The following is a 42,469-nucleotide window of genomic DNA, read 5'->3' on the forward strand; positions in this document are numbered from 1 at the left end:
GCTGACCTCCTGCATGCCATGCAGGCGCTCTCCCAGCTGAGCTATAGCCCCACAATGTCGCTTTGAACTGAATCACCGGCTGGGTGCCTGGTGCTTCATTTTCGTTCATCGCTGTGGACGGGGCGCATATTAAAATCGGATTGCAGCACTGTCAAACGAATTCGTGAAAATATCAAAAATTTTTTTCACAGATAACAATCACTTACCGCCCTGCTCTGCTCCCGGCGATTGCCAGGTCCTGTGGCAGCGGGCAAGCCCACTGCCACAGGGGCGTGAGATAAGCCAATCAGGCGATATTCGCCAGCAGCTTTTCCCACTCCTTGTTCTCTTTCTTCGACACGCCGCCCAGCAGTTCCAGCGCCTGGCGCAGACGGTAGCGGGTCAGGTCGGGGCCGAGAATCTCCATGGCATCAAGCACCGACACCGAGCTGGCCTGCCCCGAAATTGCGGCGAACATCAGCGGCATGGCGTCACGCAGCTTCAGCTCCAGGGCCTCGACCACCGCCTGGATGCAGCCGGTAATACGCTCCTTTTCCCACTGCCGCAGGCTTTCGAGCTTCCACAAGATCAACTGCATGACCTGACGCACCTGATCGGGCGACAGTTTCTTGTGCTCGAACAGCTTGGCATCGAGCTTGAGGGCGCCCTCGAAGAAGAACCCGCCCAGTGGCGCGATCTGGCTGAAGGTTTCGACACGACCCTGTACATGCGGTGCGATCTTCATCATGTAGTCGCTGTTGAACGCCCACTTCTGTACGCGCGCCGCAAACTCCTCGACCGGCAGGTCGCGCAGCCACTGACCATTGAGCCAGGACAGCTTCTCGATGTCGAAGATCGGCCCGCCAAGGGAAATACGCGACAGGTCAAAATGCTCGACCATTTCTGCCAGGGAGAACTTCTCGCGCTCGTCCGGCATCGACCAGCCCATGCGCCCCAGGTAGTTGAGCATGGCTTCAGGCATGAAGCCCATACGCTCGTAGAACGTGACCGAGGTCGGGTTCTTGCGCTTGGACAGCTTGGATTTGTCCGGGTTACGCAGCAGCGGCATATAGCACAGCTTGGGTTGCTCCCAGCCAAAATACTCGTAGAGCTTGATCAGCTTCGGCGCCGACGGCAGCCACTCCTCGCCTCGCAAGACGTGGGTGATGCCCATCAGGTGGTCATCGACCACGTTGGCGAGGAAGTACGTCGGCAGGCCATCGTTCTTCATCAGAACCTGCATGTCCATGCGGTCCCACGGAATCTCGACGTCGCCACGCAGCATGTCCGGCACCACACAGATACCTCCGCTCGGCACTTTCATGCGAATCACGTGGGGCTCGCCAGCGGCCAGTCGACGCTGCACTTCCTCGGCGCTCATTTTCAATGCGCGGCCGTCATAGCGCGGTGTTTCGCCACGGGCCATCTGTTCGGCACGCATCTGATCCAGCTCTTCGGCGGTGCAGAAGCAATAGAACGCATGGCCGGCATCGACCAGTTGCTTGGCGTACTTGGCGTAGATCTCGCCGCGCTCGCTCTGGCGGTACGGGCCGTGCGGGCCGCCAACGTCCGGACCTTCATTCCATTCGATACCGAGCCAGCGCAGGGCATCGAAAATCTGCTGTTCCGACTCGCGGGTCGAACGCAACTGATCGGTGTCTTCGATGCGCAGGATGAACTCGCCGCCGTGCTGCTTGGCAAAGCAGTAGTTGAACAGGGCGATGTAGGCAGTGCCGACGTGGGGGTCGCCAGTGGGCGATGGCGCGATACGCGTGCGAACGGTGGTCATGGACAGTCTCGGACGAAAGATGAAACAAAGGCGGGATGTTAGCAGGGTGCGGGCATCGGGCTCCAGCAATGGCGCTATCGTCACTTGTGACGGTGCATTGCCGAGCTGTTAAATTTGCTTACATTTCTGGAACGATAGTCCCTATGCCTGCTCAACTCAAACGCCGCCTGCTGATCTTTCTCACCTTGGTGGTGCTGATCGCCCTCGCCTTTCTCGCCCATTGGTATTTCAAGGGGCGTTTCTACGAAAGCACCGACAATGCCTATGTGCAGGGTGAGATCACTCGCATTTCCAGCCAGCTGGGTGCGCGGGTCGACGAGGTGCTGGTAGAGGACAATCAACACGTCACGCAAGGCGATCTGCTGGTCCGCCTGGAGGTCGCCGACTTCCAGCTGGCGGTCGAGCGTGCCCGCGCGGCACTGGCTACGCGTGAAGCCGAACGCGTCCAGGCGCAAAGCCGACTGACCCAGCAAGACAGCTTGATCGCCGCCGGCCGAGCCCAGGTGGCCGCCAACCAGGCCACCCTTGATCGCTCGCGCCTGGACCTCAATCGTGCCGAAGCCCTGCGCAAACCCGGGTTCGTCTCGGAGGAACGAGTCACCACCCTGTCTGCGGAAAACCACGTCGCCCGCTCCCAAGTCGACAAAGCCCAGGCCGACCTGCAGAGCCAGCGCCAGCAGATCGATGCGTTGACGGCCGAGCTCAAGCGCCTCGATGCGCAAATCGCCAACGCCCGCGCAGACCTGGCACAGGCAGAACTCAACCTTACCCGCTGTGAAATCCACGCCCCCATCAGTGGCACCATCGGCCAGCGCAGCGCACGCAATGGCCAGGTGGTGCAGGCCGGCGCCTATCTGCTATCGATCGTCCCGGACGAAGACATCTGGGTGCAGGCCAACTTCAAGGAAACCCAGATCGGCAACATGCATCGGGGCCTGCGTGCCGAACTGATCTTCGACAGCTATCCCGACACCCCGATCGAAGGCCGTGTCGACAGCCTGTTCGCTGCATCCGGGGCGCAATTCAGCCTGCTGCCTCCAGACAATGCCACCGGCAACTTCACCAAGGTGGTGCAACGCATTCCGGTCAAGCTGACCTTTGCAGCCAATAACCCCTTGCACGGTCGCATTCGCCCAGGCATGTCGGTAACCGCCACCGTCGACCTGCGCAACAGCGCCGATCAGGCAGAGCGCGGCGAAACTCACGATGGCCGGTGACCAACTGCTGCGACCGACTGCGGAGCCTAGCCGGCGCGACTGGATTGCGGTGATGAGCGTGATGCTCGGTGCATTCATGGCCGTGCTGGACATTCAGATCACCAACTCCTCGCTCAAGGATATCCAGGGGGCATTGTCTGCCACCTTGGAAGAGGGCTCGTGGATCTCGACCTCCTATCTCGTGGCGGAAATCATCATGATTCCGCTGACCGCCTGGCTTGTGCAGTTACTATCCGCGAGGCGTCTGGCGGTGTGGGTCTCGCTTGGTTTTCTGGCGTCCTCGCTGTTGTGCTCGATGGCCTGGAACCTGGAAAGCATGATCGTGTTTCGCGCTCTCCAGGGGTTTACCGGCGGCGCACTGATTCCGCTGGCCTTCACCCTGACCCTGATCAAGCTGCCCGAACACCATCGAGCCAAGGGCATGGCGATGTTCGCCATGACCGCGACCTTCGCCCCCTCCATCGGTCCGACCCTGGGCGGTTGGCTCACCGAAAACTGGGGGTGGGAATACATCTTCTACATCAACATCCCGCCGGGGCTGGTGATGATCGCAGGGCTGCTCTACGGGCTGGAGAAGAAAGAGGCGCACTGGGAACTGCTCAAAAGCACCGACTACGCCGGCATCGTCACCCTGGGGGTCGGCCTGGGCTGCCTGCAAGTCTTTCTGGAAGAAGGCCATCGCAAGGACTGGCTGGAGTCGAGCCTTATTGTCGGCCTGGGTACCGTGGCCCTGCTCTGCCTGATCACCTTCGTCATCCTCCAGCTTTCGCGGGCCAACCCCCTGATCAACCTGCGCATTCTCGGCAATCGCAATTTCGGCCTGTCGAGCATCGCCAGCCTGGGCATGGGCGTAGGGCTTTATGGTTCGATCTATCTGCTGCCGCTGTACCTTGCGCAGATACAGGGCTACAACGCCCTGCAGATCGGCGAGGTGATCATGTGGATGGGAATTCCACAGCTGTTCCTGATTCCGCTGGTGCCGCAACTGATGAAGGTGATTGCGCCCAAGTTGCTCTGTGCACTGGGCTTTTGCCTGTTCGGGGCTGCCAGCTTCGGCTCGGGAGTGCTCAACCCGGACTTCGCAGGGCCACAGTTCAACCATATCCAGATCATTCGCGCACTCGGGCAGCCCATGATCATGGTCACCATCTCGCTGATCGCCACGGCTTACATTCAGCCCCAGGATGCGGGCTCCGCTTCGAGCCTGTTCAACATCCTGCGCAACCTGGGCGGCGCCATTGGTATCGCCTTGCTGGCCACCTTGCTGGATGCAAGGACCAAGGTGTATTTCGACTACCTGCGCGAATCAGTGGTGCCAAGCAACCCGCAAGTGGCGGAGCGGCTGGCCCAGTTGGCCGAACGACTGGGCAGTGACAGCGCGGCACTGGGGCGCTTGAGCGAAATCACCCACCAGCAGGCATTGATCATGGCCTACAACGATGCCTTCCATCTGGTAGGGATCGGTTTGGCGGTCAGCATGGTGGCGGTCTTGCTGACACGCAAACTGCCGCAGGGGCTGAAAGCCGGCGAGGCACACTGACCCTGTAACCCGGCCATTTCTGCGCCGACGAGCGCACTCAGCTGGCGATCAGCCGCTCACGCAGTTGCCCGATCTCGTCGCGCAACTGGGCGGCGGCCTCGAACTCCAGGTCGCGCGCCAGCTGGAACATCTTCTCTTCCAGCACTTTGATGCGCTTGGTGATCTCGCCAGGAGTGGCGAGCTCTGCCTCGTAGCGCGCAGCCTCCTCCGCCGCCTTGGCCATGCCCTTGCGCTTCTTGCTGCGCGCACCGGGCACCGTGGCGCCTTCCAGGATATCGGTGATGTCCTTGACCACCCCCTTGGGCACGATGCCATTCGCCTCGTTGAACGCCACCTGCTTGGCCCGACGCCGCTCGGTCTCGTCGATCGCCCGCTGCATGGAGCCTGTCACCTGGTCGGCATAGAGAATCGCCTTGCCGTTGAGGTTGCGCGCAGCGCGGCCAATGGTCTGGATCAGCGAACGCTCCGAACGCAGGAAGCCTTCCTTGTCGGCATCGAGAATGGCCACCAGCGATACCTCCGGCATGTCCAACCCCTCACGCAACAGGTTGATGCCCACCAGTACATCAAAGGTACCCAGACGCAGGTCTCGGATGATCTCCACCCGCTCCACGGTGTCAATGTCCGAGTGCAGGTAGCGCACACGCACATCGTGGTCTGCGAGGTAGTCGGTAAGGTCCTCGGCCATGCGCTTGGTCAGGGTCGTCGCCAGCACCCGTTCCCCCACCGCCACGCGCTTGCCGATTTCCGACAGCAGGTCATCCACCTGAGTGAGGGCTGGACGCACCTCTACCTGAGGATCGACAAGGCCGGTTGGCCGCACCACCTGCTCGACCACACGCCCGGCATGCTCTGCCTCGTAAGGGCCAGGCGTCGCCGAGACGAAGATGGTCTGCGGGCTGACTGACTCCCACTCGTCGAAGCGCATAGGCCGGTTATCCAGCGCCGATGGCAGGCGGAAACCATACTCCACCAGTGTCTCTTTGCGAGAACGGTCGCCCTTGTACATGGCGCCGACCTGAGGAACGCTGACGTGTGACTCATCGATCACCAGCAACGCGTCGGCAGGAAGATAATCGTAGAGCGTCGGCGGCGGGGCGCCAGCCGGGCGACCGGACAGATAGCGCGAGTAGTTTTCGATACCGTTGCAATAACCCAGCTCGAGAATCATCTCCAGGTCGAAGCGCGTACGCTGCTCCAGACGCTGGGCCTCTACCAGCTTGTTGGCCTTGTTGAGGTACTCCAGCCGCTCGCCGAGCTCCTCCTTGATGCCGTCCACCGCCTCGAGCAGGGTCTCGCGCGGGGTCACATAGTGGCTCTTGGGGTAGAAAGTGAAACGCGGCAGCTTGCGGATCACTTCGCCGGTCAAGGGGTCGAAGGCGGCGATGTTCTCCACCTCGTCGTCGAACAGCTCGATACGGATGGCCTCAAGGTCCGATTCGGCCGGAAAGATGTCGATCACATCACCACGCACCCGGAAGGTGGCACGGGCGAAGTCCATCTCGTTGCGGGTGTACTGCAGGTCGGCCAGCCGGCGCAGCAGTGCGCGCTGGTCGAGCTTGTCGCCGCGATCGACGTGCAGAACCATCTTCAGGTAGGTTTCCGGGCTGCCCAGGCCATAGATACACGACACCGTGGTGACGATGATCGCGTCGCGCCGCTCCAGCAATGCCTTGGTCGCCGACAGGCGCATCTGCTCGATGTGGTCGTTGATCGAGGCATCCTTCTCGATGAAGGTGTCCGACGACGGGACGTAGGCTTCCGGCTGGTAGTAGTCGTAGTAGGAGACGAAGTACTCCACCGCGTTGTGCGGGAAGAAAGCCTTGAACTCGCCATACAGCTGGGCAGCCAGCGTCTTGTTCGGCGCCAGCACCATGGTCGGGCGCTGGACCTGTTGAATGACATTGGCGATGCTGAAGGTCTTGCCGGAGCCGGTCACCCCGAGCAGGGTCTGGTGCGACAGGCCCGCTTCGATACCCTCGACCATCAGGCGAATGGCTTCGGGCTGGTCGCCGGCCGGCTGGAATCGGGTGACGAGCTGGAACTCGGACATGACGGACCTCTTGGATGTCGCAGCAACTGTAAATTTAGCCAGTAGTCTATACGCAAAAAGACGCGTCGGGGTGGCCTTTGCCGCCGCAGATGTGAACGCTCATTGCGGTGGACAAGGCAATTCGACCAATGGTCGAAAAATATTTGCGCAAAGCGCCTGAAAACCTGTGCCAGAGTGTCGCAGTGACCGATCGGTATCACTATACTGACTCCCCGTTTGCACCGCTTCAGTGCACTGGGCTGGAGGGTGCATTTCCTATCACTCTCCTATTCAGAGCCAAGGTAACAATGAGCCTGTTTTCCGCTGTCGAGCTGGCACCCCGCGACCCCATCCTGGGCCTCAACGAAGCATTCAACGCTGACCCACGTACCGACAAGGTCAATCTGGGCGTTGGCGTCTATTGCAATGAGGAAGGCCGCATCCCGCTGCTGCGCGCGGTGATCGAAGCCGAAACCCAGCGTGTCGCCCAACATGCCTCCCGCGGCTACCTGCCGATCGACGGCATCGCTGCCTACGACCAGGCCGTACAAAAACTGCTGTTCGGCGCTGAATCTGCACTGCTGGCTGAAGGCCGCGTAGTGACCGTGCAGGCTGTCGGCGGTACCGGCGCCCTCAAGATCGGTGCCGACTTCCTCAAGCGCCTTTCGCCGAACGCGGTAGTCGCCATCAGCGATCCGAGCTGGGAAAACCATCGCGCCCTGTTCGAGACTGCAGGCTTCCCAGTACAGAACTACCGCTATTACGACGCACCGAGCAACGACGTCAACCGTGCCGGCATGCTCGAAGACCTGAACACGCTGCCCTCGGGCTCGATCGTTGTCCTGCACGCCTGCTGCCATAACCCGACCGGTGTCGATCTGTCGCTCGACGACTGGAAGAACGTGCTGGAAGTGGTCAAGGCAAAAGGCCACGTGCCATTCCTCGACATGGCCTACCAGGGCTTCGGCGAAGGCATCGGCGAAGATGCCTTCGCCGTACGCCTGTTCGCCGAGTCGGGCCTGGAGTTCTTTGTCTCCAGCTCGTTCTCCAAATCGTTCTCGCTGTATGGCGAGCGCGTCGGCGCGCTGTCGATCGTCACCGCTTCGAAAGACGAGAGCACGCGCGTGCTGTCGCAGGTCAAGCGCGTGATTCGCACCACCTACTCCAACCCGCCGACTCACGGTGCAACCATCGTCGCCACCGTGCTCAACAGCCCGGAACTGCGTCAGATGTGGGAAGCCGAACTGGGCGAAATGCGTGAACGCATCCACGGCATGCGCAAACAGATGGTCTCGCTCCTGGCCGAGTACGGTGCCAACCGCGACTTCAGCTTCGTCGGTCGCCAAGTCGGCATGTTCTCCTACTCGGGCCTGACTGTGGAACAGGTCGCGCGCCTGAAGAACGACTTCGGCATCTACGCGCTGGACACCGGTCGCATCGCTGTGGCGGCACTGAACCAGAGCAACATCCACGTGGTCACCAAGGCCATCGTCGAAGTGCTGTAACTGCTTGATTTGCCAGGGGGCAGCTTGACTTCCCCTTGGCATTCAGTAAGATACGCGCAGATTCCGCGATAGCTCAGTCGGTAGAGCAAATGACTGTTAATCATTGGGTCCCTGGTTCGAGTCCAGGTCGCGGAGCCAGACACTGAAAAACCTCCAGATGCGCAAGCACTGGAGGTTTTTTGTTTTCCGGGATCAGAAAGATCGTCGCAAGATGCGTTCAGTGGTCGCGCCCGATGGGGTAGAACACCCCGCCACTCCAAACCCCCAACCACTCCTCGCCATCAATCACGCGTGGCACCGCAAGCTCCACTAGTTGGTAGAACACATTGCGGTGGATGAGCGCTTCGAGGTTGCTACGCATCAGCAGGTAAGGCGATGGCTCATGCGTTGTCGGATCGGTCTCTACCCGAATGGGGTGATCAGGACCGGCTTCGACCTGATCCTCGACATTGCTGGTGAAACGCAAGACCTGCTGCTCACCACTGCCCTCCACTTCCAGGCTGACCGCCACGAACGGCGCATCATCGACTCGAATGCCGACCTTTTCCACAGGCGTTACCAGGAAATAGTCATCACCGTCGCGACGAATGATGGTAGAGAACAAGCGCACCATCGGCTTGCGCCCGATCGGCGTCCCCAAGTAGTACCAGGTGCCGTCGCGGGCGATGCGCATGTCGATGTCGCCGCAGAAATCGGGATTCCACAGATGCACGGGAGGCAGCCCCTTGTCCTTGGGTATCTGCGCCAGAAGATCGTTGGCCTTGCCCGTACCTGTCATCACCCGTTCCTTACCGACTCATTCCCAGGAGGCTACGAGCGTACTCGCGCATGGGTGCCGCGAGCAAATCCTGCGGCGTATTGTCGTGGAACGTCAACAAACCGCCACGGCTCTTGATGCGCGCGGTATCGATCAGATAGCGCGTGCTGGTTTCGATCAGCATCATCTGCACCACACCGGTATCCCAACCAAGGCGATCCACTGCCTGCTCGTCGTACCATTCGTCGCCATTACCAATGCGGTCATCGGTGCGAGCGAAACGGGTATAGAGCACGTAATGGGCTCCGACCGAACGCGCCTCGGCTATCGCGTCCTCCAATCCCAACGGCGCCTTGGCGCGACGCACCAGCGGGAAGTACTCGACGAAGCTCTTGAATGCTTCTTCGGCAACGGCGTTCTGCTGCGGCACCGGCCCTTTCCCAGGCGGCACGAAGGCGCCTTGGCCAATGAAGATGAACGAATCAGGCTGCAGCCGAACCGACAGGGTTCGGGCGGTATCGCTGTGATCGAGCAGACCGGCGTCGCTCATCTGATAGCGAACACCTTCGCCCATGTCGCTGACTTTCATGCAGCCGCTCAACGCCATCAGCGCCAGCAGCAAGACCAGGCTACGCATCTTTCCTCCAGTGACCGGTGACGAAAAACCGGCGAATAGCCGCCAGATGCAGCTTTTGCGCCAGCTCAGCCGCCGATCACCTTCATCACTGTCACACCCCCCGAGAACGCCAGCTCCTGCTTGTCCGCCAGAGCCTTGACCAGCAGACGCTGAATCACTGGAAGTGCCTGGTGACGCGGCTTGTCGAGCAGATCGCCGATAAAGTGGCGATTGCTCGAAGACAGGCAGCCATGCAGCCAGCCAGTAGAGGACAGACGCAAGCGCGAGCAGGTCCGGCAAAACGGCACGCTCTCGTTGGCAATCACACCAAAGCAACCTTGGCCAGGAATCTGGTAGCGCAGGGCCGTTGCATCCAAAGCCGCTGGCGCCTGCTGGAAGTGATGATGATCGCCGATCAATGCCAGCAATTGCTCGAGACTGACGAACTGACGCAGGAATGCATTCGAATCAAGTGCCAGGTGACCCATGCGCATCAACTCGATGAAACGCAGTTCATAGCCTCTTGCCAGGCAGTAATTGAGCAGCGGCACTACCTGATCGAGATTGTGCCCGCGCATCGGCACCATGTTGACCTTGATGCGCATACCCGCCGCACTCGCCTCCTCCATGCCCCTCAGCACGCTGGCCAGGTCGCCGCCCCGAGCGATGCTGCGAAATGCGGTTGGGTCGAGGGTATCGAGCGAGACATTGAGCCGGTCGATACCCGCTGCACGCAACATCGCAAGCTTGCGACTGAGCAACTGACCGTTGGTGGTCAAGGCGATATCCTTGAGCCCCAAGCCACCGACAATCTTCAGGAATGGCTCCAGGCGGGGGCTGATCAATGGTTCGCCACCGGTGATGCGCAGACGCTCGATACCTGCGGCATCGACCAGAAGAGCCACCCCGCGCGCCAGTGCATCGGCGGACAGCTCATCCTGCGCCGCCACCAGGCGCTTGCCATCGGGCACACAGTAACTGCACGCATAGTTGCAGGCAGCTGTCAGGCTGACGCGCAGGTTGCGAAAACGCCTGCCTTGACGATCGACGATCATGGGTGACTCCGGCATGAGAAAAGCGAGCCGGCAAAACTTGACTCAAAGATCAGGTTTTTGCAAGCCCTGTCGCCGAAGCAGAAGTGACTGGCGGAGCCTGCCCGTCATGGACAACGCTCCGCAGGGGGTCTTCAGGCGGCCGGTTCCGGGTCGCGCTTGCGCTTGTTGCCCATGCGCACGCCGATGTCCATCAGGAACTGGAAGAAACCTTCCTGATCCTCGAGAACGTTGCTCCAGAACGGCGAGTGATACAGCGCTACGGCGCCATGCACCAACGCCCAGGCAGCGCAGTAGTGGAAGTATGGCGGCACATCCTCGAGCTTACCTTCACTGATACGGCCCTTGATCAGCTGGGTCAGGCGCTCGAAATTGGAGGCGCGAATACGGTGCAGTTCCTCGACCATCTCCGGCACCTGGTTACCCTTGACCACCTTCTCCTCGAGACGGTCGAACAAGCGGTAGCGCTGGGGATCGCGCATGCGGAACTCGAAGTAGGCTCGCGAAAGGGCTTCCTTGTCGCGATCGACGTCGTCCGAATGCAACAGCGCGTTCAAATCACGCTCGTAGTCGAGCATCAGGCGCAGGTAGATCTCCGCCTTGGACTTGAAGTGCTTGTAGATCGTGCCTTTGCCGATACCGACCGCGTCGGCGATCATCTCGACGGTGACACTGTCTTCACCCTGTTCGAGAAACAGCTTGAGCGCCGTGTCGAGGATTTCTTGCTCGCGGCGACGAAACTCACGGACCTTACGAGGTTCTTTCTGCATAAGAAGGACTGGATGACAATCGAAGCGGATTATTATGCCTAACTTGCAGCAAATTGCACGGATCATCCAACCATATCTGTGTTTCATGATGAGTTCGAGTGCAAACCGGGTCTGTCCGGCCTGAATCCCATGGATGCGTCCGTTACCCCACGCACGGCTGTCGCTCGTCTACAGCCGAAGCGGCGGAGCTCGCCAGACTCACCAGGCTCATCGAACGTTGTACGCCGCCGGGAAGCAGCGCACGATCTACACACTCTCCAGACTTTTCACCGCACATCTATACAGATAGATACCTAATAGCAGCAAACTCATCCGATTTCTGCTGGCTGCCATACCCTGATGGCCCATTGATTGTCAGGTGTATTCCAAATCTGTTTAAAAAACGACCAACTGACGCTGGCAGTGCGAGGATACTCGCCAATACTTGAAGTGTTGGCGCGGCGCATCCCCCCAAGTGGCGCGCCGATAAAGGTGCCCAGGGACCGCGTACCTTTGTTTTACTCCTAATGGTCTTAACCCGGATTCCTCCCCCAGAATCCGGGTTTTTTTTGCCCGCCTTGCTTTAGCTTCAGGCGACGCGTGCCAAGGGGAACAGGCACTTGAAGTTGGCGGTCGTCTGCTCGGCCAACTGCGCGTAGCTCACCCCTCGCAACGATGCGACGTACTCGGCGACTTCACGCACGTACTGCGGCAGGTTCGGCTTGCCGCGATACGGGATGGGCGCCAGGTATGGCGAGTCGGTCTCTACCAGCAGCCGGTCGACAGGCACCTGGCGTGCGACCTCGCGCAGGGCTTCGGCATTGCGGAAGGTGACGATTCCGGAGAGCGAGATGTAGTACCCCAGATCGAGTGCAGCCTTGGCCATGTCCCAGTCTTCTGTAAAGCAGTGCAACACGCCCGCCTGCGGCAGACTGGCCTCGCGCAGCAGCGCCAGGGTGTCGGCCCGCGCCGCACGGGTGTGAACGATCACCGGCTTGCCTGTCTGCCGAGACGCCTCCAGGTGCAGGCGGAAAGACGCCTGCTGCAACTCGGCGGCCTCAGGCTCGTAGTGATAGTCCAATCCGGTTTCGCCAATTGCCACCACGTGCGGGTGAGCCAGCTCGCGCAACAACCATTCCAGCGCCGGCGTCTCCCCCGGGGCCAGATCGAGCGGGTGCACGCCTACCGAACAGTCGACGTCGGCGTACTGCTCGCTCAGGGCCTTTACCGCCCCGGCGTTCTCGGCGCTTACGCCGATGCACAGAAAATGCCCGACCCCACGCTCGCGGGCCGCCTGCAGGGCGGCGTCGAGCGAGCCCGCATGGGCGCTCAGGTCAAGTCGGTCGAGGTGGCAATGGGAATCTACGAGCATGGAATGAGAGCACACATGAAAATGAACGATGGGGAATCAGCGCGTGGCCAGCATCTGCAGCCAATGGGCCAACAGGGCTTCGAGCAGCAGCACGCGATTGAGGTTGGCCTTGCCCTGCACTTTCTGGCGCTGCTCGAGAATCCAGGCCTGGACCTCGAGCACCCTGCCCTGCCGGCTCTTCTGCGCAAGGTATTGTATGACCTTGCGCATGTCGGCCAAGCCTAGCCCGTCTTCGTCCTGGGTCAACTGGTAGCGCAGGATCAGGTGCGACCAGTCGCAGAACCAGTCGAACAGCAACAGCAGCGGCACGTTGTTCCAGGCCTCGGCCAACTGGCTGGGCGATTGCTGCTGCTTGATCAACTTCTTCACCCCCTCGGTGACCAGTGCCCGTTGCTCGCGCACACCCTGGGACTGCAAGCTGACAGCCATCAGTGGAGACCCTGCCGCCAGGGTCAGCAGTTCGTCACGCTCGACCTGATCGAGCTCCGGTAGCGCCGTCGCCAGCCAGGCCTGACTCTGCGCAAGCGTCGGCTGCGCACAGGCGACTTGCTGGCAACGGCTCTTGATCGTTGGCAACAAACGGCTGGGCTGATGGCTCACCAGCAGCAGCACGGTATCGCCCGAAGGCTCTTCGAGACTCTTGAGCAAAGCGTTGGAGGCGTTGACGTTCATCGCTTCGACCGGCTCGATCAGTACCACCTTGCGCCCGCCCAGCTGCGCAGTCTGCACCACGAACGAAACCAGATCCCGCACCTGGTCGACCTTGATGGGCTTGTCGGCCTCTTCGGGTTCCAGCACGAAGTTATCGGGGTGGCTGCCAGCCTTGAGCAACAGGCACGACTTGCATTGCCCGCAGGCATCCACCCCTTGCGGCTGCTGGCACAACAGGCGAGCCATCAGGCGTTCGGCCATGGCGCGCTTGCCGATACCCTGCGGCCCGTGCAACAGGTAGGCATGGGCATGCTGGCTGCGCCCGGCCAACTGCTGCCAGAGCGCTTGCTGCCAGGGGTAGGCCTCAGCCACGGCAACGCTCCAGGATACCTGGCAGCAATGCGTCGATGGCGCGCTGCACCGCCTCAAGCGGCTGCCCGGCATCCAGCAGGCTGTAGCGCTGCGGCGCTTGGCCTGCGCGCTGCAGATAAGCCTGACGCACCGACTCGAAGAATGCCTGGCCCTCCTGCTCGAAGCGGTCCAGGCAACCGCGGGCGGCAGCACGGGCAAGACCGACTTCTACTGGCAGATCGAAGACCAGGGTCAGGTCCGGGCGCAGCGTGCCCTGAACGAAGTCTTCCAGCACCGCGATGCGCTCCACGGGCAAGCCACGCCCCCCGCCCTGATAGGCGTAGGTGGCGTCGGTGAAACGGTCGCAGAGCACCACGGCGCCCCGCGCCAGTGCTGGGCGAATGACCTCGGCCAAGTGCTGGGCGCGCGCAGCGAACATCAACAGGAGCTCGGTGTCGACCGCCATGGTTTCGTCGCTGGGAGCGAGGAGCAACTCGCGGATACGCTCGGCCAACGGCGTACCACCAGGCTCACGGGTCATGACCACATCCACGCCCTGCTCACGCAGGCGCGCGGCCAGGTACTCGCGATTGGTGCTCTTGCCCGCGCCTTCGGGGCCTTCCAGAGTGATGAACAAACCGCTCACGGGCATTCCTTACTGTTTTTCGGTGGGCGCCGGCGCTTGTGCGGGCGCGGGCTCTTCGGCGGACTGGGTTGGCGCGCCTTCAAGGGCTTCGCCGGACCGAGGCGCGGCTTCAGTTGGCGGCTCGGCGTCCGGTGCCTGATCGGCCGTGCCCTGCGGGGCTTGTGGCGCCGGACTGGAACGGTAGTCGGCGCGGCGCTTGAGCTGATATTCGCGCACAGCCGTATTGTGGTCGTCCAGGTCATCGGAGAAGACGTGGCTGCCATCGCCACGCGCGACGAAATACAGGCTGGTACCGTCTGACGGATTCAGCGCGGCGTGAATCGCTTCGCGTCCGACCATGGCGATCGGTGTCGGCGGCAGGCCGGTCATGGTGTATGTGTTGTAGGGTGTCGGTGCACGCAGGTCGGCACGCGTGATCTTGCCGTTATAGCGCTCACCCATGCCGTAGATAACCGTAGGATCGGTCTGCAGCATCATGCCCAAGCGAAGGCGGCGCACAAATACGCCTGCGATCTGCCCTCGCTCCTGAGGAATACCGGTTTCCTTCTCCACCAGCGAGGCCATGATCAGCGCCTGGTAGGGATCACGGTATGGCAAATCGGTCACCCGATCCGCCCACTCCTTGGCCAGCACCTCCTCAAGGCGCATGTAGGCTTGCTGCAACAGTTCGACATCAGTCATGCCGCGCACGAAGCGATAGGTGTCCGGGAAGAAACGCCCCTCAGGGAAAACACCGGTATGCCCAAGCTTGTCCATCACTTCAGTGTCGGAGAGCCCGTCGAGGGTGTGCTTGATCTTTTCATGCCTGGCCACGGCCGTGCGCACCTGGCGGAAGGTCCACCCCTCGACCAGGGTGAGGTTGTACTGCACCACATCGCCACGGCGCCAGGCGTCGAACAGGGCTTCGACGGTCATTCCGGGCGTCAGGCGGTACTCACCCGTATGCAGTGCGGTGCCAGCCATGTTGAAACGCCAGTAAAGACGCAACCAGAAGGCATCGTCGAGCAGCCCCTCGCTCTGCATGCGGTAGAACATGCGGTTGGGGTTGGTGCCATTGGGCACATCGAGCAGGCGCTCTTCGGTGACATGCAGCGGCTGCTCCAGGACCGAGTTAACCTTCCAGGCCGACCAGCCTACGGCCAGGCCGGCAAGGATCAGGCCCATTTCCAGCAGCAGCAGGATTTTGCGTCTCACGAATCAGGTATCCAGTAACGTACGGGCAACGGCCTGCAGTTTACGGGTGAGCGGCCCGGCCGGCCAGTCGAGGTTGAGCGCTGCGAACGTACGCACGGGCCAAATTCCATACACGCTGTTGCAGACGAACACCTCGTCGGCCGCCTCCAGATCGGCTTGCACAAGGTCGCCGGTCCGGACTTCGATACCCAGCGCCGGTGCTTCGTCCAGCAGCGCAGCGCGCATGACGCCTGCCACGCCGCAGCGGCTCAGGTCGGCAGTCAGCAGCACGCCGTCGCGGACCAGGAACAGATTACTGTAGACCCCTTCGATCAGGTGCCCCTGCACGTCACGCATCAGACCCTCGGCACAGGCAGAGTCTTGCCATTCGGCGCGAGCCATTACCTGCTCCAGGCGATTGAGGTGCTTGAGCCCGGCCAGCAGCGGTTGCTGCGCAAGACGGGTCTGGCAGTCGAACAGCCCGATGCCTTGCTCCGCGTTGCCCGCAGGATAAGCTGGCCTTGGACCACCCTGGAGAATACGTCGGGCCAAGGCCCCGGAGGCGGGCGCATAGCCGCGCTGGCTATCACCACGAGTGACGATCAGTTTGGCTACGCCTTCACCGAGCTGACTGGCGTAGCGCAGCAACTCGTCGTGAACAAGCGCAAGATCGATATCGATTGCCAGCCGCTGGCAACCCAGCGCGAGACGTTCAAGATGTCGCGACAGCAGGCTGGGCCTGCCGCCGCGCACGGCGATAGTCTCGAACAGACCATCGCCATAGGCCAGGCCGCGGTTCTGCAGGTTGACTGCAGTCGCCGGCTGACCGTCGATCCAGCTGTGCATCAATCGGCGAACCGGCGGAATACCAGCGAACCGTTGGTACCGCCAAAGCCGAAGGAGTTGGAGAGCACGACATCGATCGGCATGCTGCGCGCCTGGTGCGGCACGAAGTCCAGATCGCAACCTTCGTCGGGCTCGTCCAGGTTGATGGTCGGCGGCGCCATCTGGCTGTTGATCGCCAACACGCTGAAGATCGCTTCTACCGCACCGGCAGCCCCCAGCAGATGGCCGGTCATCGACTTGGTCGAGCTGACGGCCAGCTTGTAGGCGTGCTCGCCGAAGACACGCTTGATGGCCGCCACTTCGGCGATATCGCCAGCAGGAGTCGAGGTGCCGTGGGCGTTGATGTAGCTGACCTCTTCAGGCTTCACACCCGCATCACGCAGGGCGTTGACCATGCAGCGTGCAGCGCCGTCGCCGGTATCCGGTGGCGATGTCATGTGGAACGCGTCGCCGCTCATGCCGAAACCGACCAGCTCGGCATAGATCGTCGCGCCACGTGCCTTGGCATGTTCGAGCTCCTCCAGCACCAGGGCGCCGGCACCATCGGACAACACAAAGCCATCACGCCCCTTGTCCCACGGACGGCTGGCACGGGACGGCTCGTCATTGCGAGTCGAAAGCGCCCGCGAGGCGCCGAAACCGCCCATGCCCAAGCCGCACGCCGCCATTTCCGCACCGCCGGCGATCATCACGTCGGCCTCGCCATAGGCGATATTGCGCGCAGCCATGCCGATACAGTGGGTACCGGTGGTGCACGCAGTGGAAATAGCGTAGTTGGGCCCCTGCAGCCCAAGGTGGATCGACAGGAAGCCGGAGATCATGTTGATGATCGAGCCGGGGACGAAGAATGGCGAAATCCGGCGCGGCCCTTGCTCATGCAGGGTTCGGCTGGTGTCTTCGATATTGGTCAAGCCACCGATGCCCGACCCCATGGCCACGCCGATACGCTCGCGGTTGGCGTCGGTCACTTCCAGGCCAGCATTGCGCACCGCCTGGAAACCGGCCGCCAGACCGTACTGGATGAACAGGTCAAGCTTGCGAGCTTCCTTGGCCGACAGGTACTGCTCGACCTCAAAGCCCTTCACCGAGCCGCCAAAACGGGTGGAGTAGGCACTTAGGTCCGTGTGTTCGATCGGACCGATGCCACTGCGGCCAGCCAGAATGCCCTGCCAGGTGCTTGGTACATCAGTACCCAGTGGCGACAGCATACCCATACCGGTGACCACGACGCGTCTACGCGACACAGCACTCTCCTTTTCTAATAACAGAGTCTCTTGCGATTGCATTCAGCATGGCCGAATGAAATGGCAACAGGCTCTCGATTGCCCGGTGAATGACGCCAATGGCTCGCAAAGAAAAAACCGCACGCCGGCAAAGGCAGTGCGGTTTTTCCCGACAAGAAGCGTCGACTGGAACGTCTTAGGCCTTGTGGCTGTTGACGTAGTCGATTGCAGCTTGAACGGTAGTGATCTTCTCGGCTTCTTCGTCAGGGATTTCGGTCTCGAATTCCTCTTCCAGAGCCATCACCAGCTCAACGGTGTCAAGCGAATCGGCACCCAGGTCATCAACGAAGGAAGATTCGTTCTTGACTTCCTCTTCCTTGACGCCCAGTTGCTCGGCGACGATTTTCTTGACGCGTTCTTCGATGGTGCTCATACCTAGTTTTCACTCCTAATGGACATATGTCATGCAGCTGGCCGGTGACCAAGTTTATAGGAAGACGCCTGCTTTTCAAGCGTAACGCGCCTTCACGAGAGACACCCGGCCTGCCACCTGGAATCTGGTTGCAGCTTTATAACGGATTTTAGGCTTGCAGTATGACTGTTTTTTTAAGCAATCCGTCACATTGAGTTGCTGATGTTACATGTACATCCCGCCGTTCACCGGCACGGTAGCGCCTGTGACATAGGCTGCGCCGTCGGATGCCAGGAAGGAAACCACTTTCGCGATCTCCTCGGCCTGACCCAGGCGGCCCAGCGGAATCTGGGTCTGCAGCGCTTCACGCTGCGCTTCGGGCAGCTCGCGGGTCATGTCGGTATCGATGAAGCCCGGGGTGACCGAGTTTACAGTGATACCGCGCGAGCCCACTTCACGCGCCAGGGCTCGACTGAAACCTTCGAGGCCCGCCTTGGCAGCGGCGTAGTTGGCCTGGCCGGCGTTACCCATGGCCCCGACAACCGAACCGATGCTGATGATACGACCCCAGCGCGCCTTGGTCATGCCGCGCAGCACGCCCTTGGACAGACGGTAGAGGCTGTTGAGGTTGGTGTCGATGACATCGAACCATTCTTCATCTTTCATGCGCAGCATCAGGTTGTCGCGGGTGATGCCGGCATTGTTGACCAGGATCGCCGGAGCACCGAACTGCTCGGTGATCGCTGCCAGCACGGCACTCACGGACTCTTCGCTGGTGACATTGAGCTCAAGACCGGTACCGGTGATACCGTGCTCCTTGAGGGTCTCGGCGATACGCTGGGCACCCGAAGCGGAAGTGGCGGTACCGATTACGGTAGCGCCCTGGCGGCCCAGTTCCAGGGCGATGGCCTGGCCGATACCACGGCTGGCGCCGGTGACCAGTGCAACTTTACCTTGCAGGCTCATGCAAGTTTCTCCAGATATCAGGCCAGCGCCGCGCGGGTGGCGGCGACGGCGTCAGGGGTATTGAGGTTGTAGGTGGTAACGCCATCGGCGCAACGCTTGTTCAGGCCAGCCAGGACCTTGCCCGGGCCGCACTCGACCAGATTGACCGCACCGCTGGCCGCCAGGGTCTGCACACACTCCACCCAACGTACCGGCTGGTACAACTGCGCCAACAGGTCGCGCTTGAGTGCGTCGAGATCGGCGGCGATGGCGGCGGTGACGTTCTGCACTACCGGAATCTGCGGCGCCTTCCACTCGATGGCGTTGACCGCTTCAGCGAAACGCTCGGCAGCCGGCTTCATCAGCGCACAATGCGACGGCACGCTGACCGCCAATGGCAGCGCACGCTTGGCGCCCTTGGCCTTGCACAGCTCGATCGCACGATCGACCGCCGCCTTGTTACCGGCGATGACGACCTGGCCCGGGGAGTTGAAGTTGACCGCACTGACCACTTCATCCTCGGCAGCCTCGGCGCAGATGGCTACCACATCAGCATCATCCAGGCCGAGAATCGCAGCCATGGCACCGTGACCTGCAGGCACGGCTTCCTGCATCAGCTGGCCACGGCGCTCGACCAGGCGAACGGCGTCCTTGAGCGACAGGCTACCGGCAGCGACCAGGGCACTGTACTCACCCAGGCTGTGACCAGAGACCAGGGCGGGTTGCGCACCACCCTCCTCCAGCCACAGACGCCAAAGGGCGATCGAGGCCGTCAGGATCGCCGGCTGGGTCTTGTCGGTTTGATTGAGTTGTTCTTCCGGACCTTCCTGGACCAGCTTCCACAGGTCGTAGCCCAGAGCCTCGGAAGCCTCCTTGAAGGTCTCGACGATTACCGGCTTTTCAGCGCCGAGCTCGGCGAGCATGCCCAGCGACTGGGAGCCTTGACCAGGAAAGACGAATGCGAGGGATGCAGACATTGAACAAGCCCTTATGATCTTGTCGTCGGATAGGGTGCGCCCCACCAATGGCGAGGCGCGGAATCTGAAAACTTGGATGGAAACGCAGACCAAGCGGTCACATTTAACCACTTCATCGCCAATATGCCTAAAGCAACAGGTCTTCGAGACGACCGTGCAGCCGCTGCGGCAGGTTTTCCTGGATCTCGATCAGCGCGCGCTGGATGGCGCTCTGCAGGCCCTGTACGCCTGCCGAACCATGACTTTTGATGACGATCCCCTGCAAACCGAGAAAACTTGCGCCATTGTGTCGCGCCGGTGCCAGGTCAGCCTGCAGGCGCCTGAGCAACGGCATCGCCACCACCCCGGCCGCACGAGAAAACAGCCCACCCTTGAACAGCGCCTCTATACGCGCACCGATCATGCTCGCCAGCCCTTCGCTGGACTTGAGCAGGATATTGCCGACGAAGCCGTCGCACACCACCACATCGGCCTCGCCGCGATACAGGCCATCGCCTTCGACAAAACCGATGTAGTTCAGCCCACGGGCATTGTGCAACAGACTGGCCGCCAGTTTGACCTGCTGGTTGCCCTTGATATCCTCGGTACCGACATTGAGCAACGCCACGCGCGGTCGCTGGATCCCCAGCGCCTGAGCCGCCACCGACCCCATCACGGCGAACTGGTAGAGGTTCTCGGCACTGCAATCGACATTGGCCCCCAGGTCGAGCAACTGACAATAGCCAGCCTGGGTCGGAATCGCCGCCACCATGGCGGGGCGATCGATGCCCGGCAGCGTCTTGAGGACAAAGCGCGACAGCGCCATCAGCGCCCCGGTGTTCCCGGCGCTCACACAGGCCTGCGCCTTGCCGTCACGCACCAGCTCGAGGGCGACGCGCATCGACGAATCAGGCTTGCCGCGCAACGCCTGCGAAGGCCGCTCGTCCATGCCCACCACCTCGCTCGCCGCGACAATTTGCAGGCGCGCACGATCGGCAGCTGCAAGGCCACTGACAAGTTCTTCAAGGAGAGAGGGTTGACCGACGAGGGTCAGGTGCAGCGAGGGGGTAGCCGAAAGGCAGGCAATGCTAGCCTGGACAATGCTGCGGGGACCGAAGTCCCCGCCCATTGCGTCGATCGCGATGATCTGAGCGGACAAGGATTACTCGTCAGCGCCCTTGTCGATCACTTTGCGACCACGGTATACGCCTTCTGGCGAAACGTGGTGGCGCAGGTGTACTTCACCGGTGCTCTTCTCTACGGACAGCGCGTTTTCCGACAGGGCGTCGTGCGAACGGCGCATGTCACGGGCAGAGCGGGATTTTTTGTTCTGCTGAACAGCCATAATTGATTAACTCCTAAACGTTTGGGTCACGCTTTAACTGCGCCAAGACACTGAACGGGTTGGACCGCGATACCTCGTCCTTGCTCGATTCGGGCTCGTCTGCGCCCGCCGGCTGCTGGCATTCTTCCGGATGGTGAGCAGGCACGATGGGGAGGGCGAGCAAAAGCTCCTCCTCGATCAGCGCCTGCAGATCCAAAGGATCTTCGCCCAGTTCCAGCACGTCATAGCCTTTCGGCAACGACTGGGTATTCGCACCCTCCTTCACCACGGCATAAGTACATTCGCTGTGGATCGGCAGGGTGACCAGCTCAAGACAACGCTGGCAAACCATTTTGACTTCGACATTCAGATCGCTGTGGATAACCACAACGTGCTGCTCGTCTCGCTCAAAATCGAACTTCGCCTGCACCGTACCGACATTATCGGAAAGCGGGTCGCAGAGTCTTTCCAAATCAGCGAGTTGCAGCGAACCTTGGAGGGTTACGCCACGATCGGCTAATTTGCGCGGGTCAACGTGAGGTGGAATCGGGTCATTCAACATAGGCGCAGCATTCTAGGGATGCCCCCCGCCCCTGTCAAAGGAAATTAGGCGGCATCACGCATGTTAGAATCGGTTCAATTGCGAAGGAGTCTACCATGCTTCCCCTGCTGCTTGCTTCAAGCTCCCCCTACCGGCGCGAATTGCTTCAGCGCCTGCGCCTGCCTTTCACCTGGGCAAGCCCCGATATAGACGAAGGGCGCATTGCCGAGGAGCCGGCTACCGACCTGGTTCGTCGCCTGGCCCGACAAAAAGCCGAAGCTCTGGCGAACAGCCATTCGCAACACCTGATCATCGGCTCGGACCAGGTCGCCGTGCTGGGCGAGCAGATCCTTGGCAAGCCACACACCTTCGAACGCGCGTGCGAGCAATTGCTGGCCGCCAGCGGCCAGCAAGTCACCTTCCTGACCGGCCTCGCCCTGCTCAACAGCAACACAGGGCAATGCCAGGTCGACTGCATACCGTTCACCGTAACCCTGCGCGAACTGGACCGCGAACGGGTCGAGCGCTACGTGCAGGCAGAGCGACCATTGGACTGCGCAGGGAGCTTCAAGGCGGAGGGATTGGGGGTGACACTGTTCCAGAGCACCCACGGCTGCGATGCGACAAGCCTGATCGGGCTTCCGCTGATTCGCCTGGTAGACATGCTGCACGCAGAAGGTGTGCAGCTACCCTGAAAGACGGGGCTGCCCGGCAGCCCCACTCATGAATCAACGCAGGGATGGCCCCTGGAAGCCCATGTACATGGCCAGACGCTCGGCGACGCTGGCACCGATACGCTTGGAGAAGCGATCGAACGGCGATTCCTGCACCGTGAAGTCCACCAACTCCTTCTCGCCGACGATGTCACGCGCCACATAGCTGGCACTGCCCAGGCCATCGATCAAGCCTAGCGCCTTGGCCTGCTCGCCCGACCAGATCAAACCACTGAACAGCTCGGGATGCTCCTTGTCCTTCAGACGCTCACCTCGCCCCTGCTTCACCATGGCGATGAACTGATTGTGCGTGGTATCCAGCACACCCTGCCAGAACGCTGTCTCTTCAGGCTTTTGCGGCGAGAACGGGTCGAGGAAGGCCTTGTGCTCACCAGAGGTATAGGCACGACGCTCGACACCAAGCTTCTCCATGGCGCCGACGAAGCCGTAGCCGGCGGCAGTTACACCAATGGATCCGACCAGGCTGGCCTTGTCAGCGTAGATCTCGTCCGCCGCACTGGCGATGTAGTAGGCGCCCGAAGCACCAAGATCAGTGATTACCGCATACAGCTTGATTGCCGGATATTCAGCACGCAGCCGACGAATCTCGTCATATACGTAACCCGCCTGCACTGGGCTGCCGCCCGGACTGTTGATGCGCATCACCACAGCCTTGGTCTTGGCGTCCTTGAACGCCTCACGCAGGCTCTTGATGATGTTGTCGGCGCTGGCAGCCTCCTGATCGGCAATCACCCCGCGCACTTCCACCAAGGCGGTATGATTGGCACTGCGCGAAGCCGTGCTCTCCATATCCATCAGCGGCGAGAACAGGAACAGGAGACCGAACAGGTAGAGAAAGGTCAGCAGCTTGAAGAAGATCCCCCAGCGCCGCGCACGACGCTGCTCCTGAACACCCGCCAGGAGCGTCTTCTCGAGCAGCTTCCAGCTCTTGCGCTCCTCCTTGTCCTGCGCTGCACCCTCGGACTCAGGGGCTTTCCACTCGTCAGCCATGCTCACCTACCTTGGAGTTGAAGCTGCGCGGGACCAGCCAGCCACTCACGCAACTGTGAAAAATGCTCGACGCACACCTGCGGCCCGAATTCGCTCAGCGCCTGCAGCGACATCGCGCCATACCCCACCGCAACCGAGTGCATGCCTGCATTACTGGCCATCTGCAGATCGAATGCCGAATCTCCGACCATCAGCGCCCTGCCAGGTTCGACCCGGCAATGGGCGAGAATTTCCTCAAGCATCAACGGATGGGGTTTACCGCGGGTTTCATCAGCGGCCCGAGTGATATCGAAATACCCTTCCCAGCCATTGGCTTTGAGCACCCGGTCGAGCCCACGACGCGCTTTGCCGGTGGCCACCGCCAGACGATAGCCCTCGCTACGGAAGGCTTCCAGCGATTCCACCACCCCTTCGAACAGCGGTGAGGGCTGCTGATCCAGCGCCGTGTAGATATCTGCATAGTGCTGGCGAAAAATCTCGAGCTGCCGGGCATCCAGATGCGGATAAAGCACCGAGATCGCCTCGCTCAGGGCCAGGCCGATAATGCCCTTGACCGCAGCGTCGGCACTGGGAGCCTCGCCGGCACGCTCGGCAGCGGCATTCATCGCTTCGACGATGCGCCCGATGGAGTCGGCAAGGGTGCCATCCCAATCGAAGATCAGCAGCTCGTAGGGTTTGCTCATGACAGGTCAGGTCGCACTCAGGCGCTCCAGGGTCTTGGCCCACATCTCGTCCACCGGCGCCTCGAGCTTCAATTCGCCACCGTCCGGCAGGGGCACGGTCAATGCATAAGCGTGGAGGAACAGGCGCCTGCCCCCCAGATCACGAATTTCGCGGGTGAAGTCTTCATCGCCGTACTTGCTGTCACCGGCGATCATGTGCCCGGCATGGAGCGTGTGCACACGGATCTGGTGGGTGCGACCGGTAATCGGACGCGCCTCGACCATCGTGGCGAACTCACCGAAGCGACGCAGCACGCGGAACAGCGTCAACGCCTCCTTGCCCTCTTCGTCTACCTCGACCATGCGTTCGCCAGAGCGCAGGTTGCTTTTCTGCAAGGGCGCATTGACCTGCTTCTTCGACGTTGGCCAGTGCCCACGCACCAACGCCATGTAGCGCTTGTCGACGCCATCACCGCGCAGCGCTGCGTGGAGGTGACGAAGCATGCTGCGCTTCTTGGCGATCATCAGCAAGCCCGACGTATCGCGGTCCAGCCGGTGCACCAATTCGAGCTCCTTGGCATCCGGACGCAACTGGCGCAGCGCCTCGATCACCCCGAAACTCAGGCCACTGCCACCGTGCACGGCAATACCGGCGGGCTTGTTCATCACGATCAGTGCCTTGTCTTCGTAGACGATCGCCGCCTCCAGCCGCTGTAACAACCCCTGCGCCACGGGAGCCGGCTCGTCGCGCTCGGGCAATCGGACAGGCGGCACACGCACGATGTCACCAGCCTGCAGCTTGTATTCGGGTTTGATGCGCCCCTTGTTCACCCGTACCTCACCCTTGCGCAGGATGCGATAGACCAGGGTCTTGGGCACGCCCTTGAGGGCCGTGATGAGGAAGTTGTCGATGCGTTGGCCGGCAAGTTCCGGCGCGACTTCGATCAGCTGAACGCCGGAAGTCGGGGGATTATTGGTCGTCATTGCTGGATCATAACAATTTTTTATGGAATTGAAGCACTTAATGATTACTGCTATAGTCGCGAACGCCGCCAAAAGCGGTAGGTCAGTACCGCACGGTTTCGAACCGGCCCTGACCAACGCAATTCTCGAGGACGCGAGGCCGTCCGACGGGGTTTTCGCCAGTTTACCGAAATGCCTGGAATCGCCACCAGCGCCGAGCAGAGAAGAACGAAAAAAAACGACAAGTGCGGTGTTTCACCTCCCTCCTGTTCTTTTTCGCATGCCCCTGCCCCGCCTCGTCGCTTCCGTGCAGCGCCTGGCGAATGCTTCGGAAATACCTGCCTTGGACATGAATGGCGCCAGCCCAGAATCTGCGCTGGCGAAAAATGCAACCCGTTGCGGATTCAGCGCGCGGCAGCACCCGAATTATCAGGGATACGTGCAGGGTGGAGATGTACAGCCCGGACCGTACAGCACGGCCGGCCACCGGCCCACTGTAATGGCCCGGCGAGCGGAACCGGTGTTTGCAGATGCCCCAGAGGCGTCCACGGCCCTCGGCTGATTCCTCCTCCTGACTGAGTGCGATAGGCACCGCAGCAAACAGGACGCGTCGTCGCGACAACGGCAGGCTGGGCAACCGGCTGGTGCCGAACGTCGTTGGACACGGGGGTGGCACGCCACCCTTTGCGCACCTTGGCACCGACCATGAGAAGTCGTGTGTGCCGAACGCCGTTTCCGGCAGCCCGGAAACCGACGGTACAACATGAAAAGAATGCTGATTAACGCGACTCAACCCGAAGAGTTGCGTGTAGCCCTGGTGGATGGCCAACGCCTCTACGACCTGGATATCGAGTCCGGCGCGCGTGAGCAGAAAAAGGCCAACATCTACAAAGGCAAGATCACCCGCATCGAACCCAGCCTCGAAGCCGCCTTCGTCGACTTCGGTTCCGAACGTCACGGCTTCCTGCCGCTGAAGGAAATCTCCCGCGAGTATTTCAAGAAGTCGCCTGAAGGTCGGGTGAACATCAAGGAAGTGCTGAGCGAAGGCCAGGAAGTCATCGTCCAGGTCGAGAAAGAAGAACGTGGCAACAAGGGCGCGGCCCTGACCACCTTCATCAGCCTCGCCGGCCGCTACCTGGTCCTGATGCCGAACAACCCACGCGCTGGCGGCATTTCCCGCCGCATCGAAGGCGAAGAGCGCAACGAGCTGCGCGAAGCCCTCAACGGCCTGACCGTTCCCGGCGACATGGGCCTGATCGTGCGCACGGCCGGCCTGGGCCGCAGCAGCGAAGAGATGCAGTGGGACCTCGACTACCTGCTGCAACTCTGGACCGCCATCAAGGAAGCCTCCCAGGATCGCGTCGCGCCCTTCCTGATCTACCAGGAAAGCAACGTCATCATCCGCGCCATTCGCGACTACCTGCGCCAGGACATCGGTGAAGTACTGATCGACAGCATCGATGCTCAGGAAGAAGCCCTGACCTTCATCCGCCAGGTGATGCCGCAGTACGCCAGCAAGGTCAAGCTGTACGAAGACAGCGTCCCGCTGTTCAACCGCTTCCAGATCGAAAGCCAGATCGAGACCGCCTTCCAGCGTGTGGTCGACCTGCCGTCCGGCGGTTCGATCGTCATCGATCCGACCGAAGCCCTGGTCTCCATCGACATCAACTCGGCGCGCGCCACCAAAGGCAGCGACATCGAGGAAACCGCCCTGCAGACCAACCTGGAAGCGGCTGAGGAAATCGCCCGCCAGCTGCGCCTGCGTGATATCGGCGGCCTGATCGTCATCGACTTCATCGACATGACCCCGGCCAAGAACCAGCGCGCCGTCGAGGAACGCGTTCGCGAATGCCTCGAAGCCGACCGCGCCCGCGTCCAGGTCGGCCGCATCTCGCGCTTCGGCCTGCTGGAGATGTCTCGCCAGCGCCTGCGTCCGTCGCTGGGCGAAAGCAGCGGCATCGTCTGCCCGCGCTGCTCGGGCACCGGCATCATCCGTGACGTCGAGTCCCTGTCGCTGGCGATCCTGCGCCTGATCGAGGAAGAAGCACTGAAAGACCGTACCGCCGAGGTACGCGCACAGGTGCCGATCCCGGTAGCCGCCTTCCTGCTCAACGAGAAGCGCAACTCGATCACCAAGATCGAACTGCGCACCCGTGCACGCATCATCATCCTGCCGAACGACCACCTGGAAACCCCGCACTTCGAAGTCCAGCGCCTGCGCGACGACAATCCGGACGTGCTGAACAACCAGTCGAGCTACGAAATCGCCACCAGCGAAGCCGAGGAAGCGCCGCAACCAACCGCTACCCGCACCCTGGTTCGCCAGGAAGCTGCAGTGAAGACCGCTCCGGCTCGCACCAACGCCCCTGAGCCTAGCCCGAGCGAAGAAAAACCTGCTGCAACCGCTCCAGCGCCTGTCGCCGCGCCAGAGCCAAGCCTGTTCAAGGGCCTGGTCAAGTCGCTGGTCAGCCTGTTCGCCGGCAAGGAAGAACCCGTCGTCGCTCCCGCCGCCACCCCCGAGAAGCCGACCACCGAGCGCAGCCAGCGCAACGAGGAACGCCGCAACGGCCGTCAGCAGAGCCGCAACCGCAATGGCCGTCGCGATGAAGACCGCAAACCGCGTGAAGAGCGCAGTGAGCGCACCCCACGCGAAGAGCGCCAGCCACGCGAGGAGCGCGCACCTCGTGAAGAACGTGCACCACGCGAAGAACGTGCACCTCGTCAACCACGCGAAGACCGCCGTGGTAATCGTGAAGAACGCGTCCGCGAATTGCGCGAGCCACTGGATACTGCCCCGGCGGCCCGCGAGGAGCGTGCTCCACGCGAAGAGCGCGCACCTCGCGAGGAACGCGTAGCCCGCGAAGAGCGCGCACCCCGTGAGGAACGCGCACCACGCGAAGAACGTGCCCCACGCGAAGAACGCGCACCTCGTGAAGAGCGTCCGGCCCGTGAGGAACGCGCACCACGCGAGGAGCGTGAAGAGCGCGCACCACGCGAAGAACGCCAACCACGCCAGCCGCGCGAAGAGCGCCAGCCACGTGCCGCCGAACAGGCTGCCGAGGCGAGCGAGGAGCAACTGCCTAACGAAGAACTGCTGCAGGATGAGCAGGAGGGTGCCGATGGCGAACGCCCTCGCCGCCGCTCCCGTGGCCAGCGTCGCCGCAGCAACCGTCGTGAGCGCCAGCGCAATGCCAATGGTGAACTGATCGACGGCGATGATGAAGCCGGCGAAGAGCAGCAGCCACAGCAGCACAAGGCCACTGAGCTGGGTGCCGAACTGGCCGCAGGCCTGGCAGTCACCGCTGCCGTTGCCAGCAGCAATATCAGTGCCGACGCCGAGGCCCAGGCCAACGAGCAGGCCGAGCGCGCCACCGCCACTGTCGTGGAGGCCGACGACCGTGAAGTGGTTCAGCCCGCCGAGCCGGCCGAGGTTGTCGCCAAAGCTGAGGAAGTCGCGATCGCGCCTGTCGTCGAGCAGCCGGTCAATGCGCCTGTGACCGTGGTCGAACCAGGCATCGAGCCTGTCGTCGAAGCGCCTGCACAACCACAGGCCGAAGTGGCCACCAGCGAGCCTGCGCCTGCAGTCGAAGCGCCAGCCACCGAAGCACCGGCCGTGGAAGCGAGCGAAGCGGAGAAAGCACCGGTTGCTGAAACTGCCGTAGAGCAAGCACCCGCTGTCGAAGCCGAAGTGATCGAGCCTGTCGTGGTCGAGCCTGTGGCTGTCGAGGCAGCACCGGTCGTCGCTGAAGCAACCCCTGCCGAAGAGCCTGCCCCTGCCGTAGCTGAAACTGCTCCGGCCCAAGAGCCGGCTGTCGAAGAAGCGGCCACCATCATGCTGCCGAACGGCCGTGCGCCGAACGACCCGCGTGAAGTGCGTCGCCGCAAGCGTGAGGCTGAAGCCGCTGCCGCTGCTGCTGCCGCAGCCCAGGCTGCCGCCGAAGCTGCCCCGGCACTGGAAACCACCGAGGATGAGCACAAGCCTCACCACGGTTGATTCCAGCAGTTGAATGAAAAACCCCCGCCAGTGCGAACTGGCGGGGGTTTTTCTTTATCGCTCAAAACCCAGGAAAGCCGGGCCAGCCTGGTGGTGGCGATCAGTACAGATTTGGCTCCATCTCCAACTCGACGCCAAACCGTTCAAGGATATCCGCCTGGATTCGCTGCGCCAGAGCGTGCAACTGTGCGCCACTCGCGTGGCCGTAATTGACCAGCACCAGCGACTGCAAGCGATGCACACCAGCATCACCCTCACGGTAGCCCTTCCAGCCCGCCTGCTCGATCAGCCAGCCTGCCGCCAGCTTGACCTGCCCCTCAGACTGGGGATAGGCGACCAGACTCGGATAACGTGCGCGAATACTCTCAGCCAACTGCACCGAGACCACCGGGTTCTTGAAGAAGCTGCCAGCATTGCCCAGCTCGGCCGGATCCGGAAGCTTTTCGCGACGGATGCTGCAGATGGCATCGCTGATGGCCTGTGCAGTCACCTCCTGCACGCCCTGCTCTTGCAAGCGCTGTCGAACCGGCCCGTAGTCCAGGTGCGCACGCAATGTACGGCTCAGCACAAAACGCACACGCAGGATCAACCAACGGCCCGGGTTGCGCTTGAACACACTGTCGCGATAGGCGAACGCACACTCGTTCAACGTGAAGTCACGCAACTGGCCGGTCTCACGGTCCAGAGCGGTCAAGCCTGCGAACACATCCTTGATCTCGACCCCGTACGCCCCGACGTTCTGCATCGGTGCCGCCCCGACCGTGCCGGGGATCAGGCTGAGGTTCTCCAGCCCGCACAGGCCCTGCGCCAGGCTCCATTGCACGAACGGATGCCACGGCTCGCCTGCCTCGGCCTCGATCACGACACGCTCGCCATCGTCACTGAGGATGCGTCGGCCACGACTGGCCATGTGCAGTACCAAGGCATCGACGTCGCGGGTCAGCAGCAGGTTGCTGCCGCCGCCGACCACCAGCACCGGCAACTGCCGTTGCGCAGCCACTGCCAGAGCCTGGCGGATTTCATCGTCGTCATGGGCCAAAGCGAGGTAGCGCGCCTTGACGTCGATACCGAAGGTGTTGAACGGCTTGAGCGATACACGCTCCTGCCACTGCGCTGTCATAACCGCCCCTTGATTTCCACGACCAGCTCGCGACAGGCCGCTTCGATCAGGTCCAGCACCTGCTCGAAACCTTCGGCACCGCCATAGTAAGGGTCCGGCACCTCATCCAGCATCGCGCCATACCTGCGCAGGAACAGGTCGAGCTCGCCGCGAGCATCCTGCGGGCGTAGCGCCTGCAGGTTACCCAGATTGCTCTTGTCCATGGCCAGGATCAGGTCGTACTCACCGAAGTGAGCGGCCTTGACCTGCTGTGCGCGCTGGCGCGACAAGTCATAACCCCGTACCAGTGCAGCCTTGCAGGTACGGCTGTCGGGCGCCTTGCCCACGTGCCAGTCTCCGGTGCCTGCTGAGGCCACCTGCACGCGCTCTGCAAGCCCTGCAGCCTGCAATTGGTGGCGCAGAACACCCTCGGCGGTGGGTGAACGGCAGATATTGCCCAGGCAGACGAACAATACGCGCATCAGGCCTCCAGCAAGCGCCGTACGCGCTCCAGGTCTTCAGGGGTATCGACACCCACTGCCGGCGCTTCGATGGCATCCTCGACATGGATACGCACGCCATGCCAAAGCGCCCGCAACTGCTCCAGCGCCTCGGTCTGCTCGAGCCAGCACGGGCCCCAACCGACGAAATCCTGCAGGAAGCCGACACGGTAGGCATACATGCCGATATGGCGACGATACGGCACCCCTTCCGGCAACACGTCGCGGCCTTTGGCGAAGGCATCGCGCGCCCATGGCAGCGGCGCACGGCTGAAGGTCAGGGCAAGGCCGTTCTTGTCGCTGACCACCTTGACCGCGTTGGGGTTGAACACGCTTTGCGGCTCGTGGATCGGCTCGGCCAGGGTTGCGATACCCGCCTCGGGGTGAGCCGCCAGATTGGCGGCCACCTGATCAATGATCACCGGCGGTATCAACGGCTCGTCGCCCTGCACGTTGACCACGATGGCGTCTGGCGGCAAGCCCAGATGCGCGACCACCTCGGCCAAACGGTCGGTACCCGACTCATGGTCGGCACGCGTCATCAGCACTTCGGCGCCAAAGGCCTGGCATGCTTCGAGAATACTGGCATCGTCGGTAGCAATGACTACACGTGAGGCACCGCTCTTGAGGGCCTGTTCCCAGACATGCTGGATCATTGGCTTGCCGGCGATCGGTAGCAACGGCTTGCCCGGCAGGCGCGTGGAGCGCAGCCTGGCAGGAATCACCACAGTGAAATTCAGGCTCATTTGTCCAGGCGCTCGTCGTCGCTCAGGGTGCGCGCCTCGCTCTCCAGCATGACCGGGATGCCGTCGCGGATCGGATAGGCCAGGCCGGCGCCCTTGCTGATCAGCTCGGTCTTGTCGGCGCTGAGCTTGAGTGGGCTTTTGGTGATCGGGCAGGCCAGGATATCGAGCAGTTTGGTGTCCATGGAGGTGTCCTTGAGGCCGAAGGCCGGAAAGTGGAAGTGATTCAAGGCAGCAGACGAGCGAGCTGCGCATCGAACCAGGCGACGAAGGATGGTGACGGTTCGGCATCAACGGCCAGGTACCACCAGTCGTCACCTGCAAAGTCACGGCATTTCACCGCGTCCTTTTCAGTCATGACCAATGGCAGTGGTGGCTCGAATGCCAGGCTCTGGGCATCGAACTGCGCATGGTCGGCGAAAGGGTGCGGCACGGGCTGCCAGTTTAGCCCTTGCAGGGTGTTGAAGAAACGTTGCGGGTTGCCAATGCCAGCCACGGCATGCAGGGCCTGACCGGCAGGAAAATGTTCGAGCGGACGACGCTCACCGGTCCGTAGATTGACCAACGCACTCGGGCGCAGACCGAACGCAAATCCACGCGGCGGATCGACGGTCGCACCGTTGTGCAGCACTGCACCGACGTCATCCAGGCGCTCGGCCGGCTCACGCAACGGGCCGGCCGGCAGGCATCGGCCGTTGCCGAGACCACGGGCCGCGTCGATCAGCACCAGCTCCAGGTCGCGCGCCAGCCGGTAATGCTGCATGCCGTCATCACAGAGAATCAGGTCCAACGGCTCGCTGGCCAACAGCGCTTGCACGGCACGGGATCGGTCAGGGTCGATCATCAGCGGCACGTCGGTGCGCTGCACGATCAGCAACGGTTCGTCACCGGCCTGCACAGCGCTCTGACTGGCACGGACCCGCCAGGGGAAATGGGGCGGCTTGGCGCCATATCCACGACTGACCACGCCGACCTTCAGCCCCAGGCTTCGGCAATGCTCGATCAGCCAGAGGATCATTGGCGTCTTGCCGGTCCCCCCGACGGTGATATTACCCACCACGATGACCGGCACCGGAGCCCGATAGCTGGCGCTTTCACCACTGAGGAAGCGCGCACGCTTGCGCGTCACCACCCGCCGGTAAAGGGCCTCGAGCGGGCGCAAGAGCCCCAGGGCGGGATGGCCTTGGTACCAGGCGGCGAGCAGGCGATCGGTGAAAGCCATCAGGGCGTCCCCGGAGCCGCCTCGACGGTGGTCATGCGCAGGTGGCTGAAGCCGAGCTTGCCGGCAGCATCCATCGCAGTGATCACCGCCTGGTGCGGGGTCTTGCCATCGGCACTGATCGCCAGAGGCAATGTGTTGTCGCCCCCCGATTCGCGCTCAATGGCCTCGGTCAGGGTGGCCAGGTCGCTCTTGGGCAGCAGGTGGTTGTTCACCGAATACACGCCATCGGCGCTGATCGTCACCTCCACTAGCTTGCCATTCTGCTCCGCGGCCGGTGCGCCGCTGGCGGCCTCGGGCAACTCGACACGCAGTTGGGTCTCGCGGGTGAACGTGGTGGTGACCACGAAGAACAGCAAGAGCACGAACACCACATCGATCAACGATGCAAGGTTGATGTCGACGTTCTCGCGTTGTCGATTGCGCCGGAACTTCACGCCTTGCCTCCGGCCACCTCGACCTCGCGGTCGCCCTGCAGCACCTCGACCAGCTTGATCGCCTCCTGCTCCATGCCAACCACCAGCTCATCGATGCGGCGCAGCAGGAAACGGTGGAAGAATACGGCGGGGATACCAACCATCAGGCCCGCTGCGGTGGTCACCAGCGCCTTGGAAATACCCCCGGCGAGCACCGCGGCGTTGGCAGTCATCTGCGAGCCCATGAACGCACTGAAGATGTCGATCATGCCAAGTACGGTGCCAAGCAGACCGAGCAACGGCGCCATTGCAGCGATGGTGCCCAGGGTGCTGATGTAGCGCTCGAGCTCGTGGATGACCCGGGAGGCGGCTTCCTCGATGCATTCCTTCATGATCTCGCGGCCATGGCGAGAGTTTGCCAGGCCCGCGGCGAGGATCTCGCCCAAGGGGGAGTCGGCGCGCAAGGCCTTGAGCTTGTCACCGGTCAGTTGCTTGTCCTTGATCCACATCCATACCTGGCCCAGCAGATGCGGCGGGGTGACACGACTGGCACGCAGGGTCCACAGGCGCTCGACGACAATTGCCATGGCTGCGACGGAGCTCAGAATGATCGGCAGCATCATCCAGCCGCCGGACTTGACCAATTCCCACACAGTAAGCATCCCCCTGAAAAAGGCCGCCACTCTACCATAGGCAGACATGGGGCTCATCTGCCGAAGGTCAGGGCGCTGGCGGGTGACCAGCATATTTCAGGCGTGCACGGCCTAGGAAGGCGGCTCACGCCAGAAGCGCCGCTGCGCACGCAATCCCTCGACCTCTCCGTGCCTGCCCAGTCGCAGGTGCAGCGCCCCTTGCAGGGCCGTGTCATGCACTGCCAGCCCATGCCGCCGATAGCGTTCGATCACCTGCGGGTGCGGGTGACCGAAACCATTGTGTCGCCCACGGGAAATCATCACGCCACGCGGCGCGATGGCGCGGATGAAAGGCTCGGTGGAGGAACTGCGGCTGCCATGATGCGGGGACTGCAGCCAGTCGATACGCGCCGCATCGGCGGACTCCAGCCAGGCACGCTCGGCACCGGCCTCCATGTCGCCAGCCAGCAGCAAGCGCTCACCCTGGGCCTCGACCAGCAGCACACAGGAGCGGTCGTTGCTGTTCTTGCCACTGGGCCAGTGCCACAGCGAGAACATCACGCCATCCCACTCCCAGCGCTCACCACTGCTGCACACCTGTGCGCCCAAGACTGCGGGCAACTCCCGAGCCTCGCCAGCCAGCACCCGCGCCACCGGCAGGCCGCGCTGCACGGCGAGAGCGCCGCCGGCGTGGTCGGCATGTGCATGGCTGATCAGCATCAGATCGAGCTGTTTGACACCCAGCCTGCGCAAGGTCGGCAGCACCACGGTCTGCCCAAGGTCACTGGCGCCCATCGCCGGCCCGGCATCGTAGAGCAGGCTGTGATGCCGCGTGCGCAACAGCACCGCCAAGCCTTGGCCAACGTCCAGTTGCCAGACTTCCACCTCTGCGTGCGGCACCTGCTCGCGAGGCGCCCACAGCGCCAGCAGCATCACCGCCCCCAGTCCTCGCAGCGGCACGCCGCGTGGCAGCAAGAACAACAACGCGCCCGCACACACCAGCGTCCACGCCCACAGCGAAAGCGGCGGGGGCGTCCAGGGTGGATGCCATTCGGCCAGCAGGCCGAGCGCGCGAAACATCAGGTCGATCAACCCACCTGCCAGCCACAGCAACGATTCTCCCAGCCCTGCCAACGGCAGTGTCGCCGTTCCGAGCAGGGCCAATGGCAACACCGCCAGGCTGATCCAGGGTACTGCCAGGAGATTGACCAAGGGCGCGCTGAGGCTGACAGGCAGACCCAGCGCCAGCATCGCGGGCAGCAAACCGATGGCGATCACCCATTGAGCACGACTCCAGGCCTGCCAGGGCCGCCAGCCACCCAGACGCGCGCTGAAGCAGTAGATCAGCACCGCCACCGCCGCGAAAGACAGCCAGAAGCCCGGCATCAGGCTGGCCAGGGGCTCGAACAGCAATACACCGACCAAAGCCAGCAACAAGGGGAAGAACGCCCCCAGATGACGAAAGCGCAGACGCCAGACCAAGACAGTGGCCAGCATCAGGCATGCACGCTGCACCGGCACCTGAAAGCCAGCCAGGGCGCCATAGGCCAAGGCTGCTGCCATCGCCAGGCCGCACGCCCAGGGCAACCACGGTAGCCTCCCTGGCCAGGCACCCAGACGGGCCAGTCCGGCAACCAGCCCGTAGATCAGCCCCGCCAGCAAGCCAATGTGCTGCCCCGAAATCACCATCAGGTGCACGGTGCCGGTAGCCTGCAAGGCCTGCCAGTCCTCCCGCGCCAGCCCAGAACCGTCACCGAGCACCAACGCCGCCAGCACCACCTCCCGCCCCTGCGCGTCCACCGCCAGCAAGCGCTGGCGCAGCCTGTCGCGCCAGCCCCCGCTCGCCGGGGCCAGCATCTCCCCGGCCTTGACCGTTCCTGTGGCACCAATGCGCCGTGCCAGCAGCATTGCCTCACGGTCGGGACCATGGGGATTGAGCAGCCCCTGAGGGCGTCTGAGGTTGACCGCGAGCCGCCAGCGCTCGCCAGTCCGGACCATGGGGCCGTCGAACCAGCTCAGTTGCATCCGGCGGGGTAACTTCGCACGCCGGGACTGTGCCTCGTCCAGCTCGAAACGCACGCTGCGCCCGGACTGCGTCGCCAGCCCCGTCACCCTGCCCTCCAGCCACAGTGTGCGCCCATCGAGCTCGGCGATCAGGCGATCATCAAGGGCCTGCTGCGCCGACCAGCAGGCCCAGCTCAGCCCCAGCAGGAACCACCCTATCGGCCAGACGCGAGTGAACAGGCACATCAGTGCCGACAAGAACAGAAGGAACAGCCATCCGACCGACGGCAAGGCAGGCAAGAGACCCAGGCTCAACAACCCGAGCGCCAGCGCAGACATCCCTGTGCGCATGAAGTAAAGCTCCGCAAGCGTAATCGCCCCGTCAGGCTAGGCCTGTTTGGCCGCCGAGCTCACTCAACAATTGTCACAAACTCTGAACGAGGCTGACGTGGAATCAAGGCATACTCGCCCTATTCGAGCACCGGGAGCCTACATGCCGCGCCGCCTCTTCAAACGCTACATGCCGGATCCGACCAGCATTCGGGAACACAAGTCCTTACGCTTTTTCGGCCGATTGCTGCACGACCCCAACCTCTGGCACCTGAATCGCCATTCGGTCGCTCGGGCCATGGGCGTAGGGTTGTTCGCAGCGCTCATCCCCATCCCCATGCAGATGCTGCTGGCCGCCAGTCTGGCGATACCGGTACGCGGCAACCTGCCCATCGCGGTCAGCCTGGTCTGGCTGACCAACCCGCTGACCATGCCACCGGTGTTCTTCGTCACCTACATGACCGGCGCGTGGCTGATGCAGATTCCTCCGCGAACGCTCCCGGAAGAACTGACCTTCGAATGGATCACCGACCAACTGTCCACCGTCTGGCAGCCTTTCCTGCTCGGCTCGGTGGTGTGCGGCGTGATACTGGGCGTTGCCGCCTACTTCACCACCTTGCTCTACTGGCGCTGGTGGGTCGGCCGGCAGTGGCGCCGGCGCAAGTGCAGGGTGTCATGCACGCATGCCGCGACCACTGACCAGCAAGCGGACGCACAGGGTATAGAGCACCGCGGTAGCCACCAGCATGAAGGTGATCGCCGTACCAATGCTGATATCCGACACCCCTAGAATGCCGTAGCGGAACGAGTTGACCATGTGCAGCACCGGGTTCGCCAGCGACACGGTCTGCCAGAACGGCGGCAGCAGGTTGATGGAGTAGAACACGCCACCCAGGTAGGTCAGCGGTGTCAGAACAAAGGTCGGAATGATCGAGATATCGTCGAAGTTACGTGCGAAAACGGCATTGACGAACCCCAGCAGCGAGAAGATCGTCGCCGTCAGCAGCACCACAACGATGGTCACACCCAAGTGATGCACCTGCAGGTGGGTGAAGAACATCGACAGGATGGTCACGATCACGCCTACCGCCAGGCCGCGTAACACACCACCGAGGGCGTAGCCGACGAGAATGGTGTGCGGCGAGACCGGCGAGACCATCAACTCTTCGATCGAACGCTGGAACTTGCTGCCGAAGAAGCTCGACACCACGTTGCCGTAGGAGTTGGTGATCACCGACATCATGATCAGCCCCGGCACGATGTACTCCATGTAGGTGAAGCCACCCATGTCGCCGATCTGACGGCCGATCAGGTTACCGAAGATGACGAAGTACAGCACCATGGTGATCGCCGGCGGCAGCAGGGTCTGCGGCCAGATACGCAGAAAGCGTCGAACCTCGCGATAGACGATCGTATTCAGGGCGACCCAGTTGGTGCGCAGTTCCACACTCATACCGCCACCTTCGACAGATTCTTTTCCACCAGGGCCACGAACAACTCCTCGAGTCGGTTGGTCTTGTTACGCAGGCTCTGCACCTCGATGTTCTGCAACGCCAATTGGCCGAACAACGCAGTGATGCCGATATCCTTTTCCACCTGCACTTCCAGCGTGTGCGGTGTGATCAGCCGGCACGGGTAACCTTGCAGCTTCGGCGCCGCGGGCAGGTCCTGCTTGAGGTCGAGGACGAAGGTCTCGACGTGCAGCTTGCCCAGCAACTGGCGCATGCTGGTGTTCTCGACGATGGTGCCGTGGTCGATGATGCCGATGTTGCGGCACAGCTGCTCGGCTTCCTCGAGATAGTGGGTGGTGAGGATGATGGTGATGCCTTTCTGGTTCAGCTCGGTGAGGAAACTCCACATCGAGCGACGCAGTTCGATGTCCACGCCAGCCGTCGGCTCGTCGAGGATCAGCAAGCGCGGCTCATGGATCAGCGCACGGGCGATCATCAGACGACGCTTCATGCCGCCGGACAGCGACCGCGACTGCACGTCTCGCTTGTCCCACAGCCCCAGTTGGGTGAGGTACTGCTCGGCACGCTCCTTGGCCAGCTTCGGCGGGATGCCGTAGTAGCCGGCCTGGGTGACGACGATGTCGAAGGTCTTCTCGAACTGGTTGAAGTTGAACTCCTGGGGCACCACGCCGATGCTGCGCTTGAGCGCGGCTGGCTGGCGGTCCAGGTCATGGCCGAAGACATTCACCGTGCCGCTGGTCTTGTTCACCAGGGTCGAAAGAATGCCGATGGTGGTGGATTTACCGGCGCCATTGGGGCCCAGCAAGGCGAAGAAGTCACCTTCGGCGACCTCCAGGTCAATGCCCTTGAGGGCCTGAAAGCCGTTGCCGTAGGTCTTGGTCAGCTGTCTTATGGACAGGGCAGAACTCATAGCGGGTCACGTACCGAAGAAAAAGGTTCAGGACACGCCAGGTCAAGTCACTGGCGCAGTGAGTAGTGCGGCCATGGTGCAAGGCCTGACCGCACAAGTACAGTCATGTATATCGATAGTGACTATCGAAACGGGCGGGGTATCCGCTCAGGTCAGCGCCGTCATTACTGCGGCCTGATAGGCCGGACGCGCCTTCAGGCGCTCGTACCAGGCCTGCAGGTTGGGGAGATCGGGACGCTCGATGGGCATCTCGAACCAGGCGTAGGCAAAGCAGCCCAGCGGAATGTCGCCCATGCCGATCTGCTCACCGGAAAGGTAGGGTTTGGTTGCCAGCGTCTTGTCGACGATCGCCAGCAACTCTGCGCACTTTTCCCGCGCAGCGTTGATCGCCGTCCAGTCACGCTCATTCTCTGGGGTACGCAGCATGCCCCAGAACAGCGGGCGGAACGGCGCGGCGAAGGACGATGTGGTCCAGTCCATCCACTTGTCCGCCAGGGCACGCTGGCGCGGATCGTCCAGGTACCAGCCCTGCTCGGCACCATATTCAGCGCTCAGGTAGCGCACGATGGTGTTGGACTCCCAGAGGACGAAGTCGCCATCCTCGAGCATCGGCACCAGGCCATTGGGGTTGCGCTCACGGTACTCAGGCTCGTTGACCACACCGAACGCCCCACCGGCGTCGATCGACTCGAACTCCAGCCCCAACTCGTGGGCGATCCACAACGCCTTGCGCACATTGCTCGAGTTCTTGCGACCCCAGATCTTCAGCATGACAACGTCCTTAGTGAGTGCAGAGGGTGGACAGTCTACTCCACAGTGACGCCACCTGTACCAGGGGACAATGCTCTGAAACTCCTGTGGCCACACCCTGTCACTGTTCTTAGCGAGCCATCCGGCGCATCGCGTCTAAGCTATCCGGGATGGCTCGAGCCCAAGCTTCCAAGGAGGAAGAACTATGCTGCTGTTGTGGTTGGTGGTGCTGGTGATCGGCGCCGCATATCTCACCCATCGACGTCTGGCACCGCTGCAGATCCTCGGGGTGATCGCCGCCTATGTGCTGTTGATGGGCATCTTCGCCGACGCACCTGGCTGGCTGCTGACCGTGATCTGGCTGGTGCTGGCCGCCAAGGCCGCCCTGCTGATATTGCCGCAGTGGCGGCGCCAGGTGTTCACCGGCCCCGTGTTCAAATGGTTCCAGCGCACCCTGCCACCCATGTCGCAGACCGAGCGCGAAGCGATCGACGCGGGCACTGTATGGTGGGACGGCCAGCTGTTCAGCGGCCAGCCCGACTGGAATACCCTGCTCGACTACCCTGCCCCCACGCTCACCGCAGAAGAACAGGCGTTCATCGATGGCCCCACCGAGGAACTCTGCGCCCTGGTCAGCGACTGGCAGATCGGCCAGGACCTCGACCTGCCACCCGCAGCCTGGGAACACATCAAGCAGCACGGCTTCTTCGCCCTGATCATCCCCAAGGAATACGGCGGCAAGGGCTTCTCCGCCTACGCTCACTCCCAGGTGGCGATGAAACTCGCCACTCGCAGCGGCGACCTGGCTTCGACCGTGATGGTGCCCAACTCGCTCGGCCCGGCCGAACTGCTGCTGCACTATGGCACCGATGAACAGCGTAACCACTACCTGCCGCGCCTGGCCCGTGGCGACGAAATCCCCTGCTTCGCCCTCACAGGCCCACTGGCCGGCTCCGACGCTGGCGCCATGCCTGACACCGGCATCGTCTGCAAGGGGGAATGGAACGGCGAGGAAGTCATCGGCCTTCGCCTGAACTGGGAGAAGCGCTACATCACCCTCGGCCCGGTGGCTACCCTGCTGGGCCTGGCCTTCAAGGCCTACGACCCCGATCACCTGCTGGGCGAACAGGAATCCCTGGGCATCAGCCTGGCACTCATCCCCACCGACACCCCGGGCGTGGAGATCGGCAAGCGCCACCTGCCGCTGGGTGCAGCCTTCATGAATGGCCCGAACAGCGGCAAGGACGTGTTCGTGCCCCTGGACTTCCTCATCGGCGGCAAGGACATGCTCGGCAAGGGCTGGATGATGCTGATGAACTGCCTGTCGGTCGGCCGCTCCATCTCGCTGCCTGCGGTTGGTACAGGCGCTGCCAAGTACACCAGCTTGGTCACCGGCCAGTACGCCCGCGTCCGCGAGCAGTTCAACGTGCCGCTGTCCGCCTTCGAGGGCATCCAGGAATCGCTGGCACGGATCGGTGGCAACGCCTGGCTGATGGACAGCGCCCGCCTGCTCACTGCCAAGGCAGTGGACCTGGGCGAGAAGCCCTCGGTGCTTTCGGCAATCCTCAAGTACCACCTGACCGAACGCGGCCGTGAATGCATCCAGCACGCCATGGACGTACACGGTGGCAAGGGCATCATCATGGGCCCGAACAACTACCTGGGTCGCAATTGGCAGGGCGCGCCGATCTTCATCACCGTCGAGGGCGCCAACATCCTCTCGCGCAACCTGATGATCTTCGGACAGGGCGCGATCCGCTGCCACCCCTTCGTCCTCAAGGAAATGGCCCTCGCCGGGCGCGAGGATCGCGAGCAGGCGCTCAACGAGTTCGACGATCTGCTGATGAAGCACATCATGTTCGCCGCCAGCAATGCGGCCAGCACTTTCGTGCTCGGCATCGGACTGGGGCACTTCGAGAAGGTGCCGGGCGACGCCCTCAGCCAGGGCTACTTCCGTGCGCTGAACCGTCAGGCGGCCGCATTCGCCTTGCTTGCCGACCTGTCGATGATGCTGCTCGGCGGCGCGCTGAAGCGGCGCGAACGCCTGAGCGCGCGCCTGGGGGATGTCCTCAGCTACCTGTACCTGTCATCTGCAGCGCTCAAGCGCTATCACGACCTCGGCTCACCCGAGCACATGCAACCTCTGCTGCGCTGGGCGCTGGAAGAAAGTCTGGGGCAGGCCGAAAAAGCCCTCGACCGGCTGCTCGACAATTTCCCCAATCGCTTCATCGGCTGTGCGTTGCGGGTTCTGGTCTTCCCGTTCGGTCGCCGCCACACCGGGCCAAGCGATGAACTGGATAAAGAAGTTGCTGAACTGATCGGCCGACGCAAGGGTGATCCGGCACTGGAGGAACTGCTGGCGGGCTGCTTCCGCCCTGACGGCGAAGGTGATCCGGTAGCCGCCCTGCAGACGGCTTGCGACCTGCTGGACGAGGTGGCGCCACTGCACAAGGCGCTGCACCAGGGGCTCAAGGAGGGCAAGGTGCATCCCGCGCCGGGCCAGTCGGACATCGAAGCCGCCGTGCAGGCCGGCGTGCTGCAGGCTGATGAAGGCGAGAGACTCCAGGCAGCCGAAGCCGCGCGCCGGACAGTGATCGATGTAGATGCTTTCGACAAGGCGCAACTGCTGCCCGTGGAGGGCAAGGTGCGCTGAGCACCTTCAGTCAGACAGACCCCCGGCCCCTGACGGGCCGGTGGTCAAGGCAGTACGAGCGGCTGCGCCTGCCCCTGCGGGGCAAAACCTGCGTATACTCCGGCCCCCGTTTCAACACCAGAGGATCGCCCCCATGGCCAACCCCCACCTGGAGTACCACCTGCAACTGCTCCAACACCTGCGCACCATCCTGGTGGCCCTGGGCGACGCCGAGCAAGTGCCGGAAGAAAGCCACGCCCTGTTCCTCGAACGCTTCGACGAACTGCTGACCCTGCTGCCGCAGAACCCACTGGAAAGCCAGTACCTGGGCCAGGACCTGATCTGCCAGGTGATCACGCGCTACCCGCAGATCGCTCATCTGGTTCCGCGTGACCTGCTGTGGTTCTTCGGCGGCGACTGCCTGCACTACATGCCCGATGAAGAACTCGAGCTGTACCAGACGCTGGAAGAGCGTCGCTACGAGGCCGAGCAGAATGAAGAGCCCTTCGACTGGAACCTGGAGAAGCAGTTGCTGAGCGCACCCGACCAGGGCGAGCGCCACTGAGCAAGAATGGCCACGGGCATTAAAAAATGTCCGTGGCCCCATGGCTGCGTTGTTTTTGAAGGCAAAAAAAACGCCACTTCGATGAAGTGGCGTTTTCAAATGGAGCGGGAAACGAGACTCGAACTCGCGACCCCGACCTTGGCAAGGTCGTGCTCTACCAACTGAGCTATTCCCGCAA

General features: G+C 62.3%; 41 protein-coding genes and 2 tRNA genes. 10 read left to right on the forward strand and 33 right to left on the reverse strand.

Translation table 11 applies throughout. The features are described 5' to 3' along the window. Window positions 1-286 precede the first annotated feature (286 nt). Entirely contained in the window at window positions 287-1,768 is a 1,482-nt protein-coding gene (gltX, locus tag IAE40_RS23435; protein WP_200603947.1) for a glutamate--tRNA ligase, read from the reverse strand. 143 nt (window positions 1,769-1,911) lie between these two features. Between gltX and IAE40_RS23440 the strand changes: the two genes are divergently transcribed. Continuing rightward, window positions 1,912-2,985 carry an HlyD family secretion protein gene (locus IAE40_RS23440; protein WP_054893087.1) on the forward strand — a complete coding sequence of 358 codons (1,074 nt, stop codon included), beginning with the start codon at window positions 1,912-1,914 and terminating at the stop codon, window positions 2,983-2,985. A 49-nt stretch (window positions 2,986-3,034) separates the two neighbouring features. After that, window positions 3,035-4,525 carry an MDR family MFS transporter gene (locus IAE40_RS23445; RefSeq protein ID WP_176717847.1) on the forward strand — a complete coding sequence of 497 codons (1,491 nt, stop codon included), beginning with the start codon at window positions 3,035-3,037 and terminating at the stop codon, window positions 4,523-4,525. 37 nt (window positions 4,526-4,562) lie between these two features. Here the strand turns inward: IAE40_RS23445 and uvrB are convergent, their stop codons facing one another. Further along, the gene (uvrB, locus tag IAE40_RS23450) at window positions 4,563-6,578 is read right to left on the reverse strand and encodes an excinuclease ABC subunit UvrB (protein ID WP_054893085.1); all 2,016 of its coding nucleotides are present in this window, start codon (window positions 6,576-6,578) and stop codon (window positions 4,563-4,565) included. Between uvrB and IAE40_RS23455 the strand changes: the two genes are divergently transcribed. The 3 genes from IAE40_RS23455 (at window position 6,577) to IAE40_RS23465 (ending at window position 8,200) form a co-directional block, all read left to right on the forward strand. Next, a complete protein-coding gene (locus IAE40_RS23455) occupies window positions 6,577-6,738 on the forward strand; it encodes a hypothetical protein (RefSeq protein ID WP_155738200.1) in 162 nt (53 codons plus the stop codon). The genes uvrB and IAE40_RS23455 overlap by 2 nt on opposite strands. A gap of 127 nt (window positions 6,739-6,865) precedes the next feature. After that, window positions 6,866-8,062, forward strand: a complete 1,197-nt coding sequence (locus IAE40_RS23460) for an amino acid aminotransferase (protein WP_063543843.1) — start codon at window positions 6,866-6,868, stop codon at window positions 8,060-8,062. A gap of 62 nt (window positions 8,063-8,124) precedes the next feature. Continuing rightward, window positions 8,125-8,200, forward strand: a tRNA-Asn gene (locus IAE40_RS23465). 79 nt (window positions 8,201-8,279) lie between these two features. Here IAE40_RS23465 and IAE40_RS23470 read toward each other — a convergent pair. The 16 genes from IAE40_RS23470 to IAE40_RS23545 form a co-directional block, all read right to left on the reverse strand. Further along, window positions 8,280-8,840: a DUF1285 domain-containing protein gene (locus tag IAE40_RS23470; RefSeq protein ID WP_112897758.1), complete on the reverse strand. Its 561-nt coding sequence runs from the start codon at window positions 8,838-8,840 to the stop codon at window positions 8,280-8,282. A 10-nt stretch (window positions 8,841-8,850) separates the two neighbouring features. Continuing rightward, window positions 8,851-9,456 carry a DUF4823 domain-containing protein gene (locus IAE40_RS23475; protein WP_197889843.1) on the reverse strand — a complete coding sequence of 202 codons (606 nt, stop codon included), beginning with the start codon at window positions 9,454-9,456 and terminating at the stop codon, window positions 8,851-8,853. A 65-nt stretch (window positions 9,457-9,521) separates the two neighbouring features. Beyond that, window positions 9,522-10,490, reverse strand: coding sequence for a GTP 3',8-cyclase MoaA (locus IAE40_RS23480; protein WP_200603948.1), 969 nt, complete (start codon window positions 10,488-10,490; stop codon window positions 9,522-9,524). Window positions 10,491-10,621: 131 nt separating this feature from the next. Then, entirely contained in the window at window positions 10,622-11,257 is a 636-nt protein-coding gene (locus IAE40_RS23485; RefSeq protein ID WP_065861191.1) for a TetR/AcrR family transcriptional regulator, read from the reverse strand. 568 nt (window positions 11,258-11,825) lie between these two features. Next, the gene (locus tag IAE40_RS23490; protein ID WP_200603949.1) at window positions 11,826-12,608 is read right to left on the reverse strand and encodes a TatD family hydrolase; all 783 of its coding nucleotides are present in this window, start codon (window positions 12,606-12,608) and stop codon (window positions 11,826-11,828) included. Window positions 12,609-12,644: 36 nt separating this feature from the next. After that, the gene (locus tag IAE40_RS23495; RefSeq protein WP_197889845.1) at window positions 12,645-13,631 is read right to left on the reverse strand and encodes a DNA polymerase III subunit delta'; all 987 of its coding nucleotides are present in this window, start codon (window positions 13,629-13,631) and stop codon (window positions 12,645-12,647) included. Further along, a complete protein-coding gene (gene tmk / locus IAE40_RS23500) occupies window positions 13,624-14,256 on the reverse strand; it encodes a dTMP kinase (protein ID WP_200603950.1) in 633 nt (210 codons plus the stop codon). The genes IAE40_RS23495 and tmk overlap by 8 nt, the downstream gene beginning before the upstream one ends. A gap of 9 nt (window positions 14,257-14,265) precedes the next feature. Continuing rightward, window positions 14,266-15,450 (reverse strand): endolytic transglycosylase MltG, encoded by a 1,185-nt coding sequence (gene mltG / locus IAE40_RS23505; RefSeq protein ID WP_197889847.1) that lies wholly within the window; start codon window positions 15,448-15,450, stop codon window positions 14,266-14,268. A 3-nt stretch (window positions 15,451-15,453) separates the two neighbouring features. Further along, a complete protein-coding gene (pabC, locus tag IAE40_RS23510) occupies window positions 15,454-16,275 on the reverse strand; it encodes an aminodeoxychorismate lyase (protein WP_200603951.1) in 822 nt (273 codons plus the stop codon). After that, entirely contained in the window at window positions 16,275-17,519 is a 1,245-nt protein-coding gene (gene fabF, locus IAE40_RS23515) for a beta-ketoacyl-ACP synthase II (RefSeq protein WP_054893074.1), read from the reverse strand. Before fabF ends, pabC begins: the two co-directional genes overlap by 1 nt. A gap of 175 nt (window positions 17,520-17,694) precedes the next feature. Then, window positions 17,695-17,931, reverse strand: coding sequence for an acyl carrier protein (gene acpP, locus IAE40_RS23520; RefSeq protein WP_054893073.1), 237 nt, complete (start codon window positions 17,929-17,931; stop codon window positions 17,695-17,697). A 204-nt stretch (window positions 17,932-18,135) separates the two neighbouring features. Continuing rightward, on the reverse strand, window positions 18,136-18,876 hold the full coding sequence (gene fabG, locus IAE40_RS23525; protein WP_054925392.1) for a 3-oxoacyl-ACP reductase FabG: 741 nt from the start codon (window positions 18,874-18,876) through the stop codon (window positions 18,136-18,138). Between the two features lie 17 nt (window positions 18,877-18,893). Then, entirely contained in the window at window positions 18,894-19,832 is a 939-nt protein-coding gene (gene fabD / locus IAE40_RS23530; protein ID WP_112897752.1) for an ACP S-malonyltransferase, read from the reverse strand. A 127-nt stretch (window positions 19,833-19,959) separates the two neighbouring features. Next, window positions 19,960-20,970, reverse strand: coding sequence for a phosphate acyltransferase PlsX (plsX, locus tag IAE40_RS23535; protein WP_081255216.1), 1,011 nt, complete (start codon window positions 20,968-20,970; stop codon window positions 19,960-19,962). A gap of 3 nt (window positions 20,971-20,973) precedes the next feature. Further along, window positions 20,974-21,156 carry a 50S ribosomal protein L32 gene (gene rpmF, locus IAE40_RS23540; RefSeq protein WP_008096416.1) on the reverse strand — a complete coding sequence of 61 codons (183 nt, stop codon included), beginning with the start codon at window positions 21,154-21,156 and terminating at the stop codon, window positions 20,974-20,976. A 13-nt stretch (window positions 21,157-21,169) separates the two neighbouring features. Then, window positions 21,170-21,697, reverse strand: a complete 528-nt coding sequence (locus tag IAE40_RS23545; RefSeq protein WP_081255215.1) for a YceD family protein — start codon at window positions 21,695-21,697, stop codon at window positions 21,170-21,172. 95 nt (window positions 21,698-21,792) lie between these two features. Here IAE40_RS23545 and IAE40_RS23550 point away from each other — a divergent pair, with 95 nt between their 5' ends. Beyond that, complete coding sequence (locus IAE40_RS23550) at window positions 21,793-22,371, forward strand: Maf family protein (protein WP_200603952.1); 579 nt, start codon at window positions 21,793-21,795, stop codon at window positions 22,369-22,371. A gap of 33 nt (window positions 22,372-22,404) precedes the next feature. Here the strand turns inward: IAE40_RS23550 and IAE40_RS23555 are convergent, their stop codons facing one another. Genes IAE40_RS23555 through rluC form a run of 3 tightly spaced genes read right to left on the reverse strand, consistent with a single transcriptional unit; the run spans window position 22,405 to window position 25,046 of the window. After that, window positions 22,405-23,400 (reverse strand): S49 family peptidase, encoded by a 996-nt coding sequence (locus IAE40_RS23555; protein WP_054893067.1) that lies wholly within the window; start codon window positions 23,398-23,400, stop codon window positions 22,405-22,407. Between the two features lie 2 nt (window positions 23,401-23,402). Next, complete coding sequence (locus IAE40_RS23560) at window positions 23,403-24,083, reverse strand: HAD family hydrolase (RefSeq protein ID WP_054893066.1); 681 nt, start codon at window positions 24,081-24,083, stop codon at window positions 23,403-23,405. A gap of 6 nt (window positions 24,084-24,089) precedes the next feature. Next, entirely contained in the window at window positions 24,090-25,046 is a 957-nt protein-coding gene (gene rluC / locus IAE40_RS23565; RefSeq protein WP_200603953.1) for a 23S rRNA pseudouridine(955/2504/2580) synthase RluC, read from the reverse strand. 742 nt (window positions 25,047-25,788) lie between these two features. Between rluC and rne the strand changes: the two genes are divergently transcribed. Further along, complete coding sequence (gene rne / locus IAE40_RS23570) at window positions 25,789-29,019, forward strand: ribonuclease E (protein ID WP_200603954.1); 3,231 nt, start codon at window positions 25,789-25,791, stop codon at window positions 29,017-29,019. 100 nt (window positions 29,020-29,119) lie between these two features. On the opposite strand, the gene murB is transcribed toward rne, so the two are convergent. The 8 genes from murB to IAE40_RS23610 all read right to left on the reverse strand — a co-directional run bounded on the left by murB (window position 29,120) and on the right by IAE40_RS23610 (window position 35,983). After that, window positions 29,120-30,139: a UDP-N-acetylmuramate dehydrogenase gene (gene murB / locus IAE40_RS23575; RefSeq protein WP_200603955.1), complete on the reverse strand. Its 1,020-nt coding sequence runs from the start codon at window positions 30,137-30,139 to the stop codon at window positions 29,120-29,122. Beyond that, complete coding sequence (locus IAE40_RS23580) at window positions 30,136-30,600, reverse strand: low molecular weight protein-tyrosine-phosphatase (protein ID WP_065861203.1); 465 nt, start codon at window positions 30,598-30,600, stop codon at window positions 30,136-30,138. Before IAE40_RS23580 ends, murB begins: the two co-directional genes overlap by 4 nt. Continuing rightward, window positions 30,600-31,364 (reverse strand): 3-deoxy-manno-octulosonate cytidylyltransferase, encoded by a 765-nt coding sequence (gene kdsB / locus IAE40_RS23585; protein WP_197889853.1) that lies wholly within the window; start codon window positions 31,362-31,364, stop codon window positions 30,600-30,602. Before kdsB ends, IAE40_RS23580 begins: the two co-directional genes overlap by 1 nt. Beyond that, on the reverse strand, window positions 31,361-31,546 hold the full coding sequence (locus IAE40_RS23590) for a Trm112 family protein (RefSeq protein ID WP_054893060.1): 186 nt from the start codon (window positions 31,544-31,546) through the stop codon (window positions 31,361-31,363). Before IAE40_RS23590 ends, kdsB begins: the two co-directional genes overlap by 4 nt. A gap of 41 nt (window positions 31,547-31,587) precedes the next feature. Further along, window positions 31,588-32,583: a tetraacyldisaccharide 4'-kinase gene (lpxK, locus tag IAE40_RS23595; RefSeq protein WP_197889854.1), complete on the reverse strand. Its 996-nt coding sequence runs from the start codon at window positions 32,581-32,583 to the stop codon at window positions 31,588-31,590. Then, window positions 32,583-33,017 carry an ExbD/TolR family protein gene (locus tag IAE40_RS23600; protein ID WP_200603956.1) on the reverse strand — a complete coding sequence of 145 codons (435 nt, stop codon included), beginning with the start codon at window positions 33,015-33,017 and terminating at the stop codon, window positions 32,583-32,585. Before IAE40_RS23600 ends, lpxK begins: the two co-directional genes overlap by 1 nt. Continuing rightward, the gene (locus IAE40_RS23605) at window positions 33,014-33,649 is read right to left on the reverse strand and encodes a MotA/TolQ/ExbB proton channel family protein (RefSeq protein WP_200603957.1); all 636 of its coding nucleotides are present in this window, start codon (window positions 33,647-33,649) and stop codon (window positions 33,014-33,016) included. The genes IAE40_RS23600 and IAE40_RS23605 overlap by 4 nt, the downstream gene beginning before the upstream one ends. Before the next feature lie 111 nt (window positions 33,650-33,760). Continuing rightward, window positions 33,761-35,983 carry a DNA internalization-related competence protein ComEC/Rec2 gene (locus IAE40_RS23610; protein ID WP_200603958.1) on the reverse strand — a complete coding sequence of 741 codons (2,223 nt, stop codon included), beginning with the start codon at window positions 35,981-35,983 and terminating at the stop codon, window positions 33,761-33,763. A 142-nt stretch (window positions 35,984-36,125) separates the two neighbouring features. Between IAE40_RS23610 and IAE40_RS23615 the strand changes: the two genes are divergently transcribed. After that, the gene (locus IAE40_RS23615; protein WP_151924181.1) at window positions 36,126-36,752 is read left to right on the forward strand and encodes a DUF2062 domain-containing protein; all 627 of its coding nucleotides are present in this window, start codon (window positions 36,126-36,128) and stop codon (window positions 36,750-36,752) included. Here the strand turns inward: IAE40_RS23615 and IAE40_RS23620 are convergent. The 3 genes from IAE40_RS23620 to IAE40_RS23630 form a co-directional block, all read right to left on the reverse strand. Further along, window positions 36,636-37,415: an ABC transporter permease gene (locus IAE40_RS23620; RefSeq protein ID WP_054893055.1), complete on the reverse strand. Its 780-nt coding sequence runs from the start codon at window positions 37,413-37,415 to the stop codon at window positions 36,636-36,638. The genes IAE40_RS23615 and IAE40_RS23620 overlap by 117 nt on opposite strands. After that, window positions 37,412-38,344, reverse strand: coding sequence for an ABC transporter ATP-binding protein (locus tag IAE40_RS23625; protein ID WP_063543816.1), 933 nt, complete (start codon window positions 38,342-38,344; stop codon window positions 37,412-37,414). The genes IAE40_RS23620 and IAE40_RS23625 overlap by 4 nt, the downstream gene beginning before the upstream one ends. 147 nt (window positions 38,345-38,491) lie before the next feature. Beyond that, window positions 38,492-39,115, reverse strand: a complete 624-nt coding sequence (locus IAE40_RS23630) for a glutathione S-transferase family protein (protein WP_200603959.1) — start codon at window positions 39,113-39,115, stop codon at window positions 38,492-38,494. A gap of 184 nt (window positions 39,116-39,299) precedes the next feature. Between IAE40_RS23630 and IAE40_RS23635 the strand changes: the two genes are divergently transcribed. Together IAE40_RS23635 and IAE40_RS23640 are read left to right on the forward strand one after the other, a co-directional pair. After that, window positions 39,300-41,747 (forward strand): acyl-CoA dehydrogenase, encoded by a 2,448-nt coding sequence (locus IAE40_RS23635; protein ID WP_197889858.1) that lies wholly within the window; start codon window positions 39,300-39,302, stop codon window positions 41,745-41,747. A gap of 133 nt (window positions 41,748-41,880) precedes the next feature. Next, entirely contained in the window at window positions 41,881-42,291 is a 411-nt protein-coding gene (locus tag IAE40_RS23640; RefSeq protein WP_054893051.1) for a PA2817 family protein, read from the forward strand. A gap of 100 nt (window positions 42,292-42,391) precedes the next feature. Here IAE40_RS23640 and IAE40_RS23645 read toward each other — a convergent pair. Beyond that, window positions 42,392-42,467, reverse strand: a tRNA-Gly gene (locus tag IAE40_RS23645). Window positions 42,468-42,469: the final 2 nt, after the last annotated feature.

Source organism: Pseudomonas sp. S44 (genome assembly GCF_016624805.1).
Taxonomy (GTDB): Bacteria; Pseudomonadota; Gammaproteobacteria; order Pseudomonadales; family Pseudomonadaceae; genus Aquipseudomonas; species Aquipseudomonas machongensis.

Coding starts and splice junctions, on each gene's coding strand:
- gltX (WP_200603947.1), bottom strand. CDS start 1,768: ATGACCACCGTTCGCACGCGTATCGCGCCATCGCCCACTGGCGACCCC.
- IAE40_RS23440 (WP_054893087.1), top strand. CDS start 1,912: ATGCCTGCTCAACTCAAACGCCGCCTGCTGATCTTTCTCACCTTGGTG.
- IAE40_RS23455 (WP_155738200.1), top strand. CDS start 6,577: ATGACGGACCTCTTGGATGTCGCAGCAACTGTAAATTTAGCCAGTAGT.
- uvrB (WP_054893085.1), bottom strand. CDS start 6,578: ATGTCCGAGTTCCAGCTCGTCACCCGATTCCAGCCGGCCGGCGACCAG.
- IAE40_RS23460 (WP_063543843.1), top strand. CDS start 6,866: ATGAGCCTGTTTTCCGCTGTCGAGCTGGCACCCCGCGACCCCATCCTG.
- IAE40_RS23470 (WP_112897758.1), bottom strand. CDS start 8,840: ATGACAGGTACGGGCAAGGCCAACGATCTTCTGGCGCAGATACCCAAG.
- IAE40_RS23475 (WP_197889843.1), bottom strand. CDS start 9,456: ATGCGTAGCCTGGTCTTGCTGCTGGCGCTGATGGCGTTGAGCGGCTGC.
- IAE40_RS23480 (WP_200603948.1), bottom strand. CDS start 10,490: ATGATCGTCGATCGTCAAGGCAGGCGTTTTCGCAACCTGCGCGTCAGC.
- IAE40_RS23485 (WP_065861191.1), bottom strand. CDS start 11,257: ATGCAGAAAGAACCTCGTAAGGTCCGTGAGTTTCGTCGCCGCGAGCAA.
- IAE40_RS23490 (WP_200603949.1), bottom strand. CDS start 12,608: ATGCTCGTAGATTCCCATTGCCACCTCGACCGACTTGACCTGAGCGCC.
- pabC (WP_200603951.1), bottom strand. CDS start 16,275: ATGCACAGCTGGATCGACGGTCAGCCGGCGACTGCAGTCAACCTGCAG.
- acpP (WP_054893073.1), bottom strand. CDS start 17,931: ATGAGCACCATCGAAGAACGCGTCAAGAAAATCGTCGCCGAGCAACTG.
- fabG (WP_054925392.1), bottom strand. CDS start 18,876: ATGAGCCTGCAAGGTAAAGTTGCACTGGTCACCGGCGCCAGCCGTGGT.
- fabD (WP_112897752.1), bottom strand. CDS start 19,832: ATGTCTGCATCCCTCGCATTCGTCTTTCCTGGTCAAGGCTCCCAGTCG.
- rpmF (WP_008096416.1), bottom strand. CDS start 21,156: ATGGCTGTTCAGCAGAACAAAAAATCCCGCTCTGCCCGTGACATGCGC.
- IAE40_RS23545 (WP_081255215.1), bottom strand. CDS start 21,697: ATGTTGAATGACCCGATTCCACCTCACGTTGACCCGCGCAAATTAGCC.
- IAE40_RS23550 (WP_200603952.1), top strand. CDS start 21,793: ATGCTTCCCCTGCTGCTTGCTTCAAGCTCCCCCTACCGGCGCGAATTG.
- IAE40_RS23555 (WP_054893067.1), bottom strand. CDS start 23,400: ATGGCTGACGAGTGGAAAGCCCCTGAGTCCGAGGGTGCAGCGCAGGAC.
- IAE40_RS23560 (WP_054893066.1), bottom strand. CDS start 24,083: ATGAGCAAACCCTACGAGCTGCTGATCTTCGATTGGGATGGCACCCTT.
- rluC (WP_200603953.1), bottom strand. CDS start 25,046: ATGACGACCAATAATCCCCCGACTTCCGGCGTTCAGCTGATCGAAGTC.
- rne (WP_200603954.1), top strand. CDS start 25,789: ATGAAAAGAATGCTGATTAACGCGACTCAACCCGAAGAGTTGCGTGTA.
- murB (WP_200603955.1), bottom strand. CDS start 30,139: ATGACAGCGCAGTGGCAGGAGCGTGTATCGCTCAAGCCGTTCAACACC.
- IAE40_RS23580 (WP_065861203.1), bottom strand. CDS start 30,600: ATGCGCGTATTGTTCGTCTGCCTGGGCAATATCTGCCGTTCACCCACC.
- kdsB (WP_197889853.1), bottom strand. CDS start 31,364: ATGAGCCTGAATTTCACTGTGGTGATTCCTGCCAGGCTGCGCTCCACG.
- IAE40_RS23590 (WP_054893060.1), bottom strand. CDS start 31,546: ATGGACACCAAACTGCTCGATATCCTGGCCTGCCCGATCACCAAAAGC.
- lpxK (WP_197889854.1), bottom strand. CDS start 32,583: ATGGCTTTCACCGATCGCCTGCTCGCCGCCTGGTACCAAGGCCATCCC.
- IAE40_RS23610 (WP_200603958.1), bottom strand. CDS start 35,983: ATGCGCACAGGGATGTCTGCGCTGGCGCTCGGGTTGTTGAGCCTGGGT.
- IAE40_RS23615 (WP_151924181.1), top strand. CDS start 36,126: ATGCCGCGCCGCCTCTTCAAACGCTACATGCCGGATCCGACCAGCATT.
- IAE40_RS23620 (WP_054893055.1), bottom strand. CDS start 37,415: ATGAGTGTGGAACTGCGCACCAACTGGGTCGCCCTGAATACGATCGTC.
- IAE40_RS23625 (WP_063543816.1), bottom strand. CDS start 38,344: ATGAGTTCTGCCCTGTCCATAAGACAGCTGACCAAGACCTACGGCAAC.
- IAE40_RS23630 (WP_200603959.1), bottom strand. CDS start 39,115: ATGCTGAAGATCTGGGGTCGCAAGAACTCGAGCAATGTGCGCAAGGCG.
- IAE40_RS23635 (WP_197889858.1), top strand. CDS start 39,300: ATGCTGCTGTTGTGGTTGGTGGTGCTGGTGATCGGCGCCGCATATCTC.
- IAE40_RS23640 (WP_054893051.1), top strand. CDS start 41,881: ATGGCCAACCCCCACCTGGAGTACCACCTGCAACTGCTCCAACACCTG.